General features: G+C 42.8%; 42 protein-coding genes and 1 tRNA gene (2 of these 43 running past the window's edge). 19 read left to right on the top strand and 24 right to left on the bottom strand.

Annotated features, from left to right (window positions below; genetic code table 11):
- Positions 1 to 1,154, top strand: partial view of an FG-GAP-like repeat-containing protein gene (locus RB604_RS02770; protein ID WP_055293736.1) — the 3' portion only. The gene continues 565 nt to the left of window position 1, outside the view; only the last 1,154 of its 1,719 coding nucleotides appear in the window; its start codon lies beyond the left edge, outside the window; the stop codon is at positions 1,152 to 1,154.
- A gap of 394 nt (positions 1,155 to 1,548) precedes the next feature.
- On the opposite strand, the gene RB604_RS02765 is transcribed toward RB604_RS02770, so the two are convergent.
- Positions 1,549 to 2,487 (bottom strand): AraC family transcriptional regulator, encoded by a 939-nt coding sequence (locus tag RB604_RS02765; protein WP_055293734.1) that lies wholly within the window; start codon positions 2,485 to 2,487, stop codon positions 1,549 to 1,551.
- Positions 2,488 to 2,725: 238 nt separating this feature from the next.
- Between RB604_RS02765 and RB604_RS02760 the strand changes: the two genes are divergently transcribed.
- From RB604_RS02760 to RB604_RS02745, 4 genes are all read left to right on the top strand, one after another.
- Positions 2,726 to 6,676 (top strand): hybrid sensor histidine kinase/response regulator transcription factor, encoded by a 3,951-nt coding sequence (locus RB604_RS02760; RefSeq protein ID WP_055293987.1) that lies wholly within the window; start codon positions 2,726 to 2,728, stop codon positions 6,674 to 6,676.
- Between the two features lie 90 nt (positions 6,677 to 6,766).
- Positions 6,767 to 8,161 (top strand): sugar porter family MFS transporter, encoded by a 1,395-nt coding sequence (locus tag RB604_RS02755; protein ID WP_055293732.1) that lies wholly within the window; start codon positions 6,767 to 6,769, stop codon positions 8,159 to 8,161.
- A gap of 13 nt (positions 8,162 to 8,174) precedes the next feature.
- Complete coding sequence (locus RB604_RS02750; RefSeq protein WP_055293730.1) at positions 8,175 to 11,516, top strand: DUF5107 domain-containing protein; 3,342 nt, start codon at positions 8,175 to 8,177, stop codon at positions 11,514 to 11,516.
- A gap of 65 nt (positions 11,517 to 11,581) precedes the next feature.
- Entirely contained in the window at positions 11,582 to 12,604 is a 1,023-nt protein-coding gene (locus tag RB604_RS02745) for an aldose epimerase family protein (protein ID WP_055293728.1), read from the top strand.
- A gap of 13 nt (positions 12,605 to 12,617) precedes the next feature.
- Here the strand turns inward: RB604_RS02745 and RB604_RS02740 are convergent, their stop codons facing one another.
- Positions 12,618 to 13,508 carry an AraC family transcriptional regulator gene (locus RB604_RS02740; protein ID WP_055293727.1) on the bottom strand — a complete coding sequence of 297 codons (891 nt, stop codon included), beginning with the start codon at positions 13,506 to 13,508 and terminating at the stop codon, positions 12,618 to 12,620.
- Positions 13,509 to 13,768: 260 nt separating this feature from the next.
- On the opposite strand from RB604_RS02740, the gene RB604_RS02735 reads away from it, so the two are divergent.
- From RB604_RS02735 to RB604_RS02715, 5 genes are read left to right on the top strand one after another with little or no spacing between them, the layout of a single operon-like run.
- Positions 13,769 to 16,963, top strand: a complete 3,195-nt coding sequence (locus RB604_RS02735) for a SusC/RagA family TonB-linked outer membrane protein (protein ID WP_055293725.1) — start codon at positions 13,769 to 13,771, stop codon at positions 16,961 to 16,963.
- A complete protein-coding gene (locus tag RB604_RS02730) occupies positions 16,964 to 18,958 on the top strand; it encodes a RagB/SusD family nutrient uptake outer membrane protein (RefSeq protein WP_007479911.1) in 1,995 nt (664 codons plus the stop codon).
- Between the two features lie 30 nt (positions 18,959 to 18,988).
- Positions 18,989 to 20,197 carry a DUF5000 domain-containing lipoprotein gene (locus RB604_RS02725; protein ID WP_055293985.1) on the top strand — a complete coding sequence of 403 codons (1,209 nt, stop codon included), beginning with the start codon at positions 18,989 to 18,991 and terminating at the stop codon, positions 20,195 to 20,197.
- A 14-nt stretch (positions 20,198 to 20,211) separates the two neighbouring features.
- Positions 20,212 to 21,438, top strand: a complete 1,227-nt coding sequence (locus tag RB604_RS02720) for a DUF4998 domain-containing protein (protein WP_021935645.1) — start codon at positions 20,212 to 20,214, stop codon at positions 21,436 to 21,438.
- A 17-nt stretch (positions 21,439 to 21,455) separates the two neighbouring features.
- Complete coding sequence (locus RB604_RS02715) at positions 21,456 to 23,735, top strand: glycoside hydrolase family 3 N-terminal domain-containing protein (RefSeq protein WP_021935644.1); 2,280 nt, start codon at positions 21,456 to 21,458, stop codon at positions 23,733 to 23,735.
- A 430-nt stretch (positions 23,736 to 24,165) separates the two neighbouring features.
- Here RB604_RS02715 and RB604_RS02710 read toward each other — a convergent pair whose 3' ends face one another.
- The 11 genes from RB604_RS02710 to RB604_RS02660 form a co-directional block, all read right to left on the bottom strand.
- Entirely contained in the window at positions 24,166 to 24,666 is a 501-nt protein-coding gene (locus RB604_RS02710) for a hypothetical protein (RefSeq protein ID WP_122282019.1), read from the bottom strand.
- Between the two features lie 239 nt (positions 24,667 to 24,905).
- A complete protein-coding gene (locus RB604_RS02705) occupies positions 24,906 to 25,451 on the bottom strand; it encodes a hypothetical protein (protein WP_007479922.1) in 546 nt (181 codons plus the stop codon).
- Positions 25,452 to 25,460: 9 nt separating this feature from the next.
- A complete protein-coding gene (locus RB604_RS02700) occupies positions 25,461 to 26,045 on the bottom strand; it encodes a hypothetical protein (RefSeq protein ID WP_195587935.1) in 585 nt (194 codons plus the stop codon).
- Positions 26,046 to 26,315: 270 nt separating this feature from the next.
- The gene (locus RB604_RS02695; RefSeq protein WP_224203521.1) at positions 26,316 to 26,600 is read right to left on the bottom strand and encodes a hypothetical protein; all 285 of its coding nucleotides are present in this window, start codon (positions 26,598 to 26,600) and stop codon (positions 26,316 to 26,318) included.
- 40 nt (positions 26,601 to 26,640) lie between these two features.
- Positions 26,641 to 27,075, bottom strand: a complete 435-nt coding sequence (locus tag RB604_RS02690) for a hypothetical protein (protein WP_224203520.1) — start codon at positions 27,073 to 27,075, stop codon at positions 26,641 to 26,643.
- Positions 27,065 to 28,087, bottom strand: a complete 1,023-nt coding sequence (locus RB604_RS02685; RefSeq protein WP_005928816.1) for an RHS repeat-associated core domain-containing protein — start codon at positions 28,085 to 28,087, stop codon at positions 27,065 to 27,067. Before RB604_RS02685 ends, RB604_RS02690 begins: the two co-directional genes overlap by 11 nt.
- A gap of 18 nt (positions 28,088 to 28,105) precedes the next feature.
- Complete coding sequence (locus RB604_RS02680; protein WP_055293723.1) at positions 28,106 to 29,194, bottom strand: hypothetical protein; 1,089 nt, start codon at positions 29,192 to 29,194, stop codon at positions 28,106 to 28,108.
- 349 nt (positions 29,195 to 29,543) lie between these two features.
- Positions 29,544 to 31,706 (bottom strand): alpha-galactosidase, encoded by a 2,163-nt coding sequence (locus RB604_RS02675; protein WP_007479932.1) that lies wholly within the window; start codon positions 31,704 to 31,706, stop codon positions 29,544 to 29,546.
- A 413-nt stretch (positions 31,707 to 32,119) separates the two neighbouring features.
- Positions 32,120 to 32,548: a SufE family protein gene (locus RB604_RS02670; protein ID WP_005928823.1), complete on the bottom strand. Its 429-nt coding sequence runs from the start codon at positions 32,546 to 32,548 to the stop codon at positions 32,120 to 32,122.
- A gap of 142 nt (positions 32,549 to 32,690) precedes the next feature.
- Positions 32,691 to 33,692, bottom strand: coding sequence for a M20 family metallopeptidase (locus tag RB604_RS02665; RefSeq protein ID WP_044093863.1), 1,002 nt, complete (start codon positions 33,690 to 33,692; stop codon positions 32,691 to 32,693).
- A gap of 73 nt (positions 33,693 to 33,765) precedes the next feature.
- Complete coding sequence (locus RB604_RS02660; RefSeq protein WP_005928829.1) at positions 33,766 to 34,677, bottom strand: S66 peptidase family protein; 912 nt, start codon at positions 34,675 to 34,677, stop codon at positions 33,766 to 33,768.
- 165 nt (positions 34,678 to 34,842) lie between these two features.
- Between RB604_RS02660 and RB604_RS02655 the strand changes: the two genes are divergently transcribed.
- The 4 genes from RB604_RS02655 (at position 34,843) to RB604_RS02640 (ending at position 39,702) form a co-directional block, all read left to right on the top strand.
- Entirely contained in the window at positions 34,843 to 35,751 is a 909-nt protein-coding gene (locus tag RB604_RS02655; protein ID WP_005928831.1) for a phosphate acyltransferase, read from the top strand.
- 7 nt (positions 35,752 to 35,758) lie between these two features.
- Positions 35,759 to 36,820, top strand: coding sequence for a butyrate kinase (gene buk, locus RB604_RS02650; RefSeq protein WP_007479938.1), 1,062 nt, complete (start codon positions 35,759 to 35,761; stop codon positions 36,818 to 36,820).
- 72 nt (positions 36,821 to 36,892) lie between these two features.
- Complete coding sequence (locus tag RB604_RS02645; RefSeq protein WP_007479939.1) at positions 36,893 to 37,465, top strand: DNA-3-methyladenine glycosylase I; 573 nt, start codon at positions 36,893 to 36,895, stop codon at positions 37,463 to 37,465.
- Between the two features lie 416 nt (positions 37,466 to 37,881).
- The gene (locus RB604_RS02640) at positions 37,882 to 39,702 is read left to right on the top strand and encodes a glycoside hydrolase family 2 protein (protein ID WP_055293721.1); all 1,821 of its coding nucleotides are present in this window, start codon (positions 37,882 to 37,884) and stop codon (positions 39,700 to 39,702) included.
- A 265-nt stretch (positions 39,703 to 39,967) separates the two neighbouring features.
- On the opposite strand, the gene RB604_RS02635 is transcribed toward RB604_RS02640, so the two are convergent.
- The 5 genes from RB604_RS02635 to pnp form a co-directional block, all read right to left on the bottom strand.
- A complete protein-coding gene (locus tag RB604_RS02635) occupies positions 39,968 to 41,575 on the bottom strand; it encodes a SusD/RagB family nutrient-binding outer membrane lipoprotein (RefSeq protein ID WP_055293719.1) in 1,608 nt (535 codons plus the stop codon).
- A gap of 20 nt (positions 41,576 to 41,595) precedes the next feature.
- Positions 41,596 to 45,000, bottom strand: coding sequence for a TonB-dependent receptor (locus RB604_RS02630; RefSeq protein WP_309008462.1), 3,405 nt, complete (start codon positions 44,998 to 45,000; stop codon positions 41,596 to 41,598).
- Positions 45,001 to 45,186: 186 nt separating this feature from the next.
- A complete protein-coding gene (locus RB604_RS02625; protein WP_005928845.1) occupies positions 45,187 to 46,119 on the bottom strand; it encodes a FecR family protein in 933 nt (310 codons plus the stop codon).
- 102 nt (positions 46,120 to 46,221) lie between these two features.
- The gene (locus tag RB604_RS02620) at positions 46,222 to 46,782 is read right to left on the bottom strand and encodes an RNA polymerase sigma-70 factor (RefSeq protein ID WP_007479947.1); all 561 of its coding nucleotides are present in this window, start codon (positions 46,780 to 46,782) and stop codon (positions 46,222 to 46,224) included.
- 140 nt (positions 46,783 to 46,922) lie between these two features.
- Entirely contained in the window at positions 46,923 to 49,049 is a 2,127-nt protein-coding gene (pnp, locus tag RB604_RS02615) for a polyribonucleotide nucleotidyltransferase (RefSeq protein ID WP_055293983.1), read from the bottom strand.
- Positions 49,050 to 49,245: 196 nt separating this feature from the next.
- Here pnp and RB604_RS02610 point away from each other — a divergent pair, with 196 nt between their 5' ends.
- From RB604_RS02610 to RB604_RS02600, 3 genes are all read left to right on the top strand, one after another.
- Positions 49,246 to 50,397 (top strand): DUF4369 domain-containing protein, encoded by a 1,152-nt coding sequence (locus tag RB604_RS02610; protein ID WP_005928854.1) that lies wholly within the window; start codon positions 49,246 to 49,248, stop codon positions 50,395 to 50,397.
- A 179-nt stretch (positions 50,398 to 50,576) separates the two neighbouring features.
- A complete protein-coding gene (gene greA, locus RB604_RS02605; protein WP_005928859.1) occupies positions 50,577 to 51,041 on the top strand; it encodes a transcription elongation factor GreA in 465 nt (154 codons plus the stop codon).
- 57 nt (positions 51,042 to 51,098) lie between these two features.
- Positions 51,099 to 51,500, top strand: coding sequence for an HIT family protein (locus RB604_RS02600; RefSeq protein ID WP_005928862.1), 402 nt, complete (start codon positions 51,099 to 51,101; stop codon positions 51,498 to 51,500).
- An 83-nt stretch (positions 51,501 to 51,583) separates the two neighbouring features.
- Here RB604_RS02600 and RB604_RS02595 read toward each other — a convergent pair whose 3' ends face one another.
- Both RB604_RS02595 and RB604_RS02590 read right to left on the bottom strand, forming a co-directional pair.
- Positions 51,584 to 52,759 carry a DUF418 domain-containing protein gene (locus RB604_RS02595; protein WP_005928865.1) on the bottom strand — a complete coding sequence of 392 codons (1,176 nt, stop codon included), beginning with the start codon at positions 52,757 to 52,759 and terminating at the stop codon, positions 51,584 to 51,586.
- Positions 52,760 to 52,943: 184 nt separating this feature from the next.
- A complete protein-coding gene (locus tag RB604_RS02590; RefSeq protein WP_007479953.1) occupies positions 52,944 to 54,026 on the bottom strand; it encodes a mannose-1-phosphate guanylyltransferase in 1,083 nt (360 codons plus the stop codon).
- 157 nt (positions 54,027 to 54,183) lie between these two features.
- Between RB604_RS02590 and RB604_RS02585 the strand changes: the two genes are divergently transcribed.
- Positions 54,184 to 54,267 (top strand) — tRNA-Leu (locus RB604_RS02585).
- Positions 54,268 to 54,442: 175 nt separating this feature from the next.
- Positions 54,443 to 55,252, top strand: a complete 810-nt coding sequence (locus RB604_RS02580; RefSeq protein WP_055293714.1) for a Fic family protein — start codon at positions 54,443 to 54,445, stop codon at positions 55,250 to 55,252.
- Between the two features lie 25 nt (positions 55,253 to 55,277).
- Here the strand turns inward: RB604_RS02580 and RB604_RS02575 are convergent, their stop codons facing one another.
- The 4 genes from RB604_RS02575 to RB604_RS02560 form a co-directional block, all read right to left on the bottom strand.
- The gene (locus tag RB604_RS02575; RefSeq protein ID WP_055293712.1) at positions 55,278 to 56,018 is read right to left on the bottom strand and encodes an NERD domain-containing protein; all 741 of its coding nucleotides are present in this window, start codon (positions 56,016 to 56,018) and stop codon (positions 55,278 to 55,280) included.
- Positions 56,019 to 56,027: 9 nt separating this feature from the next.
- On the bottom strand, positions 56,028 to 56,471 hold the full coding sequence (locus tag RB604_RS02570; RefSeq protein WP_055293710.1) for a hypothetical protein: 444 nt from the start codon (positions 56,469 to 56,471) through the stop codon (positions 56,028 to 56,030).
- Between the two features lie 55 nt (positions 56,472 to 56,526).
- Positions 56,527 to 57,246: a hypothetical protein gene (locus RB604_RS02565; protein WP_005649593.1), complete on the bottom strand. Its 720-nt coding sequence runs from the start codon at positions 57,244 to 57,246 to the stop codon at positions 56,527 to 56,529.
- A gap of 318 nt (positions 57,247 to 57,564) precedes the next feature.
- Positions 57,565 to 57,671: the 3' end of a coiled-coil domain-containing protein gene (locus RB604_RS02560; protein WP_055293708.1), read on the bottom strand. Its footprint extends 1,297 nt past the window's final position; 107 of the gene's 1,404 nt are visible here — the last part of the coding sequence; its start codon lies beyond the right edge, outside the window; its stop codon occupies positions 57,565 to 57,567.

Here is a 57,671-nt window from a genome sequence, read left to right as displayed (position 1 = left end):
ATAGTGACCGGGCGTCTACCGGAATTAAAACCTATATCAACAAGTGTGACGGCTCATTTGCAGACGAGACTCCGGCAAATATTTACGGCGCTTTTCAGGGACAATCCACGTTGGCAGATATTAACGGTGACGGAACATTGGATATTATCAGTACCGGGAATGGCGATAATTGGGTTTGTCTTGCTTCTTTGTTCTACAACACGGTTGATAAGGACGGTAAATGTACCTATCGGTATGTTTCGGAAAAAGAAAGCAACCTTTTGGGAGTCAGTAGGGCCAATCCGTTGGTTGCCGACTTTAATGGTGACGGCCGGATGGATATGGTGATAAACGGGGAACCCAGTGACGGTTCCGGATATAGAAACCGTATCTATTATCAGACTCCGGAAGGAAAGTTTGTGATGGATAAATCTTATCCGGTGGTTCCGGTCAATCAGGACGGGGGTATTAATATGGGTGATGTGAATGGCGACGGCAATATGGACTTGATAGTCGGCGGTTATGTAGGAACTTACGATAAAGCTCCCGACTCTTATTATTCTTCACCGTTGCGGGTTTATGAGAACAATCCTCAGAAAAACGGGCTTCCCGGAAATACTTTTCCCGAGCCTCCCGCCAAGGTTACGGCTACGATGGAGGGGGATGAACTCCTGATCACCTGGTTACCCGGTTCCGATAAAGAGACCCCCGAAGCGGCCCTGCGCTATAATATTTATGTTCGTAACGAGACTACCGGTGAACTGTACACCATGATCCCGGTAGATATTGAAACCGGTAAGCTGAAAGTCGGTACTGATTTGCAGACTTCTCTTTCTTCCGCTCTCAACTCTTATCGGATGCGTGTGTTCGGTGAAGGTAAATATACGGTAGGGGTTCAGACGTTGGACCAGTCATATGCCGGTAGTAAGTTTGCGACGGCCGGTTTCTCGGCAACGGGTATCCGGCAAGTTGCGGCGTCCGATCATTTCAGAGTCGTTACTGTAGATTCCGGAGTAGTGATCCGGGGAGTGGATAACCACAAGGTGGTGGTTTATGCCATGGATGGCAGAACGGTTAATACGGGCTTTTCCAATACGGTTATCCCTTTGTCGGAAAAAGGAGTGTACGTTGTTTCGGTAAGTGGAGAAGACGCACCGCTAAAGTGCATGTATTGACTACTCCGAGAAATATACTGATTAAGTAATGGTAAGATAGTTTATTATTCGATTCTTGATAGACTTTAGGTGTAAAAACATGGGGATGTTTTCATGCACAACATCCCCATGTTGCATATAAGAACATCCCCATGTTTTGTGTGACAACATCCGGATGTTTTGATATCCCGGTTTTATAGAAAAATGATGGCGGAGCATATATGGCTATGGAATTACTTGTTATGTATTGGTAATAAGGATATTTATGCTTGTTTTTTAATAAAAGCTTCTGGAAGTCACGTATATAAGTTAGTCCTGAAATGTAAAAAGGAGTGAGTGGGCGAAGAGGATACTACTTTGAACACTGGATTACATGGATATGGCAAAAAAACTTGTAATCCAGTATTTAAAGTATTTATATGGCCATTGTATGATGTGCTGTCTGTGTTGTTGTTCTGAAAAATAGAGTTCTGTTTCTATTTTCTCTATATTGGGTAGGAGATAATTTCAGATAATTGGTAAATAGCCTTGAGAAATAAAGAGGATCATCGAATCCGACCAACGGACTGATTTGATTCACTTTCATCTCCGTTTCTTCTAAATAATGGCAGGCTTTCTCCATACGGAGCTGTGCCAGATACTTGGATGGTGAAGTGCCGATCTGGGCAATAAATATTCTGGAGAAGTAAGAGACGGAAAGATTCACGTGCTCTGCCATATTTCTTAAAGAAAGATGCTTGTGCAGATTCTCCCGCATGAATTTCAAGGAAGTATCGATAATGCTACTCTCTTTGATGGCTTCCGATTCTTTCTTTCCCGAATTAGAACACTTTATGATGCCTAAGAAATGGAAAAATACGCTGGTGGCATAAGACATTTGTTCGGTACTGCTTTCTGATTGCAAGGTACTGAATATTTCCTCAAACAGATCTATTTTGTTTTTGAATCTCGATTGTGAGTTATACGGCATATCTTGAGGGATATCGAAACCTTTACTGAAATACCCGGCTTTTTTACCGTTGAAGTGTATCCAGTAGATAGACCACGGCTTCCCTTTGCTGCTTCCGTAAGCATGGGACATGCCTTGTGGAATGATAAAGAACTGATCTTCTGCAACTTTTAATTTTTTTCCGTTATATTCGAGCCAGCCTTCGCCTTTTACGCAATAGATAAGAATATAGTCGGCAGAATTAGCTGCTTCTCTCCGGCAGTAATGATATTCGGCATTTGGAAAATAACCTATATTAGTAAGGTATAACTCTTTGCCTAATTCATCCTTTTTGAACTTCTCGATAGCAAATAAGGGAAGACTGATCAGTCGTTCGCCTTTAAATCCTTCTTTGATCTTCAGCATAGCATTAAAATAATTAAAGGTTATTGTTCATGATGCAAATATAGGAGAGTGGTTTCGCAATGGATATTCGATAAAAATGAAAAAGTATCAAATTTTAATTTTGATGGGGATTACCCGGCTTTTGAGTGAATATTTTATATTTTGATATCAAAATTTTATATTGTGAGACTTTATATTGGTCTGAAAAGGCGTTTTTTGATACTTTATGGTTATTTTTGCATTTATATATTATATAATCATGAGAATAACTCTGTGTTTTATCATCTTTATTAATCTATGTATATCGTTGTTCGGGCAGGTACATTTTACGCGTTTGAATAATGAAGACGGGTTGTCGCATAGTGAAGTGAAAGCCATATTGCAGGATAGCTACGGTTATATGTGGATCGGAACCCGTAACAAACTGAATCGTTATGACGGATGCGAGTTTAAGGTGCTGGATTGTTATGATCCGGTGGCGAACAGACGGAATAATAACATTGCTGCTTTGTGTGAAGACGCTAACCGGCTTTTGTGGATAGGCACGGACGACGGAGTTTTTGTCTATGATCCGGCTTTGGAAACTTTTACGTATTTGGAACGTTGGTTGAATCCCGACCAGAGTGCGGACTTTTTATATAATTGGGTCTCAAATATTGTTGCCGATAAGGAGGGGAATATGTGGGTCGTCTTACCTTCCCGTGGTATACTGAAAGTGAATATACAGACAAAAGCCTATCGACTCTATTCGATATCGGAGGATACGGTATTTGGAAAGGGCGGGCCGTTGTCACTGACGGTAGATGAACAGGGAACGATCTGGGCCGGTTGTATCGAACAGGGCATTTGCCGGTATGACAGGAAGAAAGACGAATTTGTGCGGGTATTGAAAGAAACCGGAATGTTTCAGGGAAAAGGAGTTTATACGATGCTGTCTTATAAGGAATTCCTGCTTATAGCTTTGCATGAGGGGGGCTTACTGAAATATAAGATGGATACGAAAACACTTTCCCTGCATGATTTTCCGGAAGTGGATAAGGTAATGCTCCGTTGCCTGATGATGTCCAAGGAGGAGGAATTGTGGGTGGGTACGAATAATGGTATCTATATCTATAATGTGTTGACCGGGAGCTGTACTAATGTCAAAAATGATTCTTTCGATTCGCATTCGCTTAGTAATAATACGGTAACAACGATGTATACCGATAGGGAAAAGGGGATCTGGGTAGGTACGTTGTATGGCGGTTTGAATTATCAGAGCCGTAGTGCGGAGAATTTTACGGTTTATATTCCGAATGATCATCCGCAGAGTGTACAGAGCCAGTGGATTCATGGTTTGTATTGGGATGAAGAGACCCAGAAGCTCTGGGTGGGAACGGAAGATGAGGGCTGTTCGGTTTTCGATAAGAATATGTCTGTTTTTACTCCGGTCAATACGCATCCTACTGTTACGGTCACCTGTATCCGGAAAATCGACGGGAATATCTGGATCGGATATTTTAAGAATGGTTTGGATGTGGTGTCTCCGTCTATGAAGGTGACGCATTATACAGGTAAAGAACTGGGCTTGAAAGAGGAAAGCATCTTTGCTTTTTGTGAAGATCATACAGGTACTATTTGGATAAGCGACGGCGGGGGCGTATATACGGCGAAAAAAGGGACGATGCATTTTGAGAAAGTGACGGAGTTCGGCTACGGATATATACAGGATATCAAAGAAGACAGCCAGGGGAATATTTGGATTGCGGCAATGGGAAATGGGGTATATCGGTATAATATCCGTTCACAGGAGGCGGAGCAGTATCTTGCGGATGGTAAGCCCGGTTCTATCAGTTCGAATTCGGTCAGCAGCATTTTGGAAGATAGCAAGGGACGCATCTGGCTTAGCACGGACCGGGGAGGTATCTGTTGTTTTCAGGATGAGGCTTTCGAAGTCTATTCGCTTGAAGAGGGATTGCCGGACGATATTGTTTTCAAGGCTGTGGAGGATACTCGTGGAAATATCTGGTTTGGAACGAACCACGGGCTTGTGTGTCTGAATCCGGAGAGCAAAGAAGTACAGGTGTTTGGTAAAAAAGACGGTTTGAGCGTCTCCCGGTTTAATTATAACTCGGCGGTTGTGGTGGATGGAGAAACGATTTTTATGGGAACCATGCATGGGTTGGTCTCATTCAATCCGGAGCAGTTCGTCAGAAACGATTTAATGCCTTCCGTCTATTTCACAGATTTTCTTGTAAATGGGAAAAACCTTCTCCCCAATGTCATCAACCGGTATGATAAGGATTATAAAATAACACTTAAATACGACGAGCGAAACATCAGTATCCGTTTCGTTGCATTGAGTTTCGCTTCTCCGGGGGCTAACCGGTATGCCTATCGTATGAGTAACGTCGATAATGACTGGATCTATACGGATAAGAATGTGATATCTTATGCGGGGCTTACTACCGGAAAATATGTTCTCCACGTGAAAGGGGCGAATAATATGGGAGTATGGGATGAATCGGAGAAGGTCTTGATGATTGATGTACTGCCGCCTTGGTGGGCATCGCCTGTTGCTTATATCATTTATATTCTGGTAGTGTTTTCATTGCTTTTTTACTGGATACGTTCTTACCTGAAAAGAATTGCCCGTAGAAATGAGGAGAAGAATCTGATTTATACAATCGAGAAAGAGAAGGAGCTTTATGAATCCAAAGTGGCTTTCTTTACGAATATTACGCATGAGATACGTACGCCTCTGACATTGATCAGTGGTCCGATGGATCTGGTGATACAGGAGTCTGTACAGTTTCCGAAGAATATACAACGTTATCTGGGATTGATCAAACAGAATGTAGACCAGTTATTGAATCTGGTAAATCAATTATTGGACTTCAAAGCGGCCGGAAACATGAATAAACCGTTGATCTTTTCGGAGATAAAGGCATTGCATCTGATTGAGTCCTTGAAAGAAAGGTTCTCTGTGCTGCTTTCGGAAAAGAATAAGACTTTTGAGATTATAGCAGACCGCGTAGATCCGGATATCTGTGTAATAGCCGATAAGGATGCGGTTGACAAGATAATGAATAACTTGATATTCAATGCTATAAAATACAGTGACGCTCGTATTACGGTACGGGTGAGTCGTGATGACGAATACCTGACACTTGAAATTATAAATGACGGCTTGTTGGTATCGAAGGATATGCATGAAGCGATTTTCGAACCGTTTGTCCGGGCAGAAAACAGTAAGGAGAATATAGGCGTGGGGATCGGATTATCGCTTTGCCGGAGCTTGGTGGAGCAGCACCGGGGTACTTTGACCTACGAGGAGATGGATGGGCTGAACTGCTTCGTGCTTAAACTTCCGGTTCGCCAGAAGATAACCGAGAATGTACAGACGGTGGAGATGAACGACGGGCAGATTCTGCTGAATAAAAACAGCATAAGGGTTACTCTGTTGATTGTAGACGATCATCCGGATGTGGTGGATTTCTTATCGGAACAGTTGCATGAAGAATATACTGTCCTGACGGCGGCCGATGGCAGACAGGCTTTGGACGTGATAGAACATAATAAGGTAGACATCGTATTGAGTGACATCATCATGCCCAATTTAGACGGATTGTCTCTCTGCCGGAAATTGAAGGCGGAGATAGCTACCAGCCATATATTGGTGGTGCTGTTGACATCGAAGAATGACGTTAGCACGAAGATTCAGGGACTGGAGGCCGGGGCGGATGCTTATGTCGAGAAACCATTCAACCTGAATTACTTATCGGCTTTGCTGAGAAGCTTGATAGTGAACAAAAACCGGGACATCAGCCTGCAGAACACCAAACCACTGATACCGATCGGGCAGGTAGAGATCAATAAGTCTGATGAGAACTTTGTAAATCAGGTGGTGGATATTGTGAATGCAAACATATCCGATCCCACTTTTAATGTGGAGATACTGACGGCAAAGATCCATATGAGTCATTCTAATTTTAGTAAAAAGCTGAAGGGCATTGTAAATATGAGTCCGGTGGAGTTTATCCGTTTCATTCGGCTGAACCGTGCAGCCACTATTTTGTCGCAGGAAGATTGTCAGGTTAATGAGGTGAGTGTGTTGGTCGGCATCAACTCTACAAGTAATTTTATCCAGCAATTCCAGAAACAGTTCGGAAAAACGCCTAATGAATTCCGGAAAGAATGCAAACGGAGAAGGAGCGAACCGGAAAAGTAAAATCGTCCATACTTTAAGTGATTCTCTCTATTTCTTTATAGGGTAAATCCCGGTTACTTTGCGGTCATCAAATGAATGATTAATATTTGTATGACCCTGATGAAAACACAATCGAATCTTTATCTGTTCCTGATAGCCTTGATATCGGCTATGGGAGGTTTTCTTTTTGGCTATGACTGGGTAGTGATAGGAGGTGCGAAACCTTTCTACGAACAATACTTTCAGATAGCAGGTAATCCCGTACTGCAAGGATGGGCGATGAGTAGTGCACTGATAGGTTGCCTGATAGGTGCGTTAAGTGCCGGAAAAATGAGTGACCGCTTCGGTCGGAAGCCGGTTCTTACATTGGCGGCAGGACTCTTTATTTGTACCGCTATCGGTACGGGAGCCGCCAATTCCTTTACTTTTTTCAATGTTTTCAGACTGGTCGGCGGGTTTGCCATCGGTATTGCTTCCAGCCTGTCGCCGATGTATATTGCGGAGATAGCTCCGGCTCATCTGCGCGGACGCTTTGTCGCTATCAATCAGTTGACGGTTGTGCTGGGTATTTTAGCTTCCCAGATCGTGAACTGGCAGATCGCGGAGCCGGTGGAGATAGGAGCTACGTATGAAATGATACGTGAATCGTGGAACGGGCAGATGGGATGGCGCTGGATGTTTTGGGCGATGACTGTGCCGGCTGCTTTGTTTTTCATTTTTAGTTTTATACTTCCCGAGAGTCCTCGTTGGCTGGCCTCTTCCGGCCGTAGGGAAGCCGCTTTAAAAGTCTTTACCCGTATGGGCGGATCTGATTATGCCCGTCGGGAATTGGAAGCGATTGCCGTGGCGTCTTCGGATAAAAACCGGCAAGGTAGCTTTAAGCAATTATTGCGTCCCGGCATGCGTAAAGTGCTGGTAATTGGTGTTGTGATGGCCGTTTTGCAGCAATGGTGCGGTATCAATGTGATATTCAATTATGCACAGGAGATATTTATGGCTGCCGGATATGGAGTATCGGATGTACTGATGAATATCGTTGTGACCGGAATTACGAATGTCGTGTTTACGGTTCTGGCCATGTTCGTGGTCGATCGTTGGGGACGCAAGGCACTTACTTTGATAGGGGCATTCGGGCTGACTGTGATTTATGCCTTTATGGGGGCAGCCTATTATTTTCACATTACCGGGGTCGTGTTGCTGATTATTGTCGTGACTGCCATTGCATGTTATGCCATGACGTTGGCTACAACCATGTGGGTAATTATCTCCGAGATCTTCCCCAACCGGGTTCGTGGAGTGGCGATGTCGGTTTGCACTTTCGCCTTGTGGGCTGCCTGTTTCATCCTTACTTATACTTTCCCGGTATTGAATAACGGGTTGGGAGCGGCCGGTACTTTCTGGCTTTACGGCATCATCTGCCTTACCGGCGGAATATTTGTAGCACTCTATTTACCCGAGACCAAGGGAAAGAGTCTGGAAGAATTGGAAAAAGAATTAATAAAATAGCAATTATTATAGTATGGAAAAAGTAACTCAATATCTGATTAAGAGTACAGTGCATACCAGTGAGGTACGCGCGTGGGAAGAGGATATTCTACTTCCCACCTATGAAATAGGAAAGGAAGAAAAGAATCCTATTTTCCTGGAAAAGAGAGTGTATCAAGGTAGTAGCGGGTCTGTCTACCCTTACCCTGTGGTGGAAAAGATCTCCGATACGAAAGTGGAAAAGAAATATCATGCTCTCTTTATCGAGAATGAATATATCAAGGTCATGATCCTGCCGGAATTGGGTGGTCGCATACACATGGCTTATGATAAGGTGAAACAACGCCATTTCGTATATTATAATCAAGTGGTGAAACCTGCTTTGGTAGGTCTTACCGGTCCGTGGATATCAGGAGGAATCGAGTTCAACTGGCCGCAACATCACCGCCCCTCTACTTTTCTGCCTACCGATTTTTCTATCGAGGAGAATGCCGACGGCAGTAAAACGATCTGGTGTAATGAAGTGGAGCGCATGTTCCGTACCAAAGGGATGCAGGGTTTTACACTCTATCCGGGTAAGGCTTATATTGAAATTAATGTGAAGATTTATAATCGTACAGCATTTCCTCAGACATTCTTGTGGTGGGCCAATCCGGCCGTGGTGGTGAATGACCATTACCATTCGGTGTTCCCACCCGATGTAAATGCTGTGTTCGATCATGGTAAGCGGGATGTATCTTCTTTCCCTATTGCTACCGGGGTGTATTATAAACAAGACTATTCGGCCGGGGTGGATATTTCCAAATATAAAAATATTCCTGTTCCCACTTCTTATATGGCTATCCAATCGAAATATGATTTTGTAGGTGGTTATGAAGACGATATCCGGGGAGGTTTGCTACATGTTGCCGACCATCATGTTTCTCCGGGTAAGAAACAATGGACTTGGGGAAACGGGGATTTTGGCAAGGCTTGGGACCGGAATCTTACGGATGAGGACGGACCTTATATCGAACTGATGACAGGAATGTATACGGATAACCAGCCGGACTTTTCATGGTTGCAACCTTATGAGGAGAAGTCGTGGGTGCAATATTTCATGCCTTACAGCGAGGTGGGTTATGTAAAGAACGCCACTAAGGATGCCCTGTTGAATGTAGAACTGAAAGACGGCAATGCCCGTTTGGTTCTTTATACGTCAGGTGTCAACAAGGATGTGCATCTGTTGGTGAAAGATATCCGGGGAGCATTGCTGTTCGATAAAACGATTCAGGTTTCTCCGGTAGAGCCGTTCATTGCCACTTTCCCGGCCGAAGGGTTGAAAGAGGAAGAGATCCGGGTAGAGGTCCGGGATAGCGAGGGCAAGGTAATGTTGACTTATCAGGCTGATAAGCCGGAGATAAAACCGGTACCGGATCCTGCTAAGGCAGCAAAAGATCCGAAGGAGATCGCTTCGATGGAACAACTGTTCCTGACCGGGCTTCATTTGGAGCAATATCGCCATGCTACCTATAATCCGATGGATTATTATCAGGAAGCTTTGCGGCGTGAACCGGGAGATGTACGGTGCAATAATGCCATCGGGTTGTTGCTGATGCGTAAAGGGCAGTTTACTGCTGCCGAGAAGTATTTCCGTACGGCTGTGGACACGCTGACCGAACGCAATCCCAATCCATATGACGGTGAACCCTATTATAATTTAGGCTGGAGCTGCAAGATGCAGGGAAAGATGGACGAAGCTTATGATGCGTTTTTCAAATCGGCCTGGAATGCGGCCTGGCAGGATGCCGCTTATTATGCCCTGGCACAAATAGATACGGCAAGGGGTAAGTATGAGAGTGCTTTGGATAAGGTGGAACGTTCGCTCATCCGTAACTGGCACAATCATAAGGCCCGCCAGTTGAAAGCCTCTATTCTGCGTAAACTAAACCGGAAAGAAGAAGCATTGGAACTGATACGGGAATCTTTGAAAATAGACCGTTTCAATATGGGATGCCGTTTCGAGCATTATTTATTGACGGAGGATCAGAATTTACTGGCAGAGATGACTGGATTAATGCGCCGTTGGGAACATACATTTATTGAATATGCGCTCGACTTTGGCGGTGCGGGTCTGTATGATGAAGCCATTTTGTTTTTGGAAAGCTATCTTTCGGAAACCCGTAAAGTGTATCCGATGATTTATTATGCCCTCGGGTATTTTCATGCCTGCCGGGGAGAGAAAGCGCATGCACTGGACTATTACCGGAAAGCGGAAAAGGAAGACCACTCCTATTGTTTTCCGAACCGTATAGAAGAGGTCTTGATTTTGCAAAATGCCTTGGAATTGAACGACCGGGCTGCTAAGGCCGCTTACAGCTTGGGGAACTTCTGGTATGCTGCCCGGCAGTATGACCGTGCCATTGAATGTTGGGAGACCTCGGCCGCTATTTGTCCTGATTTCCCTACCGTATGGCGTAACTTGTCATTGGCGTATTATAACAAACAGGATAATAAGGCCAAAGCATTGGAGGCGTTGGAAAAGGCATTCCGTCTGGATGAGAACGATTCACGTATCTTGATGGAGTTGGATCAATTGTACAAGCGTTTGGGGTATTCGCATGAACGGCGTCTTGCATTTCTTGAAACTCATTTGTCCACAACGGAAGAACGGGATGACTTGGCTATCGAACGCATCACGCTCTATAATCAACTGGGACGTTATGATGAGGCGAAAGCATTGATTGCCGGTCGTAAATTTCATCCGTGGGAAGGTGGAGAAGGAAAGATTACCGGTCAGTACGTGTTGTGCCGGGTGGAGCTTGCCAGGGTGGCATTGCGTGAACAGCGTTATGCGGACGCATTAGCTTTGCTGGAAGAGACGGATCAGTATCCCCACAATTTAGGAGAGGGCAAACTGGCAAATGCCGAAGAAAATGATATTTGGTATTATAAAGGAGAGGCTTACCGGGGTTTGGGTGATGAAGAGAAGGCGAAAGTTTGCTTCGAGAAAGCGACTGTCGGTTCCGCCGAACCGCAGCAGGCATTCTATTATAACGATCAGCAGCCGGATAAGATATTTTATCAAGGTCTGGCCTGGCGTGCATTGGGAGATGAGAACCGGGCTCGGGGTTGTTTTAACAAGCTGATCAAACATGGAGAAAAGCACTTGTTTGATACTTGCCGCATCGATTATTTTGCCGTTTCATTGCCCGATCTGGCTATTTGGGAAGACGACTTGAACAAGCGGAACCGCATTCATTGCAATTATGTGATGGGACTGGGTTATCTGGGATTGGATGAAATCCCGGAAGCTGCCGGCTTTCTGGATAAAGTCATAGAGTTGGATATCAATCATCAAGGTGCGCAAATTCACCGCAGTTTATGTGACGCTTAATTTTTATATGAGAAGATCTCCATAGGTTTGCATATGGGGATCTTTTTTCTTTTCAATACTTTATAATGAAGGTAATACACGAAATCGCAGGTTATACGGCAATGGGTGAACCTGTTTTTTATTTTAAGGTAGTCAATGCTTCCGGTGCCTGGGTAGGATTTACCAATTGGGGAGCCCGGTGGATTGAAGCGGGGGTACCCGATAGTGAAGGACGGCTGACGGATGTGATAACCGGTTATGATAATCCGATGGAGTATTTGTCCGATACCTATTATATGGGAGCTACGGTCGGTCGTTTTGCCAACCGGATCGCAAACGCATCGTTTCTGATAGACGGCCTTACCTATCGGTTGGAGACGAATGACGGGCGACATACAAATCATGGAGGCTATTCCGGTTTTCATCAGCGATTGTGGAAATGGGAAAAGTTGGCTGACGGCATCTGTTTTATGTTGGCTTCACCGGATGGCGATGGAGGATATCCCGGTAATTTGGAGGTAACGGTGGAGTATCGCTGGAGCGAATGCAATGAATTGTCGGTGGATTATTTCGGAGTGTCGGACAAGCCTACCTATTTGAATATGACGAATCATGCCTATTTCAATTTAAGCGGAACAAAGGAGAAGATTCTTTCGCATTCATTGTATATTCCTGCCCAAAAGATAGTAGAGACAAACGCCGGGTTTATCCCTACGGGTATGGTAACTCCGGTGGCAGGCACTCCTTTTGATTTCACTTGCCGTAAACAACTTGGTGAGGATATATATACGGATAATCAGCAGTTGCGTGATAATAGGGGATATAATCATTGTTATATCCTGAAAGAACAGCCTTCCCATGATATGGTATTGGCGGCTTGTCTCTGCGAACCTGTATCCAAGCGCCGTCTGACAGTGATGACGGATCTGCCGGGGGTATTACTCTATACGGCAGGCTATTATGAATCCCCCGATACGGCAGTCTGCCTGGAGACGCAGTTCTTTCCGGATACGCCTTCGCATCCTCATTTCCCTTCGTGCCTGTTAAGACTCGGAAACGAATACAGACAACGGACCGTCTACCGGTTTGACTTGGATTTTTCGGAATGATACAGGATGTTTTTTATCCCTTCTTTTTGGCTTTGTATTCCGAGGGAGGTATGCCCATCGTTTTAGTAAATAACCGGGAAAAGTAGAGAGAATCTTCATAACCCACCAACGGACTGATCTGGCTGATTTTCATATCGGTGAAATCCAGATAGTGGCATGCTTCCTGTATTCTTAGATAGTTCAGATACCGCAAAGGCGAAGATCCGGTCTTCTCTTCGAACAGGTTGGAGAAATAAGAAGTGGATAATTTTACTTCACCGGCAATGTCCGTCAGACGAATCTTCTTATTCAGGTTCTCTTTCATGTAATGAATGGCAAGCTGTACTACATCTTTTCGTGAATAGTTCATAGAACCGCAGTCACGGTATTCTCCGATAAATTTCATAGAACCTAAAAAGTGGAACAGGCTGGTGGTGGCGTACAACATATAATTCTTGTTGTATCCGGAATTGATGGCGGAATAAATCTCCTCAAAGAGCGTCAGCCGTTCTTTTATCCGGGAGTGTGCTTCGGGAGTAATGTTACATGGACGGTCGAATCCGCTACTGAAGAACGCCGCCTTTTTCCCGTCGAAGTGTATCCAGTAGATGGTCCAGGGATTGGCGGTATTACTGCCATAAGCATGTGCCACGTGTTTGGGGAGAATAAAGAATTGGTTGGAATTGATTTCGTTCCGCCGGTGGGCCAGTTCAAACCAGCCTTGTCCTTCTACACAGTAGATAAGGACAAACTCATTAACCTCTTCGGCGGTACGTTCGCAATAATGAAAATTGGCATGCGGATAATAGCCTATATCAGTGATATATAGCTCCTGGCCCAGAGGGTCTTGTTTTAATTTTTCGATCAGGAAAGCCGGTAATACAATGGTACGCTCTCCTTTGAATCCATTTTTAATTCGTGGCATGTCTTGTCAGGTATAGGGTTGATAAATCTGAATATAACAGTTCGCGTTATCTGTATTCAAAGTTACCAAAATATTTCTAAACCGGATTGGTTTTATCATAAGTTTTTGATCGCTTTTTTTAGGGTAAGATTCTCCATATCCATAATTTTTTTCTCTATTGATTTCCCTTTCTTTTTAAGCTTACTTTGCATATGATAAATATAATTCTTATTAATATGTTTTTATGATAATATAAAGTGATAGATTTAAAATAATTATGTATGGAAAAACACATGTTTGAAGAACTTTCTTTCCGGAAAGTTTTTAAGTTCATTTTAGCCTTGTTGTTGTTTTCCTGTGGTGCGTCGGGATATGCCGGAGTACTTGACAACCGGGTTGTAAAAGGAGTGGTTAAGGATGAAACCGGTGAACCGCTGCCGGCTGTTACCGTGGTGGTGAAGGGTACGACCAACGGTGTCACTACCGATATGGACGGTGAGTACACTTTGTCTAATGTTCCCGCCGGTTCCACACTGGTATTCTCTTTTTTGGGAATGCAGACACAGGAGATTGTGGTACGAAACCAGAAACGTATCGATGTGGAGATGAAAGAAGATGCTGTCAGCATTGACGAGGTGGTGGTAGTGGCATTCGGTACTCAGAAGAAGGAGAGTATGGTCAGTTCCATCGAGACGGTGAAGCCGGCTGCGCTGAAAGTGCCTTCGAGTAACTTGACTACCGCACTGGCCGGGCGTATGTCCGGTTTGATAGCTTACCAGCGTAGTGGAGAACCGGGACAGGACAATGCCGATTTCTTTATCCGTGGTGTGACGACTTTCGGTTATAAAAAAGACCCGTTGATCCTGATCGACGGTATCGAAACAACGTCTACCGAACTGGCTCGTTTGCAGCCGGATGATATCGCTGCTTTTTCTATCTTGAAAGATGCGACCGCAACCGCTTTGTATGGTGCACGTGGTGCTAACGGCGTTATTCAGGTGCAGACAAAAGAAGGAAAGGAAGGGCCGGCTAAGGTCAGTTTACGCGTGGAGAATTCATTTTCATCCAATACGTCGAATATAGAGCTGGCAGACCCGATCACTTACATGCAAATGGCCAATGAAGCGGCTGTTACACGTAATCCGTTGTCTCCGTTGGTCTATTCGCGCGAGAAGATTGCCAATACGATTGCGGGTAAGAATCCTTATCTGTATCCGGCCAACGACTGGCGTAAGTTGATGACTAATCCGCTTGTGGCAAACCAACGTGCCAATTTGAGTGTGAGCGGTGGTGGTAAGGTAGCCCGTTATTATATTGCGGCCACTTTCTCGAAAGATAATGGTAACCTGAAGAATGACAAGTATGCCGGTTATAAGAATAATATCGATTTGAGCACTTATCAGTTACGGTCGAATGTAAATATTAATCTGACAAAGACGACTGAGGCTATTGTGCGTCTGGCCGGTACGTTCGACGATTACACCGGTCCATTGGATGGCGGTGATACGATGTATAAGAAGATCATGGTTTCCAATCCGGTATTGTTTCCGGCTTATTATCCGTCTTCCGACCTGCCTTCTGCCAAGCACGTGTTGTATGGTAATGCACTGTACAATAACGGTGTGGAATACACGAACCCTTATGCCGAGTTGACAAAGGGATATAAAGATTATTCGAAATCGACGATGGACGCACAGTTCGAGTTGAAACAGGACCTGTCGTTCATCACGAAAGGATTGAATGTTCGTGGTCTGTTCAATACTTCCCGTTATGCCTATTTTGAGGTGGGACGTGCATCGAATCCTTATTTCTATAATGTAGGATCTTATGACAAGAATAGCTCGTATACCATCATGCAATTGAACGAAGATGCCAACCCGACGGAATATCTGGAGTCTACCGGTTCATGGACAGACGTACAGTCTACGGTCTATATGGAGGCGGCTATGTCTTACAACCGTTCTTTCGGTAATCATGATATAAGCGGTTTGCTGGTTTATCAACGTCGCGAAAAGAAGGTATCCAATATCACTGACGATTCGGGGAAAGACAATTTGCAGAAATCGTTGCCTTACCGTAACCAGGGCTTATCCGGCCGTTTTACTTATGCATTCGACAATCGCTATATGGCTGAGTTTAACTTCGGGTACAACGGTTCGGAACGCTTTTACCGTTCGGAACGTTACGGTTTCTTCCCGGCTATCGGTGTCGGTTATGATATTTCGAACGAGAAGTTCTGGAAACCATTGAAAAAGGTTCTTCCCAAGTTTAAGTTGAAATATACCTATGGTCTGGTCGGAAATGATGCGATTGGTGACGAAGACGACCGTTTCTTCTATCTTTCCGAGGTGGATGCAAACGATGCCGGCAAGAGCTATAATTTCGGTACGGACTTCAATTATACAAAGAACGGTGTGACCGTGAGGCGTTATGATAACCGTGATATCACTTGGGAGAAAGCCTACAAATCGAATTATGGCGTAGAATTTACATTGTTCGACGGATTGAATATCCAAGCCGACTATTTTACGGAACACCGTACTAATATCCTGATGGATAGGGAGTCTATACCTTCTACAATGGGACTTTCGGCAAAGGTGCGTGCCAATGTGGGTGAAGCGAAAGCGCGTGGCTTGGACTTGTCGCTCGATTATAACAAGGCATACCGGAATGGCATGTGGTTGCAGGTGCACGGAAACTTCACCTATGCCCATAGCGAATTCCTGAAATATGAAGAACCGGAATACAATGAGAAGTACAAACTTCACGTCGGACAATCGTTAAATCAGGAATTCGGTTATATTGCCGAGCGTCTGTTCATTGACGATGCCGATGTGGCCAACTCTCCGAAGCAGACCTTTGGCGAATATGGGGCGGGTGATATCAAATACCGGGATGTAAACGGTGACGGACAGATTACCGAACTGGACCAAGTGCCTATCGGTTTTCCTACCGTTCCGGAAATCATCTACGGTTTCGGTTTCTCTTTCGGTAGCGCCCGTTTTGACGTTTCCGCTTTCTTCCAAGGGTCTGCCCGTTCCTCTTTCTGGATCGATGCAAAGAATACTTCTCCGTTTGTGCACGTATACGAGGATACCAATTGGGATAACACTTATATGTGGAAGGATATTCCTTTGCTGAAAGCTTATGCAGACAACCATTGGACAGAGACCAACCGGGACATTTACGCTTTGTGGCCACGCCTGAGTACGACCCGTATGGAGAACAATATCCAGAAAAGTACCTGGTTTATGCGTAACGGTGCTTTCCTGCGTATGAAGACGCTGGAAGTGGGATATACTTTCCCGGAGACATTGACGAAAAAGGCTTATATAAATTCGGCCCGTATCTATTGTAGCGGTAACAACCTGTTTGTTTTGAGCGGATTCAGCATGTGGGATATCGAAATGGGAGGTAATGGCCTGGGATATCCTATTCAACGGGTGATTAATATAGGTGTTCAATTAACTTTTTAAATGAAGGAGACGAAAGCAATGAAATATAATCTTAAAAATAAATTGAGAAATCTGGCATGTGTCTCGTTATTGACCGGCGGAATGTGGGGATTGAGTGCATGTAGTGACTATCTGGATGTCGTGCCCGATAATGTCGGTACGATCGAACATTCTTTCAGCAACCGTAATGAAGCCGAGAAGTATCTGTTTACCTGTTACTCATACATCCCTGAGTATCATAGCGAGCGTGCCAACGTGGGATTGATGGGAGGTGACGAGTTGGCTACTTTTTATCCCATCCAGAGTGGGGATGATTATGCAACCTGGCGTATCGGTTTGGGATATCAGAATGTGAACGATCCTTATATGAATTATTGGGATGGCGGTAATGGGGCAGCCCACAGCTTGTACGAAGGACTTCGTGATTGCAATACTTTCCTTACTTATGTTTCCGATCTGAACTATGTAGGTGATCTTGCACCTTCCATGCGGAAGAGATGGCTGGCGGAGGTAAAATTCCTGAAGGCTTATTATCACTATCTGCTGTTGCGTATGTATGGTCCGATTGTGATTATTAATGAGAATCTGCCTATCTCTTCCACACCCGAAGAGGTGCGCTTGAAACGTGCCCCGGTCGATAAGGTGGTGGCTTTTATTTCCGACCTGCTTGATGAAGCAAAAACAGATTTGCCTGTGAAAATAGATGATCAGGCAACCGAACTGGGGCGTATCACCCGTCCGGCCGCTTTGATGCTGAAAGCTAAGTTGCTGGTGATGGCAGCCAGCCCGTTGTTCAATGGAAATCCGGATTATGCCGATTTTACGAATAAAGACGGGGAGCATCTGTTTAGTCAGGAATACAGCGTACAGAAATGGATCGATGCCCAAGAGGCCTGTGAAGAAGCAATCGAGATGTGCGAACAGGGAGAGGGCGGTGTCAGCCCGGAGATCGTATTGCACGAAACCCATACGAACATGCTGTTCAGTGACCGGTTGAAACGGGAGTTGAGCTTGCGTGAATGCGTGACGGAGAAATGGAACGATGAACTGATCTGGGGATTGTCCGGTCGTCCGGTAAGCGGCTTGCAGCAGTCTTGTATGTCACGTGTCGGTAAATATCCGTCGAATATGCACGGTGCTTCCGAGAAGATTAACCCGACCATGTATGTTACGGAATTGTATTATACTAAAAATGGTATTCCTCTCGACGAGGATAAGGAGTGGGAATATGCCAACCGTCTGAAAGTGAAGAAAAATACCAGTAACACGGCGAATGAATTTTATCTGATACCGGATTACGAAACGGTGACTGCCAATTTCGACCGTGAACCTCGTTATTATGCCAATATCGGTTTTGACGGTGGTTTGTGGTATCAGAGTAACTGTGTTTCCGGAAACTCATCCGATATTTGGCAGTTGAAAGGACGTGCCGGTCAGGCACAAGGTATCTTAGGAGCTTACGGATATTCTAAAACAGGTTATTGGGCAAAGAAACTGGTCAATCTGGGTTTCGTAAACACAGAGAGCGGCTGGAACTCGGAACAGTATCCGTGGCCGGAATTTCGTTTGGCCGATCTGTATTTGCTGTATGCAGAGGCTGTGAATGAGGCTTCCGATTCGGAAGCGGCCCGTACTTTGGCAATCAGCTATGTCGATAAAATCAGAGAGCGTGCCGGTTTGTCGGGTGTAAAAGAATCTTGGGAAGAGCATTCGCGTAAACCGAATAAGTTCAGAACGCAGTTGGGATTACGGGAAATTATCCAGCGTGAACGCACCATCGAGCTGATGTTTGAAGGGCAGCGTTTCTGGGACGTCCGTCGTTGGAAGATTGCCGATAAAGAATATAACAAGACGCTGATGGCATGGAATCCCCGTGGCAAAACAGTGGATACTTATTATCAGCTCACTACGATGTATACGCAGCAGTTTGTGGCACCGCGCGATTACTTTTGGCCGATTAAAGAGAAATCGTTGGTAATCAATCCCAATCTGGTGCAGAATCCGGGATGGCAATAAATGGTTTTAGGATTAAAAACAGAAAGAAATATGAAATCAATAAAAATATATGCACTCGCTTTAGGGCTGTTGGCGGTCTTTGCCGGTTGTCAGAACGACGTTGTGAAGCCTTTGGAAAACGACAAGGAAGCACCGGCGCCGGTACGTGATGTTACTTATACAAAGATGTCCGGTTCGGTACTTCTTACCTATACCCTGCCTTCGGATCCGGACTTGCTTTATGTGGCGGCGAGTTATACGAACAAGGCAGGAAAGAAATACGAATTCAAGGCTTCCTACTTCACCAATACATTGCTTGTAGAGGGTTTTGGAGATACGGACACTTATTCGTTGGATGTATATGCCGTGGATCGCAGTGAAAATTATTCGGAACCGGTGAATATACAGGTTGCGGCAGATACGCCTCCGGTGCAGGCTGCTTACGAAACATTGGAGGTACAACCGGACTTCGGCGGAATGACTTTCTCATTTGACAATGCTTCGAAAGCCGACCTCACAGTGTACGTCTCTACTCCGAATGCAGACAATGAAATGGTCAATGCGGAGACTTTCTATACAGGATTGGCGAAAGCGACTTTCTCTGTACGTGGTTTTCTGGATGTTCCCCGTGATTTTGAGATCTGTTTTGAAGATAAATGGGGAAACAGATCTCCGGTGAAAAAGGAAAACCTGACTCCGATATACGAGGCCGAACTCGATAAGAAGAAGTTTAAAGAAGTTATTTTGCCGGGCGATTTCCCCTGTACTTTCTATGAGAGCAAGATGGAATACATCTGGGACGGACGGGCGGCAGCCGATGGTGACGGACAAACCGGCGCTCATACGGGTATCGAAGAACACGATGGCCCTACCTGGTTCACTTTCGATCTCGGTGTGCTGGCCAAGTTGAGTCGTTTCAATTTGAAATTCGTGCAAGACGATAAGCACTTCTATAATGACGTTTCTCCGAAGATCTATGAAGTCTGGGGATGTGCGGAATTGGATAAATCCGGAAGTTGGGACAGTTGGACAAAACTGCTTCATATTGAGAATGAAAAGCCGTCCGGCCTGCCGGGAAGCGAACTGACCGAAGACGACCGTCTGGCCGCCAAGGAAGGGGATAACGCGAATTTCCCGTTGGATGCACCGCGTGTACGCTATATCCGCATTAAGTGTATCGATAACTGGACCGGTAACTCGAATATGACGTTTACGGAAGTTACTTTCTGGGGAAATGATAAATCGGAAACGAATAATTGATAAATGCTTGAATTATGAAATTGATAGTTAAATATATATCGGCAATAGGAGTGTTGCTTTTGTTGCTTGGCAATTTTTCCTCTTGCACCAAGATGGATGATTATCTGAAGTATACAGATGGAAAGGAAATACTGTATATCGGCAAGCCGGAGGCGATGCAGATGCGTTCGGGCAGGGAACGTGTACAGTTCTACGGTATTCTGATCGATCCGAAGATTACCCGGCTGCGTATCACTTACAACATGGGAAAGGATGTGATCGACCTGCCCGTTCAGCGTCAGGAGGGAGCGGAAGTGTTTACATATGATATTCCGTTGAAAGAGGGTATTTATAACTTTGTAGTACAGACTTTTGATGATGAAGGACATGCTTCCGTACCGGAATCGCTGATCGGTTCTTCTTACGGCTCGATCTATGAGAGCACATTGTACAACCGGGGCATTTCGTCTGTGAAATGTGAGAACAACTCTACCACGATTAGCTGGTCTACTGCCGATAGCCATTCTCCGTACGTCCATATCTGGTATACGGACGTCAATGAGCAGGAACGTATGGTTCAGGTAGAACAGAGTGAACAGGAAACCGTTTTAGAGGAGTACAAATCGATGAGTGGTTTCAGAATGAAAACTTATTATCTGCCGGATACGGCTGCTGTGGATATCTTTGACATTGAGGCGAATGTGGAGGCGGATGAAACATTGACGGGGACTGTGATGAAGAATGCTACCGAACCGTTTGCGCGTCAGGATGAGGGGACAGAAAAGAGCGGTGTATTGAAAGATTGGGAATATACTCCTAATCTGCTTACTCAAAACGGCGGTCGTACGGGAACTTTCTATGAGGCTTCTGCCGGTAAGACATTTATCAATATGTCTACTCTCAATTATGACAGTGCCATTGAAAACGGTAAAATCTGGCAAAAGGTGACCTTGCCTGCCGGAACCTATGAATTCTCCTTTAATGTGAATACCTCTAAGGGGAATAATCTGAACCCGTATGGCGCTGTGGTGGTGGCAGATGTTTTTCCGGATACCGATCAGGTAGCGGCTACCGCTTTGGCTTCTGTCAATTGGGGGCGTACTACCGGTACAAAGACTTTGAGTTTCACATTGGATGAAGAAACAACGCTTTTGTTGGGTTGGGTAGCCAGTATGGGAGAAAAGAGCGCGGATATCCGTATCAATGCCGTTGCTCTGAACAAGATTCATAAAATAAACACGATAGAGAAAGAAGTAGAATAACATTTTAGGATACAGGTATGAAAACAAGGAAACTTTTGATCGCCCTCGTATTAGGTATGGGAACTGCCACCGCTTGGGCCGGAGAAACGGAGGAGAAACCTTTGTATAAAGACTCTCTGGCGCCTATCGAGAGCCGGGTAGAGGATTTGCTGAGGCGTATGACGCTTCATGAAAAAACATTGCAGTTGCAGAATAGGCCTGTCGGGAGAATAGATGAGATAGAATCCATCTTTCAAGGGCAGAGCTATGGTTGCACACACGAAATGGGAAAGACTGCCGAAGAGTGTGCGGGCATCTATAATGAATTGCAAAAGTATATGCTTACCAAGACCCGTCTGGGAATTCCTATCCTGACAGCCGTGGAGGGTATTCAAGGAATCCTTCAGAATAATTCGACTCTTTTCCCACATTCCATTGCGCAGGGGAGTACTTTCAATCCGGAACTGATTGAGCGTATGACGGATGCCGCCGGTAAGGAGGCTGCGGCAATGGGAATCCACCAGGTACTTTCACCGGTATTCGACATTGCCCGTGAATTACGTTGGGGAAGAGTAGAGGAGACCTATGGAGAAGATCCTTTCCTTATCTCGGAAATGGGAATTGGCTTTGTGAAAGGATACCAGAAACATCAGATAACCTGTACGCCCAAACATTTCGTGGCTCACGGAACACCGGCCGGTGGTCTGAATTGCGCTTTTGTCAGTGGCGGTGAACGGGAATTCCGGAGTATCTATCTTTACCCTTTTGCCCGTGTGATTAAGGAGACGAATCCGTTGTGCATCATGAGTTGTTACAGTGCATATGATGGCATACCCGTGTCGGCTTCTCCTTACTATATGACGGATGTGCTGCGTGATGAATTGGGCTTTAAAGGGTATGTTTATTCCGACTGGGGGTCTGTGGACCGGGTGATGACTTTTCATTATGCCGTCCCCACCCGTGAAGAGGCTGCAAAGGTTTCGTTGATTGCCGGTGTGGATCTGGACGTGGATTCGGATTATGAAACGTTGGAGCAACAGGTGAAAGAGGGCAAAATCGATGAAGCTTATATCGATAAGGCGGTTCGTCGTGTTTTGTACGTGAAGTTTGCTTTGGGCTTGTTCGACCGTCCTTATTACGGTGACCCGAAACTGGTGAAAAAGGTGGTTCGCTCGGACAAACACATTGCATTGGCAAAAGAGGTAGCCGACGAAAGCACTATTCTGTTGGAAAATAAGAATAATATCCTTCCGCTCGATTTGTCTAAATATAAATCTATTGCCGTAGTAGGCCCGAATAGCAATCAGACTGTTTTCGGTGATTATTCCTGGACAACACCGGATACCAAAGAGGGGGTGACGTTGTATCAGGGATTGCAGCAAGTACTGGGTAAAAAGAAAACCATTTTGCAGGCGGATGGCTGTAACTGGTGGAATCGGGCGGATAGTAAAGACATAGAGCAGGCTGTGAAAGCCGTAGAGCAGAGTGATCTGGCTATTGTGGCGGTAGGTACGCGCAGTACGTTTCTGGGTCGTGGTCCTCGTTACTCGACAGCCGGTGAAGGCTTCGACCTTTCTTCTCTGGAGCTTCCCGGAAACCAATCGGAACTGTTGAAAGCCGTTAAGGCCACGGGCAAACCGATGATTGTCGTTTTGATATCCGGTAAGCCGTTGGTAATGAGCTGGGCGAAAGAAAATGCGGATGCAGTGCTGGTGCAATGGTATGCAGGAGAGCAGCAGGGACGCTCGCTTGCCGATATTCTGGTAGGGAATGTCAATCCTTCGGGACGCGTGAATGTGTCGTTTCCGAGGAGTACGGGTAACACGCCTTGTTTCTATAATTATTATCCTACGGACCGTGTGCAGCGTTTTGACCGTCCGGGCACCTATGAAGAACCTGCCGGGCATTATATTTTTGAACATCCGTATGCACTTTGGGAGTTTGGTTATGGATTGAGCTATACGAACTTCAATTATTCCGGATGTACATTGAATGACTCCATTTACTCCGATCAGGGTACGATTGTGGCCACAGTAGAGGTGGAAAATACCGGAAAGCGGGATGGAAAAGAGGTGGTTCAGCTTTATGTCCGCGATAAGATCAGTTCGGTATCTACTCCTATCAAGCAATTAAAGGCTTTTAAGAAAGTATTTATTAAAGCCGGAGAGAAGAAAAAAGTGACTTTGGAAGTACCGATGTCCGAACTGGCCCTTTACGATGTCCGGATGAAACCTGTGGTGGAACCGGGTGAGTTTGAAATACAGATAGGAAGTTCTTCCGACCGTATTCATTTTAATAAAACGATTCTGGTAAAATAATCGGTCGGTAAGGTTGCTCAAAAGATAAAATCCGGTTCCGGATAACAGAATATCACTTGGGATTTACCCCCTTCACTACATTCACCCTTCACTCTGTATCTCCTTGTTCAAGGGGGATACGGGGTGAAGGGTTTTTGCAACCGTGCAAAAGCTGTCCGAACACGGTGCCCGTAGGAGCTAAGGACCGTTTGTAGGATTCGTAAGAACGCATCCCAGCGCACCTTCACCCTGTATCTCCGATGAATAAACCGATTGAGAAAAAAGGTGAAGGGGGTGAAAGGGGTAAAAACATACTGAATGCAGCTTATTTTGCAGAATAGATTCTGTTTATGAAAAAGATGTGCGTCTTTTAGAAAAATTTGCTACGTCTTTGGGGAACTTCTCATACAGTGTTTTGAGTTCTGTTTCGTATTGACATATAGACTAATTGTTAATGGCAATCCTGACCTTTGAACTCAATATTTCCAGTTTGGATATGATATATTAAAGTCCAAAAAGGGGGATCGTAGAAAGCAGGAATAGGTTCTTTGTAAGAAAACCTTTTTTTAGTTTTAGTTTTTGATATAATATTAGGAGGTATTTCTCCATGTAACCAGTAATAAAAATCATTATACTTAAAAAAAACTATAGATTTTTCTGCTGGTATATCCTCAAGACTTAAACAGATCGAATAACTCGTACTGTCTATTGCCTTAAAAAGTATGAAAAAATTTTTCCACTTACTATCTTTCTTTACTCCACATCCTTTTTGAGAAAATAATACAGTGTTTAAATTAGTAATAAAAGTACTGTCAATTTGCAATTCAGGTAATGCGAATGTATGAGTTTTTTGTGTCATATTTGGAGGGGTAAACTTTTCGTTTTTTTGTGCTTGAATTACGGTTACACCTCCAATGAGCAAAAATAACAAAATCTTTTTTTTAACGTCCATATTGACTCCTTATTGAATTAGGTTCATATTTAATATATGATTTCTTGCCAGGTAGATAAATATTAAATACTGGCCTGCTTAATCCGCCTGCTTGACGATGATTAGTTATTGAACGAGAAAAAGAAACATCTCCCCATTCTCCAACTTCTGCTCCGGTAGTGGGATGGGCAAAAGAATCCATATTTGACCGTTAATTGTTATAACCTCATATACTCTAAAGGTATGCTTTTCTAAAATATTTAGAAGTGACTGGTTAATTTCCAAATGAGCTTTTGTTGCTCTTTTGTAAATGGCAACAACTTGCGGAACTTTCTTGATTTTTGAGCTTTTTTATATGCAGTCATTGTCGAAATATTAAACTCTAATTTTTCATTATGACTCTTATCATATAATGCAAAGTAGTAATAAATGGCGGAGTATTCAGAGGTTTGAATATTATATGTTACTTTATCATGTTTTGTCCATGCAAATAAAGAACTTAACCGCTTATCCGTCAAATCAAATTTATAGGTATTTAGGATTCCTTTGTCTTTTTCTCCTTGATATACTTCAAAAGAGGAATCGCCTTCTTTTATAATGAGAAAAAGAGACTGACCGATAAAATAACCACCATAAGCGTAACCGGTTAAAGTTTTTTCCAAATTATTATCGGTGATTATTTCTTTAATAATTCTCCTACCAGCTTTATATTCATCATAAATATTAATAGTCTGGGCATTAGCTATCCCAGACAACCAGACTGGAACTGCTAAATATATCAATAAAACATTTGAAAGGAACTTCATATCGTAATTTTATCTAAATCCTGGTAGAATAGATGGATTCGGAATTATAACTCTTGGTCCATGATTACTACCGTTATTAATATAGCCAATCCCCATAACACGTAAAATTAAGTTTTCAGTCCGAATTGCATCAATGTGTTGATTCGCTTGTCCCCGTCCTAGTGATAGTGAACGACCATGCCCAATTACTTCATGTCCGGTCGTTACAGCTCGCCCGTTAGGATGCTTACTACCAACAATGATTGAGTGCGTTCCATTAGATGTCTGTACTGTTAGGCCATCACCGCCAAAATTAGATATTAAAGCAACTGGAATTCCTCCGTTTGCTTCAATAATCGTAGGCATAGGAAGTCCGGCTTTTGCAAATTCTCCAGAAAAAGCACTCTCTCCTCTACTTGATATTATTCCACCTTCTGCTGTATACTCAGTGTTTAAATTAGTAATAAAAGTACTGTCAATTTGCAATTCAGGTAATGCGAATGTATGAGTTTTTTGTGTCATATTTGGAGGGGTAAACCTTTCGTTTTTTTGTGCTTGAATTACGGTTACACCTCCAATGAGCAAAAATAAAAAAATCTTTTTTTTAACGTCCATATTGACTCCTTGTTGGTTTACAATAAGTATCATACATGTCTCTAAAAAAGAATCTATCACTAATATAATGATAAATCCAAAAAGAATAGGTGTCGTTATAGTAGTTTATGACAACATTATTGGTTTCTATATAATAAGAAATTTGCTTCTTTTGGTTTGTGTTGATGAATAATGAATTCTTATATCTTTCTACAAGAAACAAATGTCCGGCATATTCAAAGCACTTCTCATCCAATTCTAATCTGGTTAATATTGAACCTATCGCGCGATTTACACTTCATCAATAGAATCGTTAAGGTTACGGGAATAAATGTTAAAAATTAAGTTGGGAGTATAGTAAACACATTGTTGCTCATGTTTGATTATACAATCAAGAATAGGTAGTAATTTTTTATTTTTTTTACTTCCAAAACCTCCAAGTAGGCTGTATGACTGACTGCCTCTAATCTCAATGATAAACAAAGGCTGACTACAGTTAATAGTAGTGAGGAATAGCATATCTTCATATCCATTTTTTATAGATTGATTACCTGTGGAATTTAATTTACCTTTCAAGTTTTTTTTAATCACAAAACAGTATTTACTACGATAAATACTATTTGAAATAATCAATATAAATAACTATCCATCTGTTTTGGCGTTTTTCTAATCCGTAAGTTATCTTTTTTATAGAACTGTTTGTATTCCTTGCTTTGAAACAAACGACCGCATTATTTTCTGTTATAGTTTCTTCTATGTTATAGTCATAATATTTAAAATCGTTTGAGATTTTTTTGTCTTTACCGAGATTGTATTGAAGTTTTATTGTTCTTTTCCAATCCGATTCAGGATTTTCTAACCCTAATTTTGAATATACCTGTATTACATCTATGTATTGTATTGCTTCTTCAAAAGCCAAACTTTGTTCTGCAGATACTAATTTCACCACCGTTACAAATGGGGTTTCTAAAATTGTGGATTTATTTTCGGTACAAGAAAGCATTATCAACGCAGATATAATTATATAAGATTTTAAATGTCTATTTTCCATAATATTGCAAATAAGGTTTAGCAACAACAGATTTTGGCCCCTTTATATTTGTAGCACCTGGTAATGCCATTGTAGCATTGTATAAATTGTTTGGTGCTACAACTCTTGTGTCGTTATATATAAACCTTAAAGCACCTGGGATTTTCACAAACTGGCTGGCATCTAATGTTGGAAATACCTGTTTTAAAGCATTTTCGGCAAATGTAGAACAATTAAAACTGCTAGCATTATATGCTTTTCCCGAATTTGATGTATTAGAAGCATAACCTTGAATTTTTGTATCTTGGTCGTAAGTTGTATTTATCTGCACAATTCCATCAGCAGCTCTGCCTTCAGCACTAACACTTCCACTTCTCAATCCTGTTGGATCTTTTGTTTGTAAATCAGATAAACTATTGATTGTCACCCCTTTCGAGTAATCAGATTTTACATTGCTTTGTAACTCAGTTTTTCCTACAGGACTATTGGGCCACAAATCGTAATATGTCATAGTCCCATCTTTGACCATTTCATAAGTGGGATTTCCTTTACTGTCTAATACGACATTTCCTTTCTTATCTCTGACTTCTTGTTGTTTATAGTTATCAATTGCAATTCCAGCATGTCCAGTTTCGTTATTTCCTGAAAACCAAATCAATAGATAGCTGTCTTTTCCATCTGGATCAATAACATTTACGGGATTATTAAAACAATAGGCATAGGGACTAATACTATAGTACTTTTCAGCATGTGGATCAATCGACATAAATTTTTTCTCATTTGGGTTGAGGATAATTGATTTAAGCACACTGTCGCTCTCATTTAATAAATTCAAAGACAAGGTGTTTTTATCAAACTCAATGCTATGTATTTTGCTATTTGAGTCCGAATTTACTACTTTGAATTTCGTTTCGGGCATTTCAATCATTGATTTTACACTCTGTTCCGGTGCAAAATTGTCATAAGGAGTCTGTGCCAAAGCACTCAACGCAAAAAACGTTATTATGCTCAAAAATAAAATTTGCCTTTTCATAATGTATACTGATTTATGTTATTTCTCTGTATTCAATTTTGTCTGTTTCACTTTTATATCATTGACCATCTTTTCATAATCTTCAGGTTTTATTGTAGAGTAGCCAATTTTCGAAAGATATTGGAACGTGGAATCCATTGCTTCAAATTCTCTCATAAGTTCCGGATAATTAATAATGTCTCTATATCCTTTCAGTCCCATATCGATTATTTTACTGTCTAATCGGAATTTTAAATCGTTTCCTTTGTTAGTTTGCAATTGGCTATTGGGATAGTACTGTAAACCAATGCTGTAACATTTCCTGATAAAATCATCTGAATATCTTCCTGTTTTATACTCATAATAGTTTAATAGGTCACATATGCAATATGCAACAGATTCAATATCTGACAATGATTTCATAAACAAACCGCTTTCTATAGCAATTTCGGAAACATTGAAGGTTTCCATAATAAAGCTTGATCGTGAAAAAGATCCGGTTGTCATTTCCAAATTCCACCAATTTCCTTTTTCATCCCTGTGCTTTACATAGCAGTGCATAGGAGCAATTGCTATAAATGCCTCTACATTCACTTCATTGGCCAAAATCTTATAAAGAAAAGGTAAGGACCTACAATTGCCTCTTTTGGTTTTTAAAAGGCGTGAAACTAAAGAACTTTCCAGATCCGAATCACTCATGAAATTTTCAAAATCATATTGATACGGTTTGAAGTTATTTTCCGGGATACTATCAGACATATAGGTAAATACAGCCCAATTTCCAGCGGTTTTATATTGTCTTAAATTGCGGTTGTCTATCATTTTATTAAGTATGGGCTTTATTCTCAATATTTCATTGTTATAATCCTCCCAACTCATTTTGCCTTCACAATAAGCATTCTCTACAAGAAAAACCGCCCTTTTAAAACTTAAAGGTTTTTCCCTTTTCAACATCTGGCTTATTTCATTTATAGCAATGTCGAAATGTTTCTGGATATTGGTAGGTACGGGATGAGATAAAGCCTTTTTGTTGGTATGAAAATCTGCCCATTTCTGACCTGAACCGAATGTTTGTGCATTTAATTGCAAAAATACAATAAAAGGCAATATATAAATTAATCTTTTCATATTCTACGAAGTCTATATGACCATAAATTCTTATTCAATTAACTTTATAAATTACATTGTTTTTTTATATCATGGGCATTTCATAATGAATTTATGTTGTTAGCAAAATTAGAAAAAAATATGAAATAAAATAGTGATTACATCATATTTTTTAAAAACTTCTATTTCAGTTACTTATTTGCTGAGTAAATTCCACTATGTGAAAAGAGAAGAAATTGTGCGAGATGAATTTTATATTGAATTCTGATTAAAAAAGTTAGTGCCCCTGCACTGCCGGAGGGCAGATACAGGGGCACAGGATACTAATGAAGAATTTTTATAAGATAGTACTTTCTCTTGACGGATTTTCTTATTGGGCACTAACCTCTATGATGCGGCTGCTTAAATCTTGTCCTGTGAACAGGCCGAGACCTACCGTCATCAGGTATTCTCCGGAATAAACCTGATCATCTCCTCCCAAGCTGGGCCATGCGCCCGGCATCAGGTTGATCTCTTTCACTTTATACATTCTGTTAGCTTCCAAGCCTTGCAGACGTACCGGAAGCAGCCGTTCTCCGTAGCGCGGATGGATATCGAAAGCAAATACGACTGCATTGCTTTTGTCCTTGCTGATGTACATGGAAGAGGTATGTTCGCGTTCACCTTCATAAGGAGATACGAGACGATAAAGGTCACCCTCTAAAATAACGGGTTTCAGGCGATTATATTCCTGTACGGCTTGGCGGCAATACGTTTGTTCGTCGTTTGTCAGATCATCCATTTTGATGTCGAACCCTAATTTGCACATCATGGCTACGTCGGTACGGAATTTGACACTGGTTTTCTTGTTCCATGTAGTCACGTGTGCACACAGGGTTTTGCTGGGGAATACCTGTGAGAATCCCCATTGGATGAACAGGCGTTCGATCGGATCGGTGTTGTCACTTGGCCAGAATTCTGTAAAGTACTTCAATGCCTCGAAGTCGGAACGTCCTCCGCCACCGGCGCAGAGCATCATCGGCAAGTTCGGATATTTGGCTTTGACGCGTTCAAGCACTTTATAGAGTCCGCGCACATAGTCTATATATAGATGTGTTTGTTTCCCTTTCAGGTAGGTTGAATAAATGTTGGTGATGGGGCTGTTGCAATCCCATTTAAAGAAAGCGATATCCGGATATTTTGTCATCAGTTGGTCTACTACGCCGAATACATGGTCTTGTACGGCCGGATTACTGAGGTCGAGTACCAATTGGTTGCGGAAATAATATTCTTCGCGATTGGGGAAACGGATCACCCAGTCTTTATGTTTTTCATAAAGTTCACTTTTTGGATTTACCATTTCCGGTTCGATCCAGATACCGAACTTGACTCCTTGTTTCTTTGCTTCGGCAGTCAACTTACCGATGCCGTTAGGCAGTTTGTCGGCGGTTTCCGTCCAGTCGCCCAAACCTTGATGATCACTGCTGCGCGGGTATTTATTGGCAAACCATCCGTCATCCAGCAGGAACATGTCTACACCTAAATGTTTGGCTTCGCCGATAAGAGCAACTAATTTATCTTCGTTGAAATCAAAATAAGTAGCTTCCCAGTTGTTGAGCAGCGTCATGCGTGTTTCGTCTCCGGCTTTCACCTGATAGCGGCGCGCCCAGTCGTGGAAATTGCGGCTGGCCTGTCCCTTACCGTCCAAACTATAGGTAAAGTAGAAATCCGGTGTACGGAACACTTCATTCGCCGGCAGGCTGTACTCCGATGCATAAGGGTTGATACCACTGATGACGCGCAGATGATTCTGATGATCTACTTCGAAAGTAAAACGGAAGTTACCGGTCCATCCTAAAGTACCTACCAATACCTCACCGGCATTTTCTTCCGATGGATTATCCAGTGATACCTGGAAGAAAGGGGATACGAACATGTTGGCGCGTGCGCCTAATTTGGTGTCGATTACTTTTTTACCGTAGGCCAGTTCGCGTTCGGTGACATTGGCTTCGTGTGACCAGTCACCGCAAAATTCCGTCAGGAAGTATTTATTGCGGTTCAGATGCAACATGGATGAAGCATACTTCTGCAAGCTGACCGGTTTTTTTTCTTTGTGGCTGATTTCGCTGAATGTCTTGATGATGTTTTCGGCGGGATAGGCCACATAATGCAGTTTGACGGTGATCGGATACTGGTCGTCATTCAGAGTGATGACCGTTTCGGTAGCACCGTCTGTCAATTTTTGGCTGCTATGTGAGGTGTATTTCAGCAATGTCGAAGGATTGCCGTCATTGTGTACGATGTGCAGGGCCGGTTCATAATAATCTTCCAGACCGTGTGTCAGATAACCCTCTGTACCTTGGGGCAGATGACGGATGTCGGCTTCGTTGTGAAGTCGTTTCCCCAGATAGGATTGATAGAGCCGGCCGTTATCTCCTACGCGGAAAATAAGGCTGGTAGTTGCCGTCTCGATTTTTATTACTGGGTTATCTGCGGCATGGATGATGCCGGAGAGGCAGAGAAGTCCTGCCAGTAAAATCGCTTTTAATTTCATGGTATAAATACTATTTAGTTTGTAAATGAATTCTGCTGTTTTATTCATATTGCAAAGTAATCGGGTTTTTCTGCACAGGGAAATAGAGAAAAATACTTTGAATATGGATTATTTTGCTTTATTCATGTTATTCCGGAAAAACAGACAGGTATACAGTACGCCCCGGATAAGGCAAAGTTAGCCGTTTTGGAAGTTTTATACTGTTGTAAATTTGGCAATAAATGAGACTTTTGTAGCAATAATGCTGCATGGAAAGCACGTGGAGAGGGATTTTCTACATGTGAGCTATATTTTGCGTCATTTGTTAGATGAATGATCCGGCATAAAAAATGCACAGAAGTCACAGAGTTTACCATCTTTTGATTGTAACTCTGTGACCTCTGCACATTTCTGACGGGCGGACGGACCGGATCTTATTCTTTACTCTCTTTGGCTTTGAATGCCAATGCATAGAGTCGCATTTGTTTTACCATCGAAAGCAATCCGTTGCTCCGGGTAGGAGACAGGTGTTCTTTCAATCCTATTTTGTCTATAAAGTAAAGGTCGGCATTCAGAATCTCGTCCGGAGTATGCCCCGAAACGACTTTAATCAGTAGGGCTATGATGCCTTTTACGATCAGCGCATCGCTTTCGGCTTTGAATATAACTTTTCCGTCCACCTCATCCGCCTGCAACCACACGCGGCTTTGGCAACCTTCAATGAGGTTTTGCTCCGTTTTATATTTCTCATCGAGCGCTTCTTGCTCGTTTCCTAAGTCGATAAGTAATTGATAGCGGTCCATCCAGTCGTCGAAATCACTGAATTCCGCAATTACTTCGTCTTGTAATTCATTAATTGACATAGTTATAATATTTTGGTGGTCTTTCTTTCAAGAACCTCTCCACAGGAGAGGGGATCAAAGATGCTTTATGATTACCATCCGGTTACAGATCCAACTTTACTCCCTCTCCCACGGAGAGGGTCGGGGAGAGGCTTCCCCTCTCTTATTTCTCGTTGTAAATGACTCCCATCACCGTTTGTCCCACAGCCTTGAGGGTATTCCGGTCAATGTTGTCCATATCATCTTTGATTGTGTGCCATGTAGGATCGAACGAATATTCTCCTTCCGGGTCACAAGGGATGATGTCGATCGTCTTGATTCCGGCAATTTCGTTGATGAACAGGTGGTCGTCTGTAGCACCCCCCATTACTTCATCGATGAAATATTTTCCGTATCCCAATTCGTTAGCCTTTTTCCAGACTTTCCGGTTGACATCTTTGGCATATTTTTCGGAATAGCTTTCGCGATAGAAAGTAGGTTGCTGGCCGCCTACCATGTCGAGCAATATGCCGAAACGGGCGTTATACCCCGGCACATGCGGATTGCGTGCCCAGTATTGTGATCCCAGACACCAAGAGTCCTCCTGATGCTTGCCACTGGCCTGGTGCGTGCCGTAGTCTTCGGCATCGAGGAAGATGATATCGATACCGAGTTCGGGTTGTTGCTGTTGAATCTGACGGGCTATCTCAAGAAGTACTCCTACACCGCTTGCACCGTCATTGGCTCCTAAGATTGGCGTATAGTGGTTCTTTTTATCCGGATCATTGTCTGCCCAGGGACGGGTATCCCAGTGTGCAAAGAGGGCGATGCGCTTTTTATTTTCCGGCTTATAAGAACCGATAATGTTGCGTGCTTTCAGCAGGGTACCGTCATAGGCGATAAGATCGGCATACTGGTTGGTAACCGTAGCACCGAACTTTTCCAGTTGTCCGGCAAGATAGTTGCCGCAGGCCACATGCCCTTTGCTGTTGGGCACACGCGGTCCGAAATCGACCTGTTCTTTTACATATTGATAGGCACTGTCGGCATCGAACTGAGGTACCTGTATGGTGGCTACGGTCTCTTTCGTCATTTCGCTTGCTTTATTCTTGTTGCCGCAAGAAGAAAGTGACAGTGTGAAAAGTAATAATAACCCCACTAATGACATGATATAATTCTTTTTCATTTTAAGTAACTGTTGTATTATATCGGCAAAAGTAATGATTTTCACTGTAGTTTGCTTCTGCGGACATGGTTTATTAACAAATGAACTTTAATTCTGTTGCTTTCTTGCCGACATTCAATTCTACTTCCGCTCCGTTGATCAGAGGAAGATTGCGGGTGACGTGCCCTACCGGAAAGTCAAAACAGACCGGATAATCGTACTCTTTTACCAGATCGGCCAGTGCGGCGTATAGCTCTTTCCCTAATGAACGGTCTTCTTCATATTCCGTGAATTGACCGATGATGAGTCCGGAGAGCTTTTCAAGTACCCCTCCTAACTTCAAATTATACATCATACGCTCTATGGCATGCGGGCGTTCGCTGATGTCTTCGATAAACAGAATGCTGCCTTCGGGCGGAATGTCGTAAGGAGTGCCGCGCAATCCGTAAAATACGGCCATATTCCCCCCTCTCAGAATCCCCCGGGCGGTTCCCTGGCGGTTCAATTTGTGTTTCGGACAGGAGTATTCCGGTAACGTGCCGCTTAGAATATTTTTCAGATGCAGAGAACAGGGATCGTCTTCGGGTTCTACTGTCAGATGCCGTGCCATGGGGGCATGCAAAGAAGCAAAACCGTTGGATTGAATCAGATTGTGCAATGCTGTGATGTCACTGAATCCTATCAGCCATTTGGGGGATTCGCGAAAGAGGGTGAAATCCAGTGCCTGTACGAGGTGTACCGCACCGTATCCGCCACGACTGCAGAAAATGGCCTTTATCTCCGGGTCATTCATCATGCTTTGGAGGTCGCTCAAACGTTGCTTGACGGTTCCGGCATATCTACCGGAAGCACTGCCGGCGTGTTTGCCCATAATCACCTTCAGTCCCCAGGATTCCAATCGCTTTTTCGCTCCTTTCAGAAATGATTTGTCTATTTTGCTCGATGGAGAGACGATGGCGACTTTATCGCCTTCGTGCAAATAAGGGGGAAGAATCAGGCTGTTCATATGTTCGGTTATTTCTGCAAATGTACGTATTCACCGGATTATGACATAAGTTTTTAAAATAATTTTTCTTTCCATGACAAAATGTTATATAAACGCGTTATTTTTCTCCCTTACTATGCTGTATTTCTCAATCATTTTTCTGATATTTGCTAAAAATCTAACGTTATGGAACCTATTAGAACTTTCGATCAGCTGACTTCCCATCTGAAAACACTGAACCGACGCAAGAGAATTGCGGTAGTATGTGCCAATGACGCCAATACGGAATATGCCATAGCCCGTGCTCTTGAAGAAGGAATTGCCGAGTTCCTGATGATTGGTGATTCGGCTATTCTTGAAAAGTATCCGACTCTGAGAAAATATCCGGAATATGTAAAGACGATCCATATGGAAGATTCGGATGAGGCGGCCCGAGAGGCAGTGCGTATTGTCCGTGAAGGCGGTGCGGATATTCTGATGAAAGGTATTATTAATACGGATAATCTGCTTCATGCTATTTTGGACAAGGAAAAAGGGCTGCTACCCAAAGGGAAAGTGCTGACGCATCTTGCGGTCATGCAGATACCTACTTATAATAAACTGCTGTTTTTTTCTGATGCTGCCGTTATTCCGCGACCTACTTTGCAGCAACGTATCGAGATGATCTGGTATGCCATTCATACTTGCCGTTCTTTCGGAATAGAACAGCCGCGCATCTCTCTTATCCATTGCACGGAGAAAGTCAGTGCCAAATTTCCTCATTCCCTGGACTATGTAAATATCGTCGAGTTGGCGGAGGCTGGTGAATTCGGTAATGTAATTATTGACGGTCCGCTGGATGTCCGTACTTCTTGTGAACAGGCAAGCGGTAGCATAAAGGGAATTGTTTCTCCTATCGACGGGCAGGCGGATGTACTGATATTCCCTAATATAGAATCGGGCAATACGTTCTATAAGTCGGTTTCCCTTTTTGCCAATGCCGATATGGCGGGACTGCTGCAAGGTCCTGTTTGTCCGGTTGTATTGCCCTCGCGTAGCGATTCCGGTCTGTCTAAATATTATAGCATGGCGATGGCCTGCCTCACCTGTAAATAAACAACTTATGAAGATTCTTGCCATTAATCCCGGTTCTACCTCGACAAAGATTGCCGTCTATGAAGACGAAACGCCGTTGCTGGTTCGAAACATCCGACATACGGTAGAAGAACTGGCTGTTTTCCCGGAGGTGACCGATCAGTTCGAATTTCGTAAATCACTTGTGCTTACCGAATTGGAGAAGGAGGGCATTCCTTTCCGGTTTGATGCCATTATCGGTCGTGGCGGTTTGGTGAAACCTATTCCCGGCGGGGTGTACGAGGTGAATGAGGCCATGCGGCAGGATACGCTTCATGCCATGCGTACGCATGCCTGTAACTTGGGGTGTCTCATAGCTGATGAGTTGGCTTCCATGCTTCCCGGTTGCCGTGCCTTTATAGCAGATCCCGGTGTAGTGGACGAGATGGATGAGATTCCTCACATTACAGGCTCTCCTCTGATGCCGCGCATCACCATCTGGCATGCGTTGAATCAACGGGCGATTGCTCGTCGGTATGCCCGTGAGCATCATACGAGATACGAAGATCTGAACCTGGTGATTTGCCATCTTGGCGGTGGAATTTCCATCGGTGCGCATGAACATGGCCGTGCCATCGATGTGAATAATGCGCTCGACGGTGAGGGGCCATTCTCACCCGAACGTGCCGGCACGCTTCCGGCAGGACCATTGATCGACCTTTGTTATAGCGGGCGTTTCACAAAGGATGAATTAAAGAAACGCATTTCCGGTCGTGCCGGGCTGACAGCCCATTTGGGTACGACCGATATTCCCGCTATCGTGGCTTCTATCGAAAAAGGAGATCAAAAAGCCGAACTGATATTGAATGCCATGATCTATCAGGTAGCCAAAGGTATCGGTGCGGCGGCTGTTACCCTTTACGGCAAAATCGACGCTATCCTGTTGACTGGCGGAATAACCCATTCCGAGTATGTAGTTTCCCGCCTCACGGCACGCATCTCTTTTCTGGCACCGGTGCATGTATATCCGGGTGAGGATGAGTTGGAGGCTTTGGCACAGAACGCATTGGGAGCTTTGCGGGGAGAATTGCCGGTTGCTGTTTATGAGTAGAATAGTTTGTTGAGCATTTGGTGTGCTGCGGTGAATCCATTATCTTTGAAACGTATTATAAATGTTATGATTATGCAAGATATAATAAACGGACGTTGCGGTTGGTGCGGAACTGACGAACTGTATGTGAAATACCATGATCAAGAGTGGGGGAAATTGGTGACCGACGACAAGACGCTGTTTGAGTTTCTTGTATTGGAGGGTGCGCAAGCCGGATTGAGCTGGATAACGATCCTTAGGAAACGGGAGGGATATCGCAAGGCTTTTTGTAATTTTGATGCCGGGTTGGTGGCACAAATGACCGATGAAGATGTAGAGCGGTTGATGCAGTTTGACGGCATTGTGAAAAACCGTCTGAAAATCAAGTCGACCATCACCAATGCAAGGCTGTTTCTCGGTCTGCAAAAAGAGTTCGGTAGCTTTTATGAATATACATTGTCATTCTTTCCCGACAGGAAACCGATTATCAATACTTTTCGTTCATTGAGTGAGATTCCGGTATCGTCTCCCGAATCCGATGCTATGAGCAAGGATATGAAAAAAAGGGGATTCAAATTCTTCGGGACGACCATTTGCTACGCTCATTTGCAGGCTTCGGGGTTTATCAATGATCATCTGGCGGACTGTTTTTGCCGAAAAGGATAAATCACGATATAACTTTCACAATAACCATGATATACTTATGCTATGGTCGAGCACTGTGGTAATGAGTTGTTGATGATAGAGTATACTTGACATTAGGATAGTAGATGATGCATGAAAACATCCGGATGTTGTGGTGTACAACATGGGGATGTTCTATTTCAAAACATGGGGATGTTTTACTTGAGAACATGGGGATGTTCTGCTTCTGAAAATATATATTTATCAACAGCAGGAAGGTATGTGCTTTGTCGGGAGGAATATATGGGACTGCTCTCCTTAATTTTGTATTTTGATTCTAATTTCTCCTTATAAACCCTCATTTGGCATAATAGAACTATTAAATGGCTTAAATCTTGTATTCAGAAAGAGAACTTCGGGCTATTTTTGTGCAAATTTAAAACTAAAAACATAGCACGATGAAGAAACTTTTATTTTTCTCTTTTTTATTAATCTCTTTTGTGTCCGTATCTTTTGCTCAGTGGAAACCGGCTGGAGACCGTATTAAAACAAAGTGGGCCGATGAGATAAATATAGCTGAAGTGTTACCGGAATATCCCCGGCCGATAATGGTTCGCGATGACTGGAAAAATCTGAACGGTTTGTGGGATTATGCAATTACGAAAGTCGGTAAACCGGGGATACCTACCAGCTTTGACGGACAGATTCTGGTTCCTTTTGCGGTAGAATCTTCTCTTTCGGGAGTAGGAAAAACGGTAGGCGCAAAGAGAGAACTCTGGTATCGGCGTACATTCAGTGTGCCGCAGGCATGGAAAGAAAAGAAACTACTGTTGCATTTTGGTGCTGTAGACTGGAAAACAGACGTGTGGGTAAATGATGTGAAGGTTGGTAGCCATACCGGAGGTTTTACTCCGTTTTCTTTCGACATAACGGCAGCGATGAACCGTAAGGGTGATAACAAGCTGGTTGTAAAGGTATGGGATCCGACGGATGACGGCTATCAGCCTCGTGGAAAACAGGTAAACCGCCCGGAAGGTATTTGGTATACACCGGTCACCGGAATATGGCAGACAGTGTGGCTGGAACCCGTGGCCGGTCATTATATCACCAATTTGCGTATTACACCCGATATTGACAGGAATCAGTTATCTGTGAAAGTCTTGACGAATAAAATCGATGCTTCGGATTTGCTGGAAGTGAATGTATTCGACGGAACTCGTCTGGTGGCTACCGGAAAAAGTGTGAATGGGGAAACGGTGGATATTGCCATGCCTGCCGACATGAAATTGTGGAGCCCTTCTTCTCCTTTCCTCTACACGCTGAAAGTGGCATTGAAGAATGGAGGGAAGACTGTGGACGAGGTGGATAGTTATGCTGCCATGCGTAAATTCTCTACCGGACGTGATGCCAACGGGATTGTTCGTCTGGAATTGAACAATGCACCTTTATTCCAGTTTGGTCCCCTCGATCAGGGCTGGTGGCCGGATGGTCTGTATACGGCGCCTGCCGATGAGGCTTTACTGTATGACATTCAGAAAACCAAGGATTTCGGTTATAATATGATCCGTAAACACATCAAGGTGGAGCCGGCACGCTGGTATACCCATTGTGACCGTCTGGGCATTATCGTATGGCAGGACATGCCGAGTGGTGATCGTGGTCCCGAATGGCAGAATCGCAGATATTTTGATGGTACGGAGAATAAGCGCTCGGCAGAGTCGGAGGCTTGTTACCGCAAAGAATGGAAAGAGATCATGGATTGTCTGTATTCGTATCCCTGTATCGGTACATGGGTGCCGTTTAATGAAGCATGGGGGCAGTTTAAAACACCGGAAATCGCCGAGTGGACGAAGCGGTATGATCCTACCCGTCTGGTGAATCCTGCGAGTGGCGGTAATCATTATACTTGTGGCGATATGCTCGATCTGCATAATTATCCGGCTCCTGACATGTATCTCTATGACGGGCAACGGGCCAATGTACTGGGTGAATATGGCGGTATAGGATGGGTTGTGAAAGATCATATCTGGGAACCGAACCGTAACTGGGGCTATGTTCAGTTTAATTCATCGGAAGATGTGACGAATGAATACATTAAATATGCCAATCAACTGTATGACTTGATTGCACGCGGGTTCAGTGCAGCCGTTTATACACAGACTACTGATGTGGAAGTAGAGGTAAACGGGTTGATGACTTATGACAGGAAGGTTATTAAGCTGGACGGGAAGAAGTTGAAGGCTATCAACGAGAAACTGGTAGATTCATTGAATCAATGATGAGGATATCGATTTTTTTATTTGTGAGATGTTCGGGAAGGTTTTAAAAATCGAGTTGCTCTTGCTGTAACATTGCGGTTATAAGAGTGATTTGCTTCGAATCTTTCAAGCGTTTGGATTCTGATTTTTATGAAAATAAGTTACCGGCAGTCTTAAAATACGAAGGAGTAAAATCTCACGATCTTACTCCTTCCAATCTTCTCCTTACAACACTAAACTAATACGGAGAAAACACCATTAATCAAAGTCTTTATGTTTGGGCTTTTTAGAAGTTATTTTTGCCTGCATCCCACCATAAACGGGTACCGCCATGATCCGGACCTCCGAGAGCTTTCTTTAGGAGATCGTATTGTACGGGATCTTTATCTGCGTCGTCCGTAGAGAAAGGCAGACGGCGTATCATATCATTCGTATCGATGGTACCGCCACTATTGTTTGTTTGTACCTTAAATAGTTTAGGATAACCGGTACGGCGTTGTTCACTCCATGCTTCGTAACTTTCGGGCCAGCAAGCCAGCCATTTCTGAGTAATGATTTGCTCTAATTGTCCTTCTTTTCCGGCAGTATCATTCCATTTAGGGGAGATGGTGATAAGAGCTTTCATATCTTTTCCACCACTGGCAGGAACCATTTCTTTATAGTCCGACGGTTTTTTATCGCTTGCCAAATAGTTGGTTGCATCACCCACACCCCATTGGGCAAATGAAGTTTTTATACCTGTTTCATAACAGGTTTTGGGAGTTTCGTTGCTGAACCCACGTAAAGCGGCTTCTGCACGGAGAAACCAGACTTCGGCAGCTGTCATCAGAATAGCCGGAGTCGTTTCGCCGCCGGCCGTATTGAGAGCTGAATATCCACCGTAATAATTAGGATCGCCTTCTTGCATGAATACACCTTGCGGTATTCCTAACCATTCATTTTCATATCCTTTTAAAGTTGCCTTGTTATACCATTTTTCCCGGCGGGGATCTTCGTAACCATTGAGCACGGAGGCCATGGTAGCACCCATATACGCTTCGCCCCAGCCGCCGATCGCGATGAGCGGATTGGTATAGCCATGTCCGGAAACTTGGATGATTTCATTGGCGGCTTCAAGTACTCCGTATGGATTTGCCAATGCTTTCTTAGCTTGGATTTCGGCATTTGTTTTATCTACGTTGGATATACGCATGGCCAGGCGGAGACGCAGGGAATTAGCGAACTTGATCCAGCCTTTTATGCTTTTGGCATTCAGCATGTCGTTGGCGTTGAGTGAAAGGTCATCACCTCCGTTTTTCAGATATTTGTCCATAGCATCGATTCCCTTGTCAAGGTCACTGAAGAAAGCGGCATACGCTTCTTGCTGTGTATCTACGGAATTGACTTCACCGTTTCCGAATTTGCTGTACACTACAGGGCCGTAAGTGTCCGAGATGCGGTGCATAAGCTCGACTTTCAGAATTTGGGTCAATCCATAATAGTGAATGGCTTGTTCTACGCCTTCACTGTTCAGCTCGGAAGAGTGGGCTACGGGAAATATGTATTTATAAGTATAATTCCAGGCTGCATTCGTCCATCCGGTATTGATTTTATATACAGAATTTTTGTCATTGAACTTCGAAACCTGATCATGGAAATAACCGGAGAACATATCGTGTTGAAGAGCCTGAGTGATCTGCCAGGGCCAATTGATTCCGTCGCCCCAGTTATACTGAAAGTAAATACCGGATTGAATGATTTCGAGAGGCATCGTGTATTTTTGATAATCGTACTCTTTTACTTCGTCATTGAAGGCGCCTTTTATTTCATTGTCCGATTCGAAATTATCGGTACATCCGGAAAAACCGATCAAACTTCCTATGAGTAATGCTGCAATATATTTATATCTTTTCATAATGATCTGTGGATAAAGGGTTAAAATGTAAATTTCACGTTGAAACCGATGTTACGGGTGGTGGGCATACCAAAGACATCGATGCCTTGATTGTTGTTTCCTACCGACAGGGTGGCATCCGGGTCGAACGGTGCATCTTTGTAGAAGAAGAACAAGTTGCGGGCTACCAATGAGAGGTCGATGCCTTTAAATACTTTTGTCTTTGCCAATAATGACTGCGGAAACGAATAGCCGAGCGATAATTCGCGTAAGCGGATATTGGTTGCATCATACATATAGTATTCGGAAATACCGTTACGACCACCTGTTGTGCCGTAGAATCCTTTGACGTTCTCGAATCTCTGGCCTTGATATTCTACGTAGCCGCGATCACGGGCTTCTGCTGTTTCCTTAGTTACCCCGCGTGAATCGAGATCGGCCTGTGTGAGTGACATAACATCCCCTCCGATACGGGCATCGATCAGGAAGTAAAGGCTGAATCCTTTGTAAGTAAAGGTATTGCTCCATCCCAGCATGCAGTCCGGGTTACTGTTACCCAAAAGGTCTTGGTTACCGGTTTTCCCGATTGGAGTGCCGTCGGCATTGGTTTGAATGGTACCGTCTGCATTGCGGGCAAATGCGTTTCCATAGATGTCACCCAGCTTGCCACCTTCCTTGATGCGCATTTGGTAAGCCATGGAGAAACCTTCTTGTCCATAGCTGAATTGGGTATAGTCGGGATGGAGGGAGATCACTTCATTGCGATTGGCCGATACATTGATAGCGGTTTTCCAACGGAAATTATCATTCATAAGAGGTGTGGCATCGACTGTCAGTTCGAACCCTTTGTTCCGGATTTTTCCGGCATTGACATAGCGGTATGCAAAAAGCGAACCGGCCGGGTTGGGCATTCTCAACAATTGGTTCTTCGTGTCTGTCTGATACCAGGTGAAGTCGATACCCAGGCGACTGCTGAAGAAGCGCCATTCTGTTCCGAACTCGATGGAATTGCTTATTTCCGGTTTTAAGTCGCCACGCTGCTCGGTATCATTGACTTGGATGGTACCTCCTGCCTGAATGATATCGGCCGGATTGGTGATTTCGATCGGAAGGTCGTTACCTACCTGTGCCCATGAACCTCGGATTTTACTGAAAGAGATCCAATCCGGCATTCTCAGACTTTTGGATAAAATCCAGGTAAGCCCTACTGACGGATAGAAGAATCCGGAGTTCATGCTGTTGGTATGTGCTAAAGTGGAAGACCAATCGTTACGGGCAGTAATGTCCATATAGATTGCTTCGTCCCAACCCAACTGGGCGGTTGCAAATACCGATTGGGTCGTTCTTCTGGAATCGATCTCTTGCGTTATGCCCGCCTTTGAAGAGGTCACGACATTGGCTACGGTAAATACGTTCGGACGGTATAGAGAAGCCGTCTTGGAGTCTATCATCAATGAGTTGACTGTGCTGACGTTGATACTTGCACCGATTGCACCGTTTATGGAGAACTTGTCGAATGTCTTGTTGAACATGGCCATTACATCTCCGTAGAGCAGCAACTGTTGGTTGTCCGACCACACATAGCGTCCGTTCATTTTACCTTCGTATGTTCCTGCAATATTCGGTGAGGTGGATGCATACATTTTGTTTTCAAATTTATCGCTTACGTAGTCTACATTACCACGGGCTTGGATGGTCAGCCATTCCGTAGCTTCCACACTTGCGGTCAGGGCAGCCATGGCACGATAGCGTTTATTGTTGTTTGTAACCCGGTTTTTAATCCAGTAAGGATTCTGATCCCATTCGCTGATAGTACCGTCTTCATTGGTGACATACCAGTTTTGGAGATTCATGTTACGGTCGGTGTCGTATGTTTCGAAGCTGTCCCGGTAGGGAGCCATATCCATACCACGGGGGAAACCGTATACATTTACCAATGGGTTGAGGTAATAACCGCCGGATGACGGGCTGTTCTTGATGGTTTGCGTCATCAGATTGGCATTTCCATCCAGTTTCAAACGTTCGTTGAAGAAGTTTGCCGTTTCTCGCAAAGTAAGATTGTGTTTTTGCAATTTGTTGGAATCGATGATACCTTTGGCGGTAGTGTTCGCATAAGAAAAATAGGTCTGCATCTTTTCGTTTCCCGTCATGATGGATACGGAATTCATAGCAGTGATGCCGTTGTTAAAGAAATTTCCGGCATTATCATAATCGGTGAGAGACGCTTGGTTGCCCCAACTGCTTGTCCCGTTTTCCAGGCGTCCGTAAGAATTTTGAAATTCGGGCAGGCTGATGGCATGATCTACGGTCAGATTGGAAGAATAAGTAATGCGTTGCATACCGGCTTTCCCTTTTTTGGTTGTTATCAGAATAACGCCATTGGCAGCTTGTGAGCCGTATAGGGCGGCTGCGGAGGCTCCTTTTAGTATATTCATACTTTCGATGTCGTCCGGGTTCAGATTGGAAATACCGTCACCGGCATCCCGGTTTACACCGTCGTTCTCGCCACCCATTACGGTAGAAGTCGATTCCGTACTGTTGTTCAGCATGGGTACACCGTCAATGACATACAACGGCTGGTTGTTGCCGGTAGCGAAAGCCGAACGGGCACCACGGATGGCCACTTTAGCCGATCCACCCAAACCGGCGGCACTTTTGGTGATCTGTACACCGGCTGTTTTTCCTGCCAGGGCATTGATCATGTTCGGATCTTTGGCCCGTGTAAGTTCATCGCCGCCGAGCTGCTGGGTAGAGTAAGTCAAAGAAGCTTCTTTTTTCTTGATACCCATTGCCGTAACTACTACGGTTTCGAGGGTGAGCGCTTCTTCTTCCAGCTTTATGTTGAAATTCCTCAACCCGTTTACACTGATTGTTTGTGGCTGATAGCCTACATAGGTGACCACCAGAATGGCGTCGGCAGGAACGTTCAGGCTGAAATTGCCATCTATATCGGTGATTGTACCGTTGGTGGTGCCTTTCTCCAAAATGTTGGCGCCGATTATCGGTTCGCCTTTTGTATCGGTTACTATTCCTTTGATAGCAAGCTTGTTTTGTTGTACGGATGCTGTATCTTCGTTATTTCTGGTAAGAACAATGTTGTGTCCTTCCATGACATAATGGATACCTGTGCCTTCGAACGCTTCATCCAGTATTTCTGATACGGCTTTATTTTCTGCATCGACAGTTACGGTGCGTTTGGTATCCACATTCTGTTTATTGTAAACAAACAGATAATCGGTCTGTGATTCTATTTTGGATAGTAACTCACTTACCGTCAAGCTTGAGCGGGGGATACTGATTTTGGCGCTTTGAGAGTACCCGTTTTCGCTGTAGACCTGGAATGTTACGAACAAAAGAAAGAAAATAGTAATCTTCATAGTAAGTAATATTTGCTTGAATGCTAAACTTTTTGGGCATAAATGCCCTTTCAAAGAAATTTTTCTCATATCTTTGTAATGTGTTAAGTTAATAAATTGATTAAGGTCGATTTTTGACTGTTTCGAATCGGAAAGTATGGGGGTACTTTCCGATTCTCTTTTTTAGAGGATAAATGGATTTTTTATAACTTCATGTGCATTCTGGTTTTTAAAGGGTTAGTACTAAATTAAAGGTTTTATTGAGCTCTTTTTTTCCTATTCTATGGCTATGCTATCTCTTTCTTCGTTGATGTGATAAGTGAATTTATGATCTTTTTGAATCACTCGGAGGATATGTTCGATGCCGTCTTGCTCTTTAAATTTGCCGGTACAATGGTAATCTAATAATTTCGGATTATTGACGGTAATCTTTACATTATAGTATTTTTCCAACTTAGAGAACATGCAGCTCAGAGGGGAGTCGTCGAAACAGTACAGGCCCTCTTTCCATCTCAGATAGTCGTAAGAAGGAAGGATTTTCTTTTGTGCTTTTCCGTTATATAAACCGAAAAATTCTCCTTTTTCCAGGCGGGTGATCGGTTTTTCCCCTTTTAAGGTATAGATGTCGACTATACCCGTTACGAGGGTCGTTTCAAATTCGTTGCTTCCGTTATAGGCACATACATTAAAACTGGTGCCTACCACACGTACTTTATTCGTTTCGGTATTGACGAAAAAAGGAATCTTTTCGTTCTTGCTAACTTCAAAATAGGCTTCTCCGTCCAGCAGGACGTTTCTTTCCTGGCGTCCGAAGTTACTGGCATAAGTCAGGGTCGATTGAGAGTTCAACCATACCTTGGTTCCGTCTGCCAGTGTGATTTGTGCGCGTTGCCCTGCGGGCACTGCAACTGTTTGCAGTTGGGCGGATTTATTATACCGGTAATCTTTGAACAGAAGGCCGCTGCCGAATAAGATTATCATTACTGCGGCAATACGGGCTGTCCATTGCAGTATTGGCAGGATGCGGGTTTTTCTTTTGAGACGCTCGGATTGTTTTTCTTCGGAGAAGAGGGCGATGTCATAAAGCATACGTTCTTTTTGAAACGCTTTTCTGTTTTCATCGGAGGCGTCTACCCAATCAAGGATTTGCTTTTCTTCTTCGATATTGGCATTCCCTTTAAAATACTTATATAATAGATCTTGGTTCATAAGGTTTTTTGTTTCTGTTATTATAGGGAGAGGTCTTTCTTCCCCCTTCTATAATAATAACAGGTTACCCTAAGGTTACCCTAACGGAAAAAGAATCTTTTTTTAAAAAAGAATAGAGATCAGGTAATCTTTTAGTTCGGTACGTAGTATTTTTAGGGCTTTGGTGATATGGAACTCTACACTTTTGATGGAGATGCCGAGTTTTTCAGCTATCATTTTGTTAGGGGTGTTTTGATAGCGGCTCAATATGAATATATCCCGGCTTTGTTCCGGCATTTTGGTGAGTGCTTTGCGGACTATATGTTGGATCTCTGTGTTGAAGATCGTATCCGGTTCGCAGGCTTCAAGGGTAGATATGCGTAAGTTCAGTTCTCTTTGCCGGTGGGTGTTGATGTCGTCTTCCGCACGCAGACGTACTTGTTCGTGTGCGAGATAGTTTAAAGCCCTGTTTTTGATAATGGTTAGTAATAGCGCTTGTAGATTGGAATCATTTTCCCATTTATCGCGGTTCTCCCAAAGAGCAATCATTGATTCCATCAGTATATCTTCGGCCTCTGTCTTATTTCTGATATAGGAATAAGCGAATGATAGAAACTTGGCCTGGTTCTCTTGAAAGAACCGGGTGAAAGTATCCATGGTATGAAGATGGTTGCTCTGAGACATTAACTGGTTTTAAAGGTTTTTTCTTTTTCTTATAACAAAGCAACGTATTCTTTTTGAGAAAAACAAATTAATTGGAAAGAAAATGGCTGAATCTGTTGTGATTCAGCCATCTGTCTATAAATATAAGAATTGTATTCTGCTTATTTCTTTTCCGGTTTCGGAAGTAATACTTTTCTTGATAGTTTGAATTTTCCTGTCTTAGGATCGATATCCATCAATTTTACGTCGATTTCGTCTCCCTCTTTGATACCGGCTTCTTCTACTGTTTCCAGACGTTTCCAGTCGATTTCAGAGATATGCAACAGACCATCTTTGCCCGGCAGGAATTCAACGAATGCACCGTAAGGCATGATCGAACGTACTTTACCTTTATATACTTCTCCGACCTCCGGTACGGCAACAATACCTTTGATCATACGCATTGCGTCGTCAATAGATTTTTTGTTAGTGCCTGCAATCTCGATACGGCCTACACCGTCTACCTCTTCGATGGTGATAGTAGCACCGGTATCCTCTTGCATTCCCTGAATAATCTTTCCGCCCGGGCCGATGATGGCTCCGATGAATTCTTTCGGAATAGTCATGGTCTCGATACGTGGAGCATGGTCTTTCAGTTCGGTACGTGGTTCTTCAATGGTTTCATGTATCTTGCCGAGGATGTGCATACGGCCTTCTTTTGCTTGTTCCAATGCGCGTTCGAGAATGTCGAATGACAAACCGTCTACTTTGATATCCATTTGGGTAGCAGTGATACCGTCTTTGGTTCCGGTAACTTTGAAGTCCATATCTCCCAAGTGGTCCTCGTCACCTAAGATATCCGAAAGTACTGCGTATTTGTCTTCACCGGCATTCTTGATCAATCCCATGGCAATACCGGATACCGGTTTTTTGATCTTCACACCGGCATCCATCAATGCCAGTGTTCCGGCGCATACGGTAGCCATAGAAGAAGAACCGTTTGATTCGAGAATATCGGAAACTACACGAACTACGTACGGATAGTTTTCAGGGATCATTCCTTTCAGGGCACGCCATGCCAAATGTCCGTGGCCTATTTCACGACGTCCTACACCACGCTGTGCTTTTGCTTCACCTGTTGAGAACGGAGGGAAATTATAGTGCAATAGGAAACGTTCTTTTCCGTGAACCAATACATCGTCTATGATTTTTTCATCCAGTTTGGTGCCTAATGTCACAGAAGTCAGTGATTGAGTTTCACCACGGGTGAAGATAGCAGAACCGTGAGGTCCCGGCAGATAATCGACTTCACACCAGATAGGACGAATTTCGTTTGTCTTACGTCCGTCAAGGCGTTTGCCTTCGTCGAGAATGCAACGACGCATCGCCTCTTTTTCTACATCATGATAATAACGATCGATCAAAACTCCTTTTTCTGCCAGTTCTTCTTCTGTGAATTGTGATTTGAATTCGTCGCGGATCGCATCGAAAGCATCTTGACGTTCGTGCTTGTTTCTGTTTCCGGAAGCAGCGATGGCATATGATTTCTCATAGCAAGCTTCGCGAACGGCTTTACGAAGATCTTCGTCATTGACTTCGTGATTGTATTCGCGTTTCACCGTTTTACCAACCTCTTGAGCCAATTCCATCTGAGCTTTACAGTGGCCTTTGATTGCTTCGTGAGCAACTTTCATTGCTTCCAGTAATTCTGCTTCTGATACTTCGTGCATTTCACCTTCTACCATCATGATATTTTCATAGGTAGCGGCAACCATGATATCCATATCGGCCTTTTCGAGTTGATCGAAAGTAGGATTGATCACATAATTACCGTCAATACGTGCTACACGTACTTCTGAGATAGGTCCGTTGAATGGAATATCTGAAACAGCGAGTGCGGCCGAAGCGGCAAGCCCTGCCAATGCATCAGGCATGTCGACACCATCGGCAGAGAACAGGATAATATTTACGTAAACTTCTGCGTGATAATTATCGGGGAATAAAGGGCGGAGAGCACGGTCTACCAAACGGCAGGTAAGGATTTCGTAATCAGAAGCTCTTCCTTCTCTTTTGGTAAAGCCACCGGGAAAACGGCCGAATGCTGAAAATTTCTCTTTGTACTCTACCTGAAGCGGCATAAAATCTGTTCCGGGAACTGCATCTTTAGCGGCACAAACAGTAGCAAGCAACATGGTGTTTCCCATGCGAAGCATTACAGAACCGTCTGCCTGTTTTGCCAACTTTCCCGTCTCGAGCGTGATGGTTCTGCCATCTCCTAACTCGATTGTCTTAACAATTGGGTTAATCATAAAAATTGTTTTATCTATATTTTCTTTCAAAATTCCTGCAAAGATATACATTTATCATTCTAATATAGTGGAAATGAGATAAAAAGTTATTGCTTATTTGAATTTTTTATCCAAAAAAGGTGAAGAACGAGGCAAAATGCTTTGACAAGTCTTGAAAAGAAGTATATTTGCAGTTCAAAAAATAACACGCATGGATATGAAAAAAATAACTTTTGTAGCACTTGCTGCCTTAGCTTTGAGCTCTTGTAATTCCGGTTCTCAATTTAAGGTAAACGGAGAAGTCTCGGATGCTAATGGGAAAATGCTTTATTTGGAATCATCGGCCTTGGAGGGAATTATCCCTTTGGATTCGGTAAGAATAAAAGGCAATGGTTCGTTTAATTTTACACAACCCCGTCCCGAGTCTCCGGAGTTTTATCGGTTGCGTGTGGAAGATAAGGTTATTAATTTTTCTGTTGATTCTACTGAAACTGTCACAATCAAAGCGCCTTATGTTGATTTTGCAACGGCCTATACGGTAGAAGGGTCTGAAAGCAGTCGGAAAATTAAAGAACTTAGTTTGAAGCAGGCACGCTTGCAGAGTGATGTAAATGCTTTGTTGATGGCCGTCCGTACCGACAAAATGGGGCACGATGTTTTTGAAGACAGTCTGGCGATACTGATTAAAAATTATAAGGACGATGTGAAGGTTAACTATATTTTTGCAGCACCTAATACGGCGGCAGCTTATTTTGCTTTGTTTCAGAAATTGAATGATTATCTGATTTTCGATCCTTTAAACAGTAAGGACGATGTGAAGTGTTTTGCTGCTGTAGCTACCAGCCTGAACAATTCTTATCCTCATGCAGTCCGCTCTAAGAATCTGTATAATATCGTTATAAAAGGGATGAAGAATACCCGGGCTCCCCGGCAAAAAACAATCGATATACCGGAAGATAAAATAGCTGAGACAGGAATCATTGATATCAGCCTTCGTGATATAAAAGGGAATGTCCGTAAGCTGACGGAACTGAAAGGTAAGGTCGTGTTGTTGGATTTCTCTGTCTATCAAACGCCTGCGGGGGCGCCTCATAATCTGATGTTGCGTGAGCTTTATAATAAGTATGCAGGGCAGGGATTGGAAATCTATCAGGTGTCTTTGGATGCTGATGAGCATTTTTGGAAAACATCGGCAGATAATTTGCCATGGATTTGTGTGCGAGACGGTAATGGCGTGTATTCTACCAACGCGGCGGTATATAATGTTCGCGAGGTTCCTGCTTACTTCCTTATCAACCGGAATAATGAGCTAAGTGCACGTGGTGAAGATGTGAAAGATTTGGAGAACGCGATCAAATCACTGCTTTAAGTTGTTATAAATAAGAAGATTTCCTTTAAAGTATGTTACATAGCATTGTTTTTTGCTTGACGCATATCATTTAAAAGCTTATCTTTGCAGAGGAATAATGAGAAGAGGGTTCCAGCATGATTCATGTTGGAATTCTTTTTTGTTTTATATGACCGTTTAAAATAAAGGAGGAAAAAATCATGGCTTATATGTCAGAAGATGGTTACAAAAAATTGATGGCAGAACTGAAAGAGCTGGAAACAGTAGAGCGCCCGAAGATTTCTGCTGCTATAGCCGAAGCGCGCGATAAGGGTGACTTGTCGGAAAATGCGGAATACGATGCGGCTAAAGAGGCTCAGGGCATGCTTGAGATGAGAATCAATAAGCTGAAAACAGTGATTGCTGATGCGAAGATTATTGATGAATCAAAGTTAAAGACAGATTCAGTACAGATTCTTAATAGAGTGGAGCTGAAGAATATGAAGAATGGTATGAAGATGACTTATACCATCGTTTCCGAAAGTGAGGCAAATCTGAAAGAAGGAAAGATTTCCGTAAATACACCGATTGCACAGGGTTTACTTGGTAAGAAAGTAGGTGATATAGCTGAAATCCAGGTGCCACAAGGTAAGATTAATCTGGAAGTAGTAAATATTTCGATTTAACACAAAGGCAAGTCTCTGCAAAAGGGCTTGCCTTATTTTATATATCATATTTAGATTATGGCAACAATATTCAGTAGAATTATCGCAGGTGAGATTCCCTGCTATAAGGTGGCGGAAGACGAACGCTTTTTTGCTTTCCTTGATATCAATCCGCTGGTGAAAGGACATACCCTGGTGATTCCTAAGCAAGAGATTGATTATATTTTCGATTTGAGTGATGATGATCTGGCTGCTATGCATGTCTTTGCCAAATCTGTAGCTCGAGCTATTGAAAAAGCTGTTCCTTGCAAACGCGTGGGGGTAGCGGTTATGGGAATGGAAGTTCCTCATGCTCACATTCATCTTATTCCTATCAATAAGGAGTCGGATATGATTATTTCTAATCCAAAACTAAAATTATCTGGTGATGAGTTTAAGGAGATAGCCGAACGAATTCATCAAGCTTGGAATAATAAATGATATTTTCTTCTTTTTAATGAATAGAAAGGCGTACTGTCCGGTTGGATCGTACGCCTTATTGCTTTTCTATGATTTGATCTTTTTTATAATTTTATCCATGTGCCTTTCCGCCATAAGAATTCCAATGGCCCTTGTTTATGCAGTGTCAGCCAATAACGGCTGAATATCAGTTGGATTGTGAATATAAGGAGTCCGATGAACAAAGTTGCCGTTGCTCCGGTGGACGAGTAAAGTCCTAAACCGAAGCCGTAATAGATGCAGACGCCCATAATTGATTGGGATATATAATTTGTCAGACTCATTCGTCCGTATGGGATAATAATTTGTTGCCACTTATATCCGTTCTCTCTTTTGAACCATAGCAGCGTAAAGGCCGATACCAGAATGGTCATAAAGGAAAAATTGGCTAATGATGAGAGGACGACGTTGTAAGGTGTCAGTATGGAAGGATTACTGATATGTTCCGGTATGAATGTGCGCAGGATATACAGTGGAATGAAAGCAATGACGGATAGTCTTAATATGCGTTTCCATATTCTGATGGAGGCATTGCTCTTGACGAAATACTTCATACGTCCCAGTAACATACCGAACATGAACAATGCGGCAGTTTGGAATAGGCGTCCGTTTTCTACCTGCCAGATGTTGCTGTATAATTGCCCGTTCCATATATTATTGTTCAGCACTTCTAAGAATGTACCGTGACTTGTAACTTCCGTAGCAAGCAGGGCGTAAGGCATGAATTTATTTCCATTGATCACATAATCGGGATTACACATCGCGTAGAACATTCGTCCCCATTCAAAAGGTTGTAATAGCAGGATTAATGCGATCCAGAATACGGTTTTGTTTTTCAATTTGCAAACGGGAATCAGGGTAAAACCTACAATTGAATATAAAACCAGAATGTCGCCATTGTAGAATAATGCATGAAGCTGGGCAAATAAGAATAATAGAACCATTCGCCAGGCGAAACGTCCCCGGAAATCTATTCCCCTTTTTTCTGCATTGTGATATTGAATGTAAAAACTGAATCCGAATAACAGTGAGAAAGTGGCATAAGCTTTCCCGGCGAATAAGAAAAACAGTGTATCCCACACTCCCTTGTCTATAATTTGTAACCATTCGGGCTGAGAATTGGGGATAAAGTAAATGTTGTAATGTTCCAAATTGTGTAATAATACAATTGCCAGTAAGGCAAAACCACGGAGTGCATCCACTACACCGAGTCGGGAAGATGTCTGAAGAGGTTTGTTCATTTTCTAATAGGTTGTTCTTTTATTGGGGGATAAACAAAATGGTCATAGATTTAGTGGCAAATATAAAGAAATAGTTGTTATAAAACCGATATCTTTAGAAAAATGTGGATGAATAATTGTAATGATATAAAAAAGACCGGAAAATACATTTTCCCGGTCTTATATTGATTTTATTTTCTGTCTTTTAGATATAGTCGTCTCCCAATTTAATTTGGGCGTCATTTACGTATTTGCGTATAGCGTGTTCTTCGTCTTTCTTACAAATGAGCAATACGTTGTCTGATTCTGCAACCAGAAATCCTTCAAGGCCTTCGATAACAGCTAACTTTCCTTGAGGGAGTACGACTATGTTGTCTTTGCTGTTGTATATCAGTGAATCGCATTTCAAAGTGACATTGCCGTTCTCGTCTTTGGGTGAAAGGTCATAAAGAGAACCCCAGGTTCCCAAATCCGACCATCCGAAGTCTCCGAGAGAAACGTATACGTTTTCTGCCTTTTCCATTATACCGAAATCGATAGATACATTGGGGCAGGCGGGGAAATTTTCTTTAATAAACGCTTTTTCTTCTGGTGTTCCGTAAAGGTCTTTTCCGGCTATCAACTTGGAAGCAAGTTCCGGAAGTAATGTTTCACCGGCTTTAATAATGGTGTTAACGTTCCACATGAATAATCCGGAATTCCAATAAAACTCACCACTTTCTACAAAGACTTTTGCAAGTTCAAGTTCCGGCTTTTCCGTGAAAGTTTTCACTTTGTAGAAATTATCGCCATCCTGTTCGGCTATCTGGATATATCCATAGCCTGTTTCCGGGCGATTGGGTTTAATGCCTAATGTGAGTAGTTTGTCTGAATGTGAAACAAAATCAAGTCCCTTTTCAATTGCTTCCAAAAACTCCCCCTCTTTTAATATTAAATGATCCGAAGGCGCTACTACGATATTGGCATTTGGATTTAGTGCACGGATATGGTATGCTGCCCAGGCGATGCAAGGAGCAGTATTTCTTCTTGCCGGTTCCAACAGGATTTGGTCCGGATTCAGTTCCGGAAGTTGCTCTTGTACAAGATCCGAATACATTGCGTTGGTTACAATGAATATATTTTCAGTAGGGATCACTTTACTAAAGCGGTCGAAGGTTTGTTGCAACAAAGAACGCCCCGTGCCAAAGAAATCCAAGAATTGTTTTGGAAGTGTTTTGCGGCTGAATGGCCAAAAGCGGCTGCCAATGCCGCCTCCCATGATTACACAATAATTATCTTTACTTGTCATGTCGTAGACTGTTTTAAAAGTTTCTGCTAATGTACAATATATTCCTTTAACAGGGAAGCATTTGGAGAATGTTTTATATCTTTTCTCTCTTTTTTTTATTAAAACGCTTGCAGATTTAGAAAAAAGCTGTATCTTTGCACCGCATTTGAAACTAATTGCCCAGATGGCGGAATCGGTAGACGCGCTGGTCTCAAACACCAGTGGATTCACTTCCATCCCGGTTCGACCCCGGGTCTGGGTACAAGAAAGAAAGCTAAGTATTTGATAATTCAATACTTAGCTTTTTCTTTTGCTTGAATTTTCCCCACATTTTCCCCACACGTGCAAAAAATATAGCAGTAAGTCATTATTTCTTTTGGTTGAACGTAGTAAATAAGTTACCTTTGAAAAGAAATAAAGCCTATTAAATAAAAGTAATGGAACAAGGTGTTTGGCAAGAAATAGAACTGTTGTACCAGAAGTTTCAAAAACTTGGTATCAGTGAAGCGGTGGACTATGACAAGTACTACCTTTATTCTCTCATTACCCATTCCACAGCCATAGAAGGCTCAACGTTGACCGAACTTGATACGCAGCTTCTCTTTGACGAGGGAGTAACAGCGAAAGGGAAACCGCTTGTGCATCATCTGATGAATGAAGATTTGAAGCAAGCGTATGAACTTGCCAAAACTGAATCAGGCAGTCTTGTACCTATAACTCCTGCTTTTCTGAAAAGGTTGAATGCAATGTTGATGCGTACTACTGGCAGCGTTCACAGTGTGTTGGGCGGCTCTTTTGATTCTTCTAAAGGAGAGTTCCGTCTATGTGGTGTTACGGCTGGTGTTGGTGGACATTCTTATATGAACTATTTGAAAGTTCCTGCTAAGGTGGATGAACTTTGTGCGATTCTTCAAGAGAAGCAAAAAAAAATGGGAACACTTCGAGAACAATACAAATTGAGCTTTAATGCCCACCTTAATTTAGTAACTATTCATCCGTGGGTGGATGGCAACGGAAGAACGGCTCGATTACTGATGAACTACATCCAATTTTGCTATCACCTTTTTCCGACCAAAATATTTAAAGAAGATAGAGAAGAATATATTCTTTCCCTGCGCCAATGTCAGAATGAAGAAACTAATCAGCCGTTTTTAGACTTTATGGCAAGGCAGTTGAAGAAATCACTTTCTATAGAAATTGAACGATTCAATGTATCACGAAAGAAAGGGTTTAGTTTTATGTTCTGATACTATATAAAACAAGGATTGCTATTTATGAGTTTATGGTAAACTTGCATGTGGGAAAGTTTGAACATCCATAGAAAGTGCCGTACTTGCCTTTCCTCAAAATGAGATATCCTCCGCATTGAGGACAAACACCTTGATTTATTAGGCGTGAACTTCTGTATTGCCGAGCCTTTGCGTTATGCTTATGCTGTTTTAGTTTCTCTTTATCAGCGATTATGCGATTTTGGTTAATTGTCTGTATTATCCAATTTATGGTCTCCTGATTAAGAACAGCAGTTCTGTATTGTAATATAGCACGTTTTAGATTATATCTGTTTACAACTATGTTATTGTCAGCATGCACTTTTAATTCCGCACTGTTATTGAAAACGACAATTGGAATAAAAAGTATATCCGTTGAACATTTGAGCAAATGATGCAAAAATCTTACATGTCCAGCGTTTTGTTTTATCGGATTGTAAAATTGATGTTTACTTTTATAGATGGTTTGCGTCCAGTATTCACTGTTTTCTCCGCCTAAAATCCAACCTTTATATCCCTTTGTTTCAATTACAAATACACCATAAGGTGAAACTACAATATGGTCAATTTGCGTTGAATATCCGCTACTCTCGAATAGTAAATCATTAAAAACAACATACTCTTCTGGTAACTCTTGAATCTTGTTATTCACAAGCTTTTCTGAATACTTGCCTTTCCACATTGGCATCTTCAATTTAATAAAGATTGCCACTGCAAAAAAGATAACGATGATGACAATATGCATATTACTGATTTAATAGATTCTTTTTATCCATCTTTTACTTGATTCAAATCCCCATTGAACATGCCATCTTCTTCCTGTTACTTTATCTAACAAAAGAAATTGATATATATTTTTTGTAGGATATAATTCAAATGTTCCACATCCGGTATCATAAGATAAATCTTCGCCATTAAGTGTTACGGAAAATTCCTCCTCGTCATCTAAAGACCATTGTACAACGTCTATTTTCCCAGTTTTAGTATCCAGTTGTAGAAAATTATACATATTTTCTGTTGGATATAGTTTATATCTGTCAAGTCCATGCATACGAAAATCAATATCTTCCAAAAGTGCATGAATTTTTATCAAAGTAGAATCATTAGCCGTTTTGGCTTGCGGAGTGGTACTTTCGTTTTGTGCAAAGGTACATAACGGAATCAAGAATAGATAAAAAATAATTACAAGTTTCTTCATAGGTAAATTATTTAAGCGATTAAAATTAAGTATAACAGTATAGCTAATATTGTATTCATTTTTTTCTATTTACATCCCATTTAAAAGTGTAAATATAATCTCCGATAGGAATGTTTACAATCAAAATCTTACCTTTTTTCCTTTTAATATTCATATAGCCAATAATAGCTTCATCGGGATAAATAGTTGTGGTTTTTAAATATCCTTGTTCACGTATAGTTCGGTCATTATCCATCATTTGTCCTAATGTAAGCATTTGATTGGTAGATGCAACATTTGCTTGGTATGCTGCATTAGCGTCATAATGATTGGTTATGGTAGTGTAAGCATAACCATTAGAAGAATAAGACGTAGAATAGGATGTTGAATATCCTGCTGTTCCTGCATTAATGCCGGCAGAGATTCCATATAATGCCATAGCCCATGCTTGTGAGCGTTTTATTTTTTTTTGATATTCTTCATTTGTATATACTTCAAGTTTTAAAGTATCATCTTTTTTTGTTAGTAGATTAGAGTGTACGCTATCAGGTTGGAATACAATTGGGGTTTCACTTAAATTCTTGATAAAAATATCCAAGTGATAGTATTTTCCATAATCATCTTTTTCCTCAAAGCATGAAAGGCCTACAACAAAATCATTTTTGTTTAAATAAGCCCAAAATTTTCCATCATTATATTCTGTCAGGATAGAATCGTTTTGGGGGTATATGAATGTTTGGGCTTTACATATGGTTGAAAGCAATAAAAATATTACCACACATATATTCTGTTTCATATCAACTAACTGTTTTAATTATACACCTCCAGCTGCCACAAGGACTTTATAATATCACGAAGCGTGGAACTGTAATGCCACCTCTTTGAATGAAGGTCCTGAGAAAACCTTTGTGTACAGATGTAACAATAGCAGCCCACGCTATAGCGTGAGAACCACTATGCTATTCTTGTACACGTTTGAAAGTTTCTCAGGTTTTCATTCGCAAGAAATAAGCATAACGCTTCTTCTAAATTCTAATATGTCTTGGAAAGAGTAGCCTCAATCCGCTTACAAAGATATGCAATTTTATTGAGGTACAATCAAATACTATCAAGATTACATTCTGAATCCTCTACTTTTTCTTGGTTCTTCTGCTGATTGTCGCAAACCGTGCCTTAATTTTTCCCATTGCTCTTTGAACCATTCACCTATCGGCTGTCTGT

The sequence above is a fragment of the Bacteroides salyersiae genome (genome assembly GCF_031172035.1).
Taxonomy (GTDB): Bacteria; Bacteroidota; Bacteroidia; order Bacteroidales; family Bacteroidaceae; genus Bacteroides; species Bacteroides salyersiae.
This window is presented reverse-complemented; position numbering and strand designations above follow the sequence as displayed.

Bases quoted from the DNA above. Each gene is read 5' to 3' on its own strand.
- RB604_RS02765 (WP_055293734.1), bottom strand. From the start codon at position 2,487: ATGCTGAAGATCAAAGAAGGATTTAAAGGCGAACGACTGATCAGTCTT.
- RB604_RS02760 (WP_055293987.1), top strand. From the start codon at position 2,726: ATGAGAATAACTCTGTGTTTTATCATCTTTATTAATCTATGTATATCG.
- RB604_RS02755 (WP_055293732.1), top strand. From the start codon at position 6,767: ATGACCCTGATGAAAACACAATCGAATCTTTATCTGTTCCTGATAGCC.
- RB604_RS02750 (WP_055293730.1), top strand. From the start codon at position 8,175: ATGGAAAAAGTAACTCAATATCTGATTAAGAGTACAGTGCATACCAGT.
- RB604_RS02745 (WP_055293728.1), top strand. From the start codon at position 11,582: ATGAAGGTAATACACGAAATCGCAGGTTATACGGCAATGGGTGAACCT.
- RB604_RS02740 (WP_055293727.1), bottom strand. From the start codon at position 13,508: ATGCCACGAATTAAAAATGGATTCAAAGGAGAGCGTACCATTGTATTA.
- RB604_RS02735 (WP_055293725.1), top strand. From the start codon at position 13,769: ATGGAAAAACACATGTTTGAAGAACTTTCTTTCCGGAAAGTTTTTAAG.
- RB604_RS02730 (WP_007479911.1), top strand. From the start codon at position 16,964: ATGAAGGAGACGAAAGCAATGAAATATAATCTTAAAAATAAATTGAGA.
- RB604_RS02725 (WP_055293985.1), top strand. From the start codon at position 18,989: ATGAAATCAATAAAAATATATGCACTCGCTTTAGGGCTGTTGGCGGTC.
- RB604_RS02720 (WP_021935645.1), top strand. From the start codon at position 20,212: ATGAAATTGATAGTTAAATATATATCGGCAATAGGAGTGTTGCTTTTG.
- RB604_RS02715 (WP_021935644.1), top strand. From the start codon at position 21,456: ATGAAAACAAGGAAACTTTTGATCGCCCTCGTATTAGGTATGGGAACT.
- RB604_RS02710 (WP_122282019.1), bottom strand. From the start codon at position 24,666: ATGGACGTTAAAAAAAAGATTTTGTTATTTTTGCTCATTGGAGGTGTA.
- RB604_RS02705 (WP_007479922.1), bottom strand. From the start codon at position 25,451: ATGAAGTTCCTTTCAAATGTTTTATTGATATATTTAGCAGTTCCAGTC.
- RB604_RS02700 (WP_195587935.1), bottom strand. From the start codon at position 26,045: ATGGACGTTAAAAAAAAGATTTTTTTATTTTTGCTCATTGGAGGTGTA.
- RB604_RS02690 (WP_224203520.1), bottom strand. From the start codon at position 27,075: ATGGAAAATAGACATTTAAAATCTTATATAATTATATCTGCGTTGATA.
- RB604_RS02685 (WP_005928816.1), bottom strand. From the start codon at position 28,087: ATGAAAAGGCAAATTTTATTTTTGAGCATAATAACGTTTTTTGCGTTG.
- RB604_RS02680 (WP_055293723.1), bottom strand. From the start codon at position 29,194: ATGAAAAGATTAATTTATATATTGCCTTTTATTGTATTTTTGCAATTA.
- RB604_RS02675 (WP_007479932.1), bottom strand. From the start codon at position 31,706: ATGAAATTAAAAGCGATTTTACTGGCAGGACTTCTCTGCCTCTCCGGC.
- RB604_RS02670 (WP_005928823.1), bottom strand. From the start codon at position 32,548: ATGTCAATTAATGAATTACAAGACGAAGTAATTGCGGAATTCAGTGAT.
- RB604_RS02665 (WP_044093863.1), bottom strand. From the start codon at position 33,692: ATGAAAAAGAATTATATCATGTCATTAGTGGGGTTATTATTACTTTTC.
- RB604_RS02660 (WP_005928829.1), bottom strand. From the start codon at position 34,677: ATGAACAGCCTGATTCTTCCCCCTTATTTGCACGAAGGCGATAAAGTC.
- RB604_RS02655 (WP_005928831.1), top strand. From the start codon at position 34,843: ATGGAACCTATTAGAACTTTCGATCAGCTGACTTCCCATCTGAAAACA.
- buk (WP_007479938.1), top strand. From the start codon at position 35,759: ATGAAGATTCTTGCCATTAATCCCGGTTCTACCTCGACAAAGATTGCC.
- RB604_RS02645 (WP_007479939.1), top strand. From the start codon at position 36,893: ATGCAAGATATAATAAACGGACGTTGCGGTTGGTGCGGAACTGACGAA.
- RB604_RS02640 (WP_055293721.1), top strand. From the start codon at position 37,882: ATGAAGAAACTTTTATTTTTCTCTTTTTTATTAATCTCTTTTGTGTCC.
- RB604_RS02635 (WP_055293719.1), bottom strand. From the start codon at position 41,575: ATGAAAAGATATAAATATATTGCAGCATTACTCATAGGAAGTTTGATC.
- RB604_RS02630 (WP_309008462.1), bottom strand. From the start codon at position 45,000: ATGAGAAAAATTTCTTTGAAAGGGCATTTATGCCCAAAAAGTTTAGCA.
- RB604_RS02625 (WP_005928845.1), bottom strand. From the start codon at position 46,119: ATGAACCAAGATCTATTATATAAGTATTTTAAAGGGAATGCCAATATC.
- RB604_RS02620 (WP_007479947.1), bottom strand. From the start codon at position 46,782: ATGTCTCAGAGCAACCATCTTCATACCATGGATACTTTCACCCGGTTC.
- pnp (WP_055293983.1), bottom strand. From the start codon at position 49,049: ATGATTAACCCAATTGTTAAGACAATCGAGTTAGGAGATGGCAGAACC.
- RB604_RS02610 (WP_005928854.1), top strand. From the start codon at position 49,246: ATGAAAAAAATAACTTTTGTAGCACTTGCTGCCTTAGCTTTGAGCTCT.
- greA (WP_005928859.1), top strand. From the start codon at position 50,577: ATGGCTTATATGTCAGAAGATGGTTACAAAAAATTGATGGCAGAACTG.
- RB604_RS02600 (WP_005928862.1), top strand. From the start codon at position 51,099: ATGGCAACAATATTCAGTAGAATTATCGCAGGTGAGATTCCCTGCTAT.
- RB604_RS02595 (WP_005928865.1), bottom strand. From the start codon at position 52,759: ATGAACAAACCTCTTCAGACATCTTCCCGACTCGGTGTAGTGGATGCA.
- RB604_RS02590 (WP_007479953.1), bottom strand. From the start codon at position 54,026: ATGACAAGTAAAGATAATTATTGTGTAATCATGGGAGGCGGCATTGGC.
- RB604_RS02580 (WP_055293714.1), top strand. From the start codon at position 54,443: ATGGAACAAGGTGTTTGGCAAGAAATAGAACTGTTGTACCAGAAGTTT.
- RB604_RS02575 (WP_055293712.1), bottom strand. From the start codon at position 56,018: ATGCATATTGTCATCATCGTTATCTTTTTTGCAGTGGCAATCTTTATT.
- RB604_RS02570 (WP_055293710.1), bottom strand. From the start codon at position 56,471: ATGAAGAAACTTGTAATTATTTTTTATCTATTCTTGATTCCGTTATGT.
- RB604_RS02565 (WP_005649593.1), bottom strand. From the start codon at position 57,246: ATGAAACAGAATATATGTGTGGTAATATTTTTATTGCTTTCAACCATA.